The organism is Sphingomonas pituitosa NBRC 102491 (assembly GCF_001598435.1).
In the GTDB taxonomy this organism is placed as follows: domain Bacteria; phylum Pseudomonadota; class Alphaproteobacteria; order Sphingomonadales; family Sphingomonadaceae; genus Sphingomonas; species Sphingomonas pituitosa.
In genome coordinates, this window is the sequence record NZ_BCYY01000009.1 from 57672 (window position 1) to 115342 (window position 57671).

42 protein-coding genes (2 of these 42 cut by a window edge) are annotated in these 57671 nt (G+C 68.1%); 18 read left to right on the top strand and 24 right to left on the bottom strand.

Annotated features, from left to right (window positions below; all coding sequences use genetic code 11):
• From SPI01S_RS09615 to SPI01S_RS09635, 6 genes are all read right to left on the bottom strand, one after another.
• Positions 1 to 162, bottom strand: partial view of a TonB-dependent receptor gene (locus SPI01S_RS09615; RefSeq protein WP_066721602.1) — the start only. It extends 2169 nt beyond the left edge of the window; 162 of the gene's 2331 nt are visible here — the first part of the coding sequence; the start codon lies at positions 160 to 162; its stop codon lies beyond the left edge, outside the window.
• Positions 163 to 199: 37 nt separating this feature from the next.
• The gene (locus SPI01S_RS09620; protein WP_245653536.1) at positions 200 to 1081 is read right to left on the bottom strand and encodes a tetratricopeptide repeat protein; all 882 of its coding nucleotides are present in this window, start codon (positions 1079 to 1081) and stop codon (positions 200 to 202) included.
• Positions 1082 to 1440: 359 nt separating this feature from the next.
• Entirely contained in the window at positions 1441 to 2859 is a 1419-nt protein-coding gene (locus SPI01S_RS09625) for an ISNCY family transposase (RefSeq protein WP_066721605.1), read from the bottom strand.
• A gap of 206 nt (positions 2860 to 3065) precedes the next feature.
• Complete coding sequence (locus SPI01S_RS09630; protein ID WP_066721608.1) at positions 3066 to 5468, bottom strand: TonB-dependent receptor plug domain-containing protein; 2403 nt, start codon at positions 5466 to 5468, stop codon at positions 3066 to 3068.
• Positions 5469 to 5571: 103 nt separating this feature from the next.
• Positions 5572 to 5733, bottom strand: coding sequence for a hypothetical protein (locus SPI01S_RS22225; RefSeq protein WP_157084625.1), 162 nt, complete (start codon positions 5731 to 5733; stop codon positions 5572 to 5574).
• Between the two features lie 127 nt (positions 5734 to 5860).
• On the bottom strand, positions 5861 to 6250 hold the full coding sequence (locus tag SPI01S_RS09635) for a nuclear transport factor 2 family protein (protein WP_066721610.1): 390 nt from the start codon (positions 6248 to 6250) through the stop codon (positions 5861 to 5863).
• Between the two features lie 143 nt (positions 6251 to 6393).
• Between SPI01S_RS09635 and SPI01S_RS09640 the strand changes: the two genes are divergently transcribed.
• The gene (locus tag SPI01S_RS09640) at positions 6394 to 8463 is read left to right on the top strand and encodes a M13 family metallopeptidase (RefSeq protein WP_066721614.1); all 2070 of its coding nucleotides are present in this window, start codon (positions 6394 to 6396) and stop codon (positions 8461 to 8463) included.
• 58 nt (positions 8464 to 8521) lie between these two features.
• Here the strand turns inward: SPI01S_RS09640 and SPI01S_RS09645 are convergent, their stop codons facing one another.
• Positions 8522 to 11032, bottom strand: a complete 2511-nt coding sequence (locus SPI01S_RS09645) for a TonB-dependent receptor domain-containing protein (protein WP_245653537.1) — start codon at positions 11030 to 11032, stop codon at positions 8522 to 8524.
• A gap of 149 nt (positions 11033 to 11181) precedes the next feature.
• Between SPI01S_RS09645 and SPI01S_RS09650 the strand changes: the two genes are divergently transcribed.
• Positions 11182 to 12207 carry a LacI family DNA-binding transcriptional regulator gene (locus tag SPI01S_RS09650; RefSeq protein ID WP_066721616.1) on the top strand — a complete coding sequence of 342 codons (1026 nt, stop codon included), beginning with the start codon at positions 11182 to 11184 and terminating at the stop codon, positions 12205 to 12207.
• Here SPI01S_RS09650 and SPI01S_RS09655 read toward each other — a convergent pair.
• From SPI01S_RS09655 to SPI01S_RS09680, 6 genes are all read right to left on the bottom strand, one after another.
• On the bottom strand, positions 12204 to 13331 hold the full coding sequence (locus SPI01S_RS09655; RefSeq protein WP_066721618.1) for a glycoside hydrolase family 68 protein: 1128 nt from the start codon (positions 13329 to 13331) through the stop codon (positions 12204 to 12206). The genes SPI01S_RS09650 and SPI01S_RS09655 overlap by 4 nt on opposite strands.
• Positions 13328 to 14641 carry an MFS transporter gene (locus SPI01S_RS09660; RefSeq protein ID WP_066721620.1) on the bottom strand — a complete coding sequence of 438 codons (1314 nt, stop codon included), beginning with the start codon at positions 14639 to 14641 and terminating at the stop codon, positions 13328 to 13330. Before SPI01S_RS09660 ends, SPI01S_RS09655 begins: the two co-directional genes overlap by 4 nt.
• Positions 14642 to 14839: 198 nt before the next feature.
• Positions 14840 to 15109 carry a hypothetical protein gene (locus tag SPI01S_RS09665; RefSeq protein WP_066721753.1) on the bottom strand — a complete coding sequence of 90 codons (270 nt, stop codon included), beginning with the start codon at positions 15107 to 15109 and terminating at the stop codon, positions 14840 to 14842.
• Between the two features lie 170 nt (positions 15110 to 15279).
• The gene (locus tag SPI01S_RS09670) at positions 15280 to 15528 is read right to left on the bottom strand and encodes a glutaredoxin domain-containing protein (protein ID WP_084253365.1); all 249 of its coding nucleotides are present in this window, start codon (positions 15526 to 15528) and stop codon (positions 15280 to 15282) included.
• A gap of 50 nt (positions 15529 to 15578) precedes the next feature.
• Positions 15579 to 16067 (bottom strand): PIN domain-containing protein, encoded by a 489-nt coding sequence (locus SPI01S_RS09675; protein WP_066721622.1) that lies wholly within the window; start codon positions 16065 to 16067, stop codon positions 15579 to 15581.
• Positions 16068 to 16286 (bottom strand): type II toxin-antitoxin system Phd/YefM family antitoxin, encoded by a 219-nt coding sequence (locus SPI01S_RS09680; RefSeq protein WP_066721757.1) that lies wholly within the window; start codon positions 16284 to 16286, stop codon positions 16068 to 16070.
• A 200-nt stretch (positions 16287 to 16486) separates the two neighbouring features.
• Between SPI01S_RS09680 and SPI01S_RS09685 the strand changes: the two genes are divergently transcribed.
• Positions 16487 to 17851, top strand: a complete 1365-nt coding sequence (locus SPI01S_RS09685; RefSeq protein WP_066721624.1) for a cation:proton antiporter — start codon at positions 16487 to 16489, stop codon at positions 17849 to 17851.
• A gap of 3 nt (positions 17852 to 17854) precedes the next feature.
• Here SPI01S_RS09685 and SPI01S_RS09690 read toward each other — a convergent pair whose 3' ends face one another.
• Complete coding sequence (locus SPI01S_RS09690; RefSeq protein ID WP_066721626.1) at positions 17855 to 19378, bottom strand: tryptophan halogenase family protein; 1524 nt, start codon at positions 19376 to 19378, stop codon at positions 17855 to 17857.
• Between the two features lie 116 nt (positions 19379 to 19494).
• Between SPI01S_RS09690 and SPI01S_RS09695 the strand changes: the two genes are divergently transcribed.
• The 5 genes from SPI01S_RS09695 (at position 19495) to SPI01S_RS09715 (ending at position 28939) form a co-directional block, all read left to right on the top strand.
• Positions 19495 to 21390, top strand: coding sequence for an NPCBM/NEW2 domain-containing protein (locus tag SPI01S_RS09695; RefSeq protein WP_066721628.1), 1896 nt, complete (start codon positions 19495 to 19497; stop codon positions 21388 to 21390).
• Between the two features lie 147 nt (positions 21391 to 21537).
• A complete protein-coding gene (locus tag SPI01S_RS09700) occupies positions 21538 to 22098 on the top strand; it encodes a PAS domain-containing protein (RefSeq protein WP_066721629.1) in 561 nt (186 codons plus the stop codon).
• Complete coding sequence (locus SPI01S_RS09705) at positions 22095 to 25541, top strand: CheR family methyltransferase (protein WP_245653538.1); 3447 nt, start codon at positions 22095 to 22097, stop codon at positions 25539 to 25541. Before SPI01S_RS09700 ends, SPI01S_RS09705 begins: the two co-directional genes overlap by 4 nt.
• A complete protein-coding gene (locus SPI01S_RS09710; RefSeq protein ID WP_066721631.1) occupies positions 25510 to 25863 on the top strand; it encodes a response regulator in 354 nt (117 codons plus the stop codon). Before SPI01S_RS09705 ends, SPI01S_RS09710 begins: the two co-directional genes overlap by 32 nt.
• 127 nt (positions 25864 to 25990) lie before the next feature.
• On the top strand, positions 25991 to 28939 hold the full coding sequence (locus SPI01S_RS09715; RefSeq protein ID WP_245653539.1) for a sensor histidine kinase: 2949 nt from the start codon (positions 25991 to 25993) through the stop codon (positions 28937 to 28939).
• Between the two features lie 72 nt (positions 28940 to 29011).
• Here SPI01S_RS09715 and SPI01S_RS09720 read toward each other — a convergent pair whose 3' ends face one another.
• On the bottom strand, positions 29012 to 30217 hold the full coding sequence (locus SPI01S_RS09720; protein WP_066721633.1) for an alginate export family protein: 1206 nt from the start codon (positions 30215 to 30217) through the stop codon (positions 29012 to 29014).
• A gap of 155 nt (positions 30218 to 30372) precedes the next feature.
• Here SPI01S_RS09720 and SPI01S_RS09725 point away from each other — a divergent pair, with 155 nt between their 5' ends.
• Complete coding sequence (locus SPI01S_RS09725) at positions 30373 to 31803, top strand: carboxylesterase/lipase family protein (protein WP_066721765.1); 1431 nt, start codon at positions 30373 to 30375, stop codon at positions 31801 to 31803.
• Here SPI01S_RS09725 and SPI01S_RS09730 read toward each other — a convergent pair.
• The 4 genes from SPI01S_RS09730 to SPI01S_RS09745 are packed head-to-tail and all read right to left on the bottom strand — an operon-like array spanning position 31800 to position 35159.
• Positions 31800 to 32405 (bottom strand): response regulator transcription factor, encoded by a 606-nt coding sequence (locus tag SPI01S_RS09730; RefSeq protein WP_066721635.1) that lies wholly within the window; start codon positions 32403 to 32405, stop codon positions 31800 to 31802. The genes SPI01S_RS09725 and SPI01S_RS09730 overlap by 4 nt on opposite strands.
• Positions 32402 to 33502 carry a sensor histidine kinase gene (locus tag SPI01S_RS09735; protein ID WP_245653540.1) on the bottom strand — a complete coding sequence of 367 codons (1101 nt, stop codon included), beginning with the start codon at positions 33500 to 33502 and terminating at the stop codon, positions 32402 to 32404. Before SPI01S_RS09735 ends, SPI01S_RS09730 begins: the two co-directional genes overlap by 4 nt.
• Positions 33499 to 34251 (bottom strand): ABC transporter permease, encoded by a 753-nt coding sequence (locus tag SPI01S_RS09740; RefSeq protein WP_066721640.1) that lies wholly within the window; start codon positions 34249 to 34251, stop codon positions 33499 to 33501. Before SPI01S_RS09740 ends, SPI01S_RS09735 begins: the two co-directional genes overlap by 4 nt.
• On the bottom strand, positions 34248 to 35159 hold the full coding sequence (locus SPI01S_RS09745; RefSeq protein WP_066721642.1) for an ABC transporter ATP-binding protein: 912 nt from the start codon (positions 35157 to 35159) through the stop codon (positions 34248 to 34250). The genes SPI01S_RS09740 and SPI01S_RS09745 overlap by 4 nt, the downstream gene beginning before the upstream one ends.
• Positions 35160 to 35347: 188 nt before the next feature.
• Between SPI01S_RS09745 and SPI01S_RS09750 the strand changes: the two genes are divergently transcribed.
• Positions 35348 to 35899, top strand: coding sequence for a hemerythrin domain-containing protein (locus tag SPI01S_RS09750; protein WP_066721644.1), 552 nt, complete (start codon positions 35348 to 35350; stop codon positions 35897 to 35899).
• Positions 35900 to 35994: 95 nt separating this feature from the next.
• Positions 35995 to 37491 carry a DUF4403 family protein gene (locus SPI01S_RS09755; RefSeq protein WP_066721767.1) on the top strand — a complete coding sequence of 499 codons (1497 nt, stop codon included), beginning with the start codon at positions 35995 to 35997 and terminating at the stop codon, positions 37489 to 37491.
• On the opposite strand, the gene SPI01S_RS09760 is transcribed toward SPI01S_RS09755, so the two are convergent.
• Positions 37462 to 38559, bottom strand: coding sequence for a lactonase family protein (locus SPI01S_RS09760; RefSeq protein ID WP_066721646.1), 1098 nt, complete (start codon positions 38557 to 38559; stop codon positions 37462 to 37464). The genes SPI01S_RS09755 and SPI01S_RS09760 overlap by 30 nt on opposite strands.
• 89 nt (positions 38560 to 38648) lie before the next feature.
• Between SPI01S_RS09760 and SPI01S_RS09765 the strand changes: the two genes are divergently transcribed.
• The gene (locus SPI01S_RS09765; protein WP_066721648.1) at positions 38649 to 39629 is read left to right on the top strand and encodes an SDR family oxidoreductase; all 981 of its coding nucleotides are present in this window, start codon (positions 38649 to 38651) and stop codon (positions 39627 to 39629) included.
• Between the two features lie 15 nt (positions 39630 to 39644).
• On the opposite strand, the gene SPI01S_RS09770 is transcribed toward SPI01S_RS09765, so the two are convergent.
• The gene (locus SPI01S_RS09770) at positions 39645 to 41627 is read right to left on the bottom strand and encodes an energy transducer TonB (protein ID WP_084253367.1); all 1983 of its coding nucleotides are present in this window, start codon (positions 41625 to 41627) and stop codon (positions 39645 to 39647) included.
• A 107-nt stretch (positions 41628 to 41734) separates the two neighbouring features.
• Here SPI01S_RS09770 and SPI01S_RS09775 point away from each other — a divergent pair, with 107 nt between their 5' ends.
• The 3 genes from SPI01S_RS09775 to SPI01S_RS09785 all read left to right on the top strand — a co-directional run bounded on the left by SPI01S_RS09775 (position 41735) and on the right by SPI01S_RS09785 (position 45298).
• Positions 41735 to 42130 (top strand): TlpA family protein disulfide reductase, encoded by a 396-nt coding sequence (locus tag SPI01S_RS09775; RefSeq protein WP_157084626.1) that lies wholly within the window; start codon positions 41735 to 41737, stop codon positions 42128 to 42130.
• Positions 42131 to 42245: 115 nt separating this feature from the next.
• Positions 42246 to 43916, top strand: a complete 1671-nt coding sequence (locus tag SPI01S_RS09780) for a DUF1800 domain-containing protein (protein WP_084253368.1) — start codon at positions 42246 to 42248, stop codon at positions 43914 to 43916.
• Positions 43917 to 43927: 11 nt separating this feature from the next.
• Positions 43928 to 45298: a DUF1501 domain-containing protein gene (locus SPI01S_RS09785; protein ID WP_066721656.1), complete on the top strand. Its 1371-nt coding sequence runs from the start codon at positions 43928 to 43930 to the stop codon at positions 45296 to 45298.
• A gap of 25 nt (positions 45299 to 45323) precedes the next feature.
• Here the strand turns inward: SPI01S_RS09785 and pelA are convergent, their stop codons facing one another.
• Both pelA and SPI01S_RS09795 read right to left on the bottom strand, forming a co-directional pair.
• Entirely contained in the window at positions 45324 to 46616 is a 1293-nt protein-coding gene (gene pelA, locus SPI01S_RS09790) for a pectate lyase (RefSeq protein ID WP_066721661.1), read from the bottom strand.
• Between the two features lie 111 nt (positions 46617 to 46727).
• On the bottom strand, positions 46728 to 48323 hold the full coding sequence (locus SPI01S_RS09795) for a family 43 glycosylhydrolase (RefSeq protein WP_066721663.1): 1596 nt from the start codon (positions 48321 to 48323) through the stop codon (positions 46728 to 46730).
• A 298-nt stretch (positions 48324 to 48621) separates the two neighbouring features.
• On the opposite strand from SPI01S_RS09795, the gene SPI01S_RS09800 reads away from it, so the two are divergent.
• Entirely contained in the window at positions 48622 to 49623 is a 1002-nt protein-coding gene (locus tag SPI01S_RS09800; protein ID WP_157084627.1) for a pectinesterase family protein, read from the top strand.
• 18 nt (positions 49624 to 49641) lie between these two features.
• A complete protein-coding gene (locus SPI01S_RS09805) occupies positions 49642 to 52071 on the top strand; it encodes a glycoside hydrolase family 95 protein (RefSeq protein ID WP_245653541.1) in 2430 nt (809 codons plus the stop codon).
• A gap of 120 nt (positions 52072 to 52191) precedes the next feature.
• On the opposite strand, the gene SPI01S_RS09810 is transcribed toward SPI01S_RS09805, so the two are convergent.
• Positions 52192 to 55227 carry a TonB-dependent receptor plug domain-containing protein gene (locus SPI01S_RS09810; protein WP_066721771.1) on the bottom strand — a complete coding sequence of 1012 codons (3036 nt, stop codon included), beginning with the start codon at positions 55225 to 55227 and terminating at the stop codon, positions 52192 to 52194.
• A gap of 916 nt (positions 55228 to 56143) precedes the next feature.
• Here SPI01S_RS09810 and SPI01S_RS09815 point away from each other — a divergent pair.
• Positions 56144 to 57671: the 5' portion of a TonB-dependent receptor gene (locus tag SPI01S_RS09815; RefSeq protein ID WP_066721668.1), read on the top strand. Its footprint extends 1415 nt past the window's final position; only the first 1528 of its 2943 coding nucleotides appear in the window; the start codon lies at positions 56144 to 56146; the stop codon falls past the right edge of the window.

The following is a 57671-nucleotide window of genomic DNA, read 5'->3' on the forward strand; positions in this document are numbered from 1 at the left end:
GGTCGTGTCCTGCTTGCCGGCAGGCGGCGCGCTGTCCTGCGCATGCGCCTTGCCGGCGCCGAGCAGCATCAACCCCGTGGCAAGGCCGGCCGAGATCGAGGACGCGGAAAGACCGCTCCGTGCGGTGGCGAGAGGGTGGATACGAAGGGAGGGCGACTGCATTTGGATTTTGCCTCGGGTAGATGAAGAAGGGACGTGGTCAGCGCTGGACGGAGACGGGGCGCAGGCCCGGCGGCTTGAAGGGGCGCATGCGCCGGACCGCCTGCTTGAAGCGTGCGAGGCCGCCCGGCCTGGGGGCGTAGGCTGCAGGCCGGTCGGTGTGCGGCACACAGCGGGCGAGCGCCGCGGCGCCGGCGCGACGCAGCCGGTCGTCGGGCTGGCGGAGCAGCACCTCGGCGATGCGGCCGCGAAAGCCGTCGTCGCTCTTGGCGATGCAGCGGTCGAGCCAGGCGAGCGCCTCCTCGGCGTCGCCATGCGCATAGATCAAGGTCGCCAGGTTGAATTGCGCCCAATGGTCACCCCGTTCGGCGGCAACGCGATAAAGGGCGGCCGCGCGCCGGGGATCGACAGGCCCGGCCCAGCCTTCTTCCAGAAAGCGAGCAAGCGAGTTGATCGCCTTGAGATTGCCGGCTTTTGCGGCCTCCTCGAACAACCGACGAGCGCGCGGGCGATCGGCGGGATCGCCGAGCCGCATCAGGATCTGGGCGAGGTTGACCTTGGCCCAGACATGCCCGAGCGCGATGGCCCGCTCGAAATAGGGGATTGCCCGGACATAATCCTGCGTCGTGCCCCAGCCTTTCTCATGGCAGCGCCCGATCATGTTCCAGGCCTCGGGCTCGCCCTGCTCGGCGGCGCGCTGGAACCAGGCCAGCGCCGCGACGGGATCTCGCGCTACGCCGCGCCCGTCGAGCAGGAGCTGGGCATAGACGAGCTGCGCCGCCGCACTTCCCCGCCTTGCGGCACCGTGGATGGCGCCGGCTGCTTCCGGCAGATCGGCGATGAGCCGAGCCTTGAGCGCCTCGGAGTCGAGCGATAGGGGTTTCAGCCGAAACTGTATGGTTGGAGGTTCGGCTCTGCTCACGCGCAACGCCCTGTTGGGGGGCGGCTGGCTCCAGATGCGGAAAAATCTTGCATGGCGTGTCCCCGGCTAGCGGGGCAGCGTCAATTAATAATGCCTCGCATTACCATTCTTTACGCGGTGCGGGTGACGAGGCATGAGGATATCTTGCCAATTCGTTTCGCGATCCCGCCAATGCCGGATGCCCGCTCTGGAAGTCGGCGTCGCCACTGGAGAACCTCCTGAATGGCGGCTCCCGACGAAAACTGCCGTCCGATGTATCGTCATGCGACGGCAGCTTCGTCCCACGTTCAGCCATCCGGCCTCGGACCGAAGCGGCACACGGCTCGTAGGGAGATGTACGAAAAACAGGTGTTTGTCGCTCACCCAACGGTCAGCGTTCCCTCAACAGGGTCTTCGACCTGACGCTTAACCCGGGGGAGGAGTGGCCGGCCCCGTCTCTTTGGAAGCTCGGTCCTCGGATGGCCATCATCTATCTCGTGGCGAGACGGCGCGAACACGCCCACGGACTGTGAACTGCGAGCGGGTGCATTGTTGTTCCGCTGGCGGTGATGCGGATTGGCGCTCTGCAAGGCATGCGCCATCGCGAGAGCGGCCCCGAGACGCTTGTTCTCTACGATCTCTGCCTGATTCACGCGCCGCATCTTGTCGAACACGCGATAGGGAAGGGCCTGGTCGCCGTATCGCACCTCGATGCGGCCGTCGGGATACTCGCAGACATGGACGCGCTTGCGCGCAAGGGTTCGATTGAGCGGCGTCGGTTCAAGGATGAACATCGCCTTGTTGTAGTGGAGCGCCAAAGCGGCCGTGACCGTCCGCTCGACGCGCCAGACCATCTCGGCTTCCACATTCTCATGCGGGGCGAGAGGCCGATGGGCGTCCCGAGGATCTGCAGGTGGGCAGGCAAACTGAGCATTGTGGCGCAAGAGGTAAGAGGGGAGGAAGGAGTTGGCTTCCTCGATGGAGGAGATGCCTTCAAGCCGCATCGCTTTCACGAGGCGGTTCTGGAGTGTGCTGTTGGCGCGCTCGACCCGCCCTTTTGCTTGGGGCGAGTTGGCGCAGATGATCTCGACGCCGAGCTTGTCGAGCGCGCGGCCTAGATGCGACATGCCGTCGCTGTCGGCCGTCGCGCGGTTGTTCCGAAAGGCGCTGTGCTTGTCCGAATAGAAGGCAATCGGCTTGCCGTGGCGCTCGAGATAGGTGCGTGTCGCCTGCAAGTAGGAGAGGGCGCTCTCGCTCTCCGCCATCTCGAGGTGCATCAGCTCGCTCGTGGCATCGTCGATATAGACCAGCAGGCTGCAGCGTGGGCCGCGGCCCTCGAACCAGTCATGGTCCGAACCGTCGACCTGGATGAGCTCGCCGCGGCGCTCGCGCCGGTTGCGAGTCTGGTGGAGCTTGGGGCGCTTGGCGGCCTTCGCCTTCCACAGGCCGGCGCCGATCATCAGCTGGCGCAGTGTCTCGTGCGAGAGTGTGACGCCATGGCGCTCGGCCAGATACTCGGCCGCCAGCGTCGGACCGAAATCGGCGTAGCGCTGGCGGACAATGGCGATGACATGCTGGCGAAAGGCATCGCTGAAACGCCGGTTGCTGGGGCGGCCGCGCTTCCGTGATACCAGGCCAGCAGCGCCGTCAGCGCGTAGCCGGCGGAGCAGCCGGTATAGCTGACTGCGTTCTAGTCCGAGCAGCTGCATAGCCCGAGCAGGCCGAAGCTCGCCGCGCTCGAGCCGCATCAAGGTGTCGAACCGGTAGATCTCGGTATCGCTCATCGCCAGCACCGCCATCGCTGCACACCCTCATTGTCGAGGGCGCCCATGGACACGATCGCCTCAGCGAAGGCACGCTTGTGCCATTTCTAATTTGCTGAGCTGTGCCATTTGTACGTTGCGCTTACACCCCGCTCACACCGTCAAGACCGATAATACGCGTTATGTAAACCTTGTCGCTGCCGGCAACGGCGGACGGGCTACCCCGTCCGCCGCGCGTCATCTCACCAGTTCACGCCGAGCCGCGCGTACAGGTACCGGCCATTGAAGCCGAAGGGCGAGTAATAGGGAAAGCCGATTACGCCGCTCGTATTGTTCGCCGGGATCGTGCGGTCGGGGTAGACGTCGAACAGGTTGCTCGCGCCGATCGCGATCTGTGCGCCCTTGCGCGGCTGGTACCGCAGCTCGAGGTCGCTGATCAGGTGGCGGCCGGTATGGATGTCCGCCGCGGGCGTGGTGCCGGGCTGGTTGGCATCGCCATAATAGGTGCCGCGCAGGGTAAGGCCCACGGGGCCCTTGGACCAGTCGATCGTGCCCGTCACCTTCTCGCCCGGGGTGCCCTGCTCGATCGTCAGCACCCGGCTGCGCGCGAACAGCACCGGCGCCGGGTTCACCGTCGCGGTGTTGGTCGGCACGCGGGTGACGACGATCTCGTTGACATTGCCCGCCAGCGTGAAGTCGAACGCGCCCGCCGCATCGGCCGGGTTGCCCAGGCGGTAGTGCGCCACCGCGTCGATGCCACGGGTGCGCGAGCGCAGCCCGTTGATGAAGAAGCGTGCCTGCGGCACGTTGAACGGCGCAAGGATCGCCGCGACCTGCGGGCTGAAGCTGGCCGCGAGATTCTCCGACAGGCCGAGCTGGTCCCGCAGCCGGATCTCATAAGCATCGACGCTCAGATCGAAGCCGCCAGCGCGGATTACCGTACCAAGCGAGAAGTTGGTGGACTTCTCCGGCCGAAGCGGCAGGCCGCCGAGCGCAGCCGCCACGGGCGCAACCGAAGGGAAGGTGCCGGTCAGAATCGGCGTTCCGTTCTGGACGACCTGCGCGATCGAGGTGAAATATTGCTGCTGCAGGCTCGGCGCGCGGAAGCCAGTGGAGACGGTTCCGCGCAGCGCCAGCCACCGCGCCACGTCGTAACGCGCCGAAAGCTTGCCATTGGCGGTATCGCCGAAGTCCGAATAATGCTCGCCGCGCACCGCCACGTCGACGAGCAGTGCCTGCGTCACCTGCGCCTCGAGATCAAGATAGCCGGAGACGCTGCGCCGCGACCGCTCGATCGCATTGACCGGCGCGAAACCGGCAAAGCCCTGCGCACCCGGCGTTGCGCCCGGCACCGCACCGGTGGCCGGAGCGTCATAGGATGCGGCCTCGCCCGGCGTGATCTTGTAGCCCTCGCGCCGCCCTTCGGCGCCGAACGCCAGGTTGAGCGACTGAAAGACATCAAACCGGCGTCGCACGTCGAGGCCCGCGACCCACTGGTCGAAGATCAGCGCGCCGTCGTAGAAGTTCTTCGGTGTCGCCGCGCCATAGGCGTAGTTGGCCGAATCGATCGTGCGATAGGCAATCTTGTTGCGGCCATAGCCGGCATGCAGGTCGACGCCCCAGTCGCCGAGATCGCCCTTCACGCCGACCGCGCCGACGGCGTTGGTCGACTTGGTGTTGATGATCGGCAGGAAGCCGTCCGGATAGCCGGCCAGCGCGGTGGTGGCGCTGGCCAGCCGCGGAAAGGCGGCGCTGCGCGTGTCGCGGTCCTGGTAGCTGCCCCAGCCATAGAGACGCCAGCCGCCGCCGATGCCCTTCGCGGCATTGATCGTGCCGGTATATTGCTCGACCTTCGGATCGCCGAAGCGGCCGGTAACCCGGCTCGGCGTGACGCGCGGATCGAAATCGGCGCGATTGGTCGCCTGCCGGTTCACATATTCGCCGGTCACCGTCACGAAGCCGTCGTCACCCAGCCCGAAGCCCTGCCAGGCGGAGGCGGTGAAGACCGGCTCGCCGGTGGTGCTGCGGCTGCCCCGCGCGGTATCGATATCGGTGTGGTAGATGCCGTAGGTCGCCGACGCTGCACCGCCCGAGCGCGCCTCGCGCAGCCGCAGGTTGATCACGCCGGCGATGGCATCCGAACCATATTGCGCCGAGGCACCGTCGCGCAGCACCTCGACTCGCTCGAGCGCCGCGGTCGGGATGGTGTTGAGATCGACCGCCGCCGAGCCGCGCCCGACCGCGCCGTTGATGTTGAGCAGTGCCGAGCTGTTCACCCGCACGCCGTTGACCAGCACCAGCACCTGGTCGGGCGAGAGGCCACGCAGCGTCGCCGGGCGGATCGCGTCGGTACCGTCGGTGGCCGAGGGACGCGGGAAGTCGATCGAGGGCGCGACCGCGGCAATCGCCGCGCCGAGTTCGGTCGTACCCTGGCGGCTGAGTGCCTGGCTGCTCAGCACGTCGACCGGCGAGGCGGTGTCGAGTCGGGAGCGGCCTTCGCTGCGCGTGCCGGTCACGACGATCTCGTCGGCGCCACCGGCGCTGTTCGCTTCCGTCTGCGGCTCGGCTTGCTGCGCATGGGCCGCCGTGGCGGCGAGGACGGCGGTGGAGGCTGCGATCAGCAGCGCGGCGCGAAAGGTACGCATGTTCAACCCCTGGATTATGCTTGTCGAACCGCGATCTCCCATCTTCGGAGTGGGAATGCAGGAAAGAAAAGATTGGGGGGCCGAAACGCGCGACGCGTCCCGCTCAGATCAGCTCGACGCTGTCCTCGCCTTGCGCGTTAGCACGGCGCTGGAACGCCTCCGCCCGCTTGCGGAAGGCAGCTGCGACCACCGAATTGCCGCAGGCGGCGGCACGGGCGCGCTCTTCCTGGGCGCGGCGTTCGAAGAAGAAGCGGGTGGTCGGCATGGCGCGTCGTCTCCCGGGACCCAAGGCGTGTCCCACAGGGCGGTATCAGCAGCGTCAACCGATGCCGCCCGGCTTCGTTCCGCGCGGGACCGCTTGGAGGCCCTCCGGAGAGGCGCCTGCTGGAGGATCAGGCGAGCGTCAGGTACAGCTCGGCTTCGATCTTCCACAGCCCGCCCATCTCACGCCACTTGGCGGTGTAGCTGCCGCGCGCCTCCAACGACCCGTCTGCCGCCGAAACACCCTGCCACTGCCCATGTTCGAACGCGATCGGCGCGACCGGGGACAGCACTACCGAGTCGGGGATGCGGCTGTAGATGCTGCGTGCCTTGGCCGAGAATTCGCGCTTCCACGCCTGCAACTGGGCCTTGCGCCCGTGGATCACGGCACTGTCGGTGCCGGCGACGAGGACGACGTCCGGCGCCAGCAATGGACCGATAGCGGCAAGATCGCCGGTCGCGAGCGCCTGGTTGAACGCGGCCCGCGCGGCGCGGATCGCCAGTTCAGGAGAAAACTGCATGCCCTCCGCTCTACGCCGCACAGCTTGTACGGCAAGATCCGAGAGTGCGACGAGCCGCCAATTTCCCGCGACGGATTGCCACGCGGCGCCTCCTGTGTAGACTGTCTGCACCTCTGGCTAACTGCCTGATATGGAGACTTTCCTTGTCGCTGAAGCACGTCCTCCTGGCCTCTACCCTGTCGATCGCGGCACTTGCCGCCCCTGCGCTCAGTCGCAATCCGCAACAATCTGCGCCTGCCGCGCCCAGCGCGGAAGCGACCCGCTATGGCAGCTGGGGCTTCGACATTTCCGGCATGGATCGCAGCGTAAAGCCCGGCGACGACTGGTACCGCTTCGTCAACGGGGCCTGGACCGATCGAACGAAGATCCCGGACGATCGCTCGTCCTTCGGCGCGTTCGCGGTGCTCCGCGATCTTTCCGAAATGCGGCTGCGCAGCCTGATCGAAGGCTATAACCCCGCCGATGCCGCCAATCCGGATCGGCGCAAGGCAGCTACCCTGTATCGCGGCTTCATGGACGAGGCGGCGATCGAGAAGCTCGACGCCCAGCCGCTGCTGCAGCGGCTTCAGCCGTTGATGGCCGCCAAGACCAAGGCCGCACTGGCGCAGCAGATGGGCGCGTCGATGGGCGGGTTCGGCGCCAGCTTCTTCGGCGTCGGCGTGAGCGACGATGCCAAGCAGCCGGACACCTATGCGCTGTACCTGCGTCAGTCGGGCCTGGGGCTCGGCGATCGCGACCTCTATCTCGATCCCAAGTTCGCACCGCAGGTGGCGCGGTATCGCCAATATGTCGCGCAGCTGCTCGGCATGGCCGGCTGGCCGGATGCGGCGGCCGCAGCCGACAAGGCGGTGGCGATGGAAACGCGCATCGCCGAAGCGCACTGGACCCGCGCACAGAGCCGCGATCGCGACAAGACCTACAATCCCGTCACCGTTGCCGAGCTGAAGGCGCAGGCACCCGGCTTTGCCTGGGATCCGTTCTGGCAGGCGGCGGGCCTCAGCAAGGCGAGCCGGGTGATCGTCGCGCAGAACAGCGCCGTGCCGAAGATCGCGCAGGTCTTCGCCGACACCGATCTGGAGACGCTGAAGGCGTGGCAGGCCTTCCGCATCGCGGACGACATTTCGCCGCTCCTCTCCAAGCGCTTCTCCGACGCGCAATTTGATTTTCGCTCGAAGTTCCTGAACGGCCAGCCCAAGGAGCGCGAGCGGTGGAAGCGCGCGGTCTCGTTCACCGAGCGGGCGATCGGCGAAGGCGTCGGTCGCGACTATGTCGCGCTCTACTTCCCGCCCGAGAGCAAGGCCAAGATGGACGTGCTGGTCGGCAATCTGCGCGTCGCGCTCGCCGGCCGTATCCGCAATCTCGCCTGGATGAGCCCGGCGACCAAGGAGCAGGCGCTCGCCAAGCTGCAGGGCTTCACCGTGAAGGTGGGGTATCCGACCAAGTGGCGCGACTATGCGGCACTGGAGGTGCAGCCCGGCGATCTCGTCGGCAATGCCGAGCGCGCCGGCAAGTTCGAGTGGGACTATCGCCGCAATCGGCTGGGCGGCCCGGTCGACAAGGCCGAGTGGGGCATGACGCCGCAGACGGTCAACGCCTATTACAACTCGGTCAAGAACGAGATCGTGTTCCCCGCGGCGATCCTGCAGCCGCCCTTCTTCGATCCCAAGGCGGACGATGCGGTGAATTACGGCGGCATCGGCGGCGTGATCGGGCACGAGATCAGCCACGGCTTCGACGACCAGGGCCGCAAGTCCGACGGCAACGGCGTGCTGCGCGACTGGTGGACCAGCGAGGACGCGACCAAGTTCGAGGCGCAGGCGGTGCGGCTCGGCGCGCAGTACGAGGCCTATAGCTTCGAAGGTCTGCCGGGGCTCCACATCAACGGCCGCGCCTCGATGGGCGAGAATATCGGGGATCTGGGCGGCGTGATGATCGCGCTCGACGCCTATCATGCCTCGCTGGGCGGCAAGCCGGCGCCGGTGCTTGACGGCTTCACCGGCGACCAGCGTTTCTTCCTCGGCTGGGGCCAGGTGTGGCGGACGCTGTTCCGCAACGAGGCGCTGCGCCAGCAGCTGGTCAGCGATCCGCACTCGCCGGGGCAGATCCGGGCGGTGAACCCGCTGCGCAACGTCGATGCCTGGTATGCGGCCTGGAACATCGACCCCAGCCAGAAGCAATATCTGGCGCCGGCGGATCGCGTCCGGATCTGGTAAAGCCGAACGACGGCAGGCGGCCGGGGGATTGCTCCTCCAGCCGCCCCCTGGGGTAACGTCAGAAGTCGATCCGTACCGAGGTGCTGATCGTACGTCCGTTGATCGAGCGCGCGCGGACGATGCCGTTGGTCGGGATCGCCCCCTCCTCCGCCTCGGTAAAGCCGCGGACGTTGAACAGGTTGTTCGCCTTGAGCGACACCAGCAGCTTGGGGATCGGCCGGAACTGCGCGAAGGCGTTGACCTGGGTATAGCCCGGCAGCTTGAGCTGGTTGTTGTCCTGCGCATAGCTGCTGGTGGTGCCGACCACGTTGGCCCCGATGGACGCGCGCCCGAGCTCGACCTGCGGCGTGGCCTGGAAGATCAGGTTCGCCTGGCGCCGCGGCGTATTGCCGACCACGCCGGGGTTCAGCGCATCCGCGACGATCCGGGAATGGGTCCAGGTGGCGCCCGCGGTCAGGCTGAGCGGCCCCCGGCGGACCGCGCCGTCGAACTCGAGGCCATAGGCACGATAGGTGCGGTCGATGAACACCTGGCGCGTCGCTTCGTAATTCTGCTCCTCGGTGCGCGCCCAGAAGCCGGTGAGGTTGAGCGTCAGCCCACCCTGCCGATACTTCACGCCCAGTTCCGCCTGGTTGACGAAGTCGACGGCCGCCGCCGCGCTCACCAGATGACCATCGGTGGCGCTCACCGCCGGGCCGAACAGCAGGCGATCGGCATTGGCGCGGCCGCCGCGGCTGTAGCGGGCGAACACCGACATGTAATCGACGAAGCGGTAGTTGATGCCCGTCGAATAGCTCCAATAGTGATAGTTGTAGTTGACCGGCGCGGGGCTGGTCAGCGGAATCACCGCGACGCGCGTCTCGGCGTCGGAGATGACGCCGTCGCCGTTGATGTCGCGGCTCGTCGTGCCGATCCGGCCGCCGCCGAGATCGGCGCCGGCGATCGAACCGCTCGCATCGCCGAAGTCGTAGCGCACGCTGCCGCCGATCGATACCTTGCCGACCTGATAATTGAGCGAGGCGAACGGCGCGTTGACGTTGTAGTCGACATTGTAGCTGCGCCGGCAGCACCCGCCGAAATAGGCGGCGCTATAGCCGTAGAAGCCGTCCTGGGTGACCGCGGTGCCGTTGGCACGACGGACATTGACCAGCGCCGCCTCGCCACCCCCCCGCACGTCGGTGAGGATCGAGGTCCACAGCCAGTCGGTATCGATCGTCTGGCGCGACTTGTAGAAGCCCGCGGTCGTCGTCAGCTTGCCGGTGCCGAGGTCGAACGCGCGGCTGGCGCGCAGATCGTTGGTAATGTTGTCGAGGCTGTTGAGCTTGGTGTCGAACACCACGATCTGCGCGAGCAGGCCGTTGCCGTTCAGCCCGGCGAGGTTGGTGATTGCCCTGCCCGCATCGGGTCCGCTGGCATAGGCGAGCGTCGCCCCTGCCCCGCCCATCGACGTCGCGATGGCGCTCGCGGAGTCCACATTCGCCGGGAAGTTCGAGATGAAGCGGCCCGAGATGTCCGAATAGCGGAAGCGATCGGTGATCGTCCAACCGGCAAGCAGCGTCTCGGCCTCGAACCCGATCGACTTGACCAGCGGGTGCTGGCCGTCGCGAACGTCGTCGGTCACCAGATTGTTGTTGCCGTCCAGCGTCACGTTGCGGGTGAAATTGGGCGTCAGCAGCTGGTCGCGGTTCGCGCGGAAGTTGGGCAGGTCCTGATAGGTCGGATTGGCGTTGGTGCCGGTCACCCGCACCGGCATCGGCAGATAGCCGACGGCACGGTCGTCGAGGAACTTTCCGTAGATCCGGATATGGCCGCCGGTGAAGTCCTTGGTGACGTTGAACTTGAACTGGCCGCCCTTGTTGCCGTCATAGCCGATGCGGCGCGGGCCGGTGCCCTGGCGGTAGAAGCCGCCCATGTGAAAGCGCAGGGAGTCGCTCAGCTTCGCGCCATAGTCGAAGTCGAGCCGATAGTCCTTGTAGTCGAGCCCGGTGCTCGCCTGCACCGCGCCGCCTTCCGTGTCGCCGGTCTTCGAGATCATGTTGATCACGCCGCCGGGCGAGTTCGACGCAAAGGTCGACGCCGAGCCGCCGCGGATCGATTCCACCTGTGCCAGATTGAGGTCGGCGCGCAGGAAGATGTCCGCATTGCCGAAGGTGATGTCGCCGAATTCGAGCACCGGCAGCCCGTCTTCCTGTAGCTGCAGGAACTTGGCGCCGCCCGAGGCGATCGGCAGGCCGCGGATCGAGATGTTGGCATTGCCTTCGCCGCCCGAGCTTTCCGAGCGGATGCCCGGCAGGCTGCGGAAGATCTCGGCCACCGAGCGCGGCGCCGCCTTCTGGATGTCGTCGGCCTTGAGCGAGCTGGTCGAGATCGCCGTGTCGAGCCGGTCGCGGCCACGCGCGACGGCAGTGACGACGATCTCGGTATATTCCTTGGCTTCCGCCTCCTGCGCCGGTGTCGCGTCCTGCGGCGGCGCGACTTCCTGCGCGAACGCGGGAAGGCCGGGGACGGCGAACATGCTGCCAAGCAGCAGCAGGCGACGGATGTGATTGGCGCGCACAGACATGGCCATGAGCCTCTCTCCCTGAACCGGGCTCTCCTTCTGGGAACCCTTCAGCACAGCGTATATCTCCTATTGCAATCGATTGCAACAAGCCTCGTAAATGTCCGTATCGGTGCGTGCTTGCGCATTGCCGCGGCAAGGGCCAGACTCCCGGTCCCGTGAGCCAAGACCCACTGCCTTCCGACCGGCCTGCCCGCACCCTCGCCGACCTCGCCCGCCTCGCCGGCGTGTCGACCGGCACCGTTTCGCGTGCGCTGGCGGGGAGCAGTCTGGTCAACCCGGAAACGCGCCAGCGCATCCAGGCGCTCGCGGCCGCGCATGATTTCCGCGTCAACCAGATGGCGCGCCGGCTGCGTACCCAGAAGACCGGCGTGATCGGGGTGGTGGTGCCCCTGGGCCACGAACGTCGCCAGCACCTTTCCGACCCGTTCTTCATGACGATCCTCGGCCATCTGGCCGATGCGCTGACCGAGAACGGGTATGACGTGATGCTGTCGCGCATCATTCCCGACGCGGAGGACTGGCTGGAGCGGATCGTCGACGCCGGCATGCTGGACGGCGTGCTGCTGATCGGCCAGTCGGACCAGATGGAAGCGATCGAACGCGTCGCGCGGCGCTATCGCCCGCTGGTCGCCTGGGGCAGCCGCGTACCCGGCCAGATCCATTGCACGGTCGGCACGGAGAATGTCGCCGGCGGACGGATCGCGGCCGAGCACCTGATTGCCCGCGGCGTGCGGCGGATCGCCTTCCTGGGCGAGATTCGCGCACCCGAACTGCGCGAACGCTATGCGGGTGTCTGCGCCGCCGCCGCTGCTGCCGGGCTGCCGGTGCCGCTCCAGCTGGACACGCATCTCGCCTCCGACATGATGGAGCAGGAGATTGCCGCACATCTCACCCGCCATCTCGACCGGATCGACGGGATCGCCGCCGGATCGGACATGATCGCGATGACGACGCTGCGGGTGCTTGCCGACCAGGGCATGGCAGTGCCTAGCGATGTGCCGGTCATCGGCTATGACGATCTGCCGCTCGGCCTCCAGACCGTGCCGCGCCTCACCACCGTGCGGCAGGACATTGCCCGCGGTGCCCGCGCCATGGTCGAACGACTGTTCGCGCGGATCGCCGGGCAGGATGCGGGCCCACTGGTCATGCCCCCCGAACTGGTGGTGCGGGACTCGGCCTAGGGAGCGATCGTCACCCGCTCGCCGTCGAAGGCGAGGCGGAAGAACGGCGCGGGCACGCCGCCGAAAATCCGGCGACGTTCGGTCGGGTCCGCCAGGCTGCCTGCCGCCGCCGCGCTGATGCCGGGATAGTCGACGAAGCTGAGCACCTCGCCCTCCCCCGTCACCCACCAGCAATAGGCCTGGGTCGGTGCCTCCGGCGGATTGGCGGCGACCAGCCCGGTGCCGTTCACCGGGCGCCACGGGCCAGCCATGGTTTCCGCGACCATCGCGTAGAGGCCGGTGGGCGCGACGATCCCTTCGGCGAAGCGGCGGCCTTGCGTGCTCCAGAAGAGATAGTAGCGGCCGTCCCGGAACAGGATGTGCGGACGCTCCAGCTCGCTGTTCACGTCGATCGCCGCGACCAGCGGCGCGCCGAGACGCCACGCGCCTTGGTCCCGCTCCGCCATGCCGATCACGCCGTTCACCCGTGCGTCGCTCCACCCTGCGTTGGCGGTGAACAGGACATATTCGGCGCCGTCGGCCGGATCGCGAAAATAGCCGGGATCCCGGAAGCCCTGGATGCCGTGCGGCGGCGCGACCGTCTCGTCGGCGACCGTGTAGCGGGCGCCGTCTGCGGCGACGATCTCCTCGGGCGTGCTCCAGGCATGGAGCCGCGGGACATCCCCGTCGACGACGAATCGGCCGCGGCTGACGAACAGCCGCTGCTCGTAGCTGGTTACCGCCTCGCCGCGCCGCCCGGCCGCGGTGAAATACTGGGCCAGCGTCCCTGTATCGTCCTCGAGGATTGCCGAGCCGGACCATTCGCGCGAACCGGGGGTGAAGCCGTCGGGGAACGCCTCGCCATGATCGCGCCAGCCGTCCTCCCCGTGACTGGTCAGCCGAATGCGCGCGATGTCGTGGCGGCCTTCCGGATCGTCGAGCCGCGGCGCCGCGAGGAAGAACCACCAGCTGCGCCCGCCGCGCCGTACGGTGCGGCCGTCGCGATCGGCGATCGGCCACATGTCCCACAGGTCCATGCCCGCGAACGGCGAGGCAGCGCCCTGCGGCAGCAGCGGGAGCGCAGCACGGTGCTGCGTCGCGATGCCGGCCAGCGCATCGCGTGTCCATTCCGTGCGTGCGTTCATGCCGGCTTGCGCTCCCGCACGGTCCAGACGGCAAGTGCCGCACAGAACAGCAGCATGCCGCACAGCCGCAGCACGTTCCGCGCATCCCCGCCGAGCAGCGGCGCATAGAAAAAGGGCAGGCTGATCGCGAAGAGCAGCATCGGAATGACGATCATCATGTTGAAAATGCCCATATAGACCCCCGTCCGTTCGGGGGGGATCGATCCGGCGAGGATGACATAGGGATTGCCCATCATGCTCGCCCAGCCGAGCCCCAGCCCGATGGCGGGGACGAACAGCAATGCCTTGTCCTGCACCTGCGGCAGCCACAGCATGCCGATGCCGGCGCAGACCAGGCAGGCGGCGTGCAGGCGCGCTGCGCCGATCCGGCGCGCGATCGGCACCATCGCGAAGGCGGCGACGAAGGCCACGGCGTTGTAGAAGGCTGCGATCTCGCCATTGGTGAGCACCGCGGCGCGGAACCCGGGCGCCGTCGAGTCCGTCGTGTCGTAGACGGAGCGGGCGATGGCCAGGATGACATAGGTCCAATAGGCCATCATCGCATACCATTGGAACAGGCTCATCAGCGCCAGCTTGCGCATCGCCAGCGGCATGTCGCGGATGGCCGAGCCGATTTCCGCCAGCGTCGCGCGCACCGACTTGGGCTGGGCCGCGATATGAGCCCGCTCGGCCGGCGTCAGCGGCAGTTCCGGCACCCGCAGCACCGACCACAGGATCGTGCCCAGCGCCAGCACTGCGCCGACCATGAACGCCACCCGCGCCGTATAGGGAATGTGATGTGCATCCACCCAGTCCTGGCTCATCCCCGCCCAGACGAGCAGCGAGGGCGTGAGGAAGGCGAGCATCTGGGCCAGGCCGGTAAAGGCGCTCTGCGTCAGGAAGCCTAGGCCGTGCTGGCTGGCATCCAGCCGGTCCGACACATAGGCGCGATACGGCTCCATGGTGATGTTGTTGCCAGCGTCGAGCAGCCAGAGCAGCGAAACGGCCATCAGAATCGAACTGCTGAGCGGCATGAAGAACAGGCCGAGCGAACACAGCACGGCGCCGGCGAGGAAATAGGGGGTGCGGCGGCCCCAGCGGCTGGCCGTCCGGTCGCTCATCGCGCCGATGATCGGCTGGACGAGCAGCCCGGTCATCGGCCCGGCCAGCTGCAGCAGCGGCAGCGACGCCTCGGACGCACCAAGATAGGAATAGATCGGCGCCATGTTGCCCTGCTGCAGCCCGAAGCTGAACTGCAGGCCGAGAAAGCCGAGGTTCATCTCCAGGATGCGCCACAGCGACAGGCGCGGCTTGCCATCAGCAGGGTTCATCGTCGCGCCTCTCCACCCGGCCCGTCTGTTCTATCCTGCCTTTATGGAAGGTTTCGCGTCGTCAGGCAACAATCGATTGCAATCAAAGTGGAGAAGAAGGACGCGCATGCAAAAGGGCGCCCGCGGTTGCGAGCGCCCTTCGCTAGGGCCCGCCGCCTGCGTGGGAACGGCGGGAACCCGGACCGGAAAGCTCCGGAATTACATCCCGTTGTGCAGATTGGTGTCCGCGTCGTGGGTGCGCATGTCCTTGGCCTTGGCGTCGCCTTCGGCGCGGACGGCATCAGCCTGGTTCTGCAGATTGTCCTGCGCCGCATCGGTGGTGGCGTTGGCGGCAACCGCCTCGATGTTGTCGGCGACGTTCTCGGCATTCGCCTCGATATTGTCAGCCGCCTGTTCGCGCGGGGTGTTGTTGCACGCCGAAAGCGCGATCAGGCCGGCAGCAGCGCCGAGCACGAGCATCTTCTTCATCATCATTGCCCTTTACGTTGGTACAGTCGAAAAATCGTTGGCGGAAAAGCGTTGGGAGCGGAAATCAACGACGTGGCGCTTTGTTCCGACGCTGTAACGCGAACGAGACGAACGGAGTGCGCCGGCGGAAGCCTGGTCCGCGCCCGATCCCTGATTTGCAGGTGCCCCGCCTAGCGATCGGCAAGCGCGCGCTGGAGGGCGTCGGCGCCGTCGAACCGCGTCTCCCCCACGAAGATCACCGGCGTGGTGGCGACGCCGAACCTGGCCTTCACCGCTTCGACGTCGTCGCGTGTGCGAAGTACCTGATCGTCGATATCATAGCCGCGCTCGAGCAGCAGTTCGCGAGCGCGCACGCCGAACGGGCAGACATGGTCGGGCAGCACCATCCGGTACAGGGTCGCGCGCTTCTCTTCGGCCATGGCAATCTCCTTGCAATGCAAATGCTTGGAAGTCGCACAGGTTGCGATGATCAGCTGCGCAGGAAGAGATTGCGGAACCAGACAGGACCGCTGCGTGCAGCGGCGGCGCGCCAATCGTCTGCGGCATCCTCAGGATCGTAGCGGCGGGGATCGAACAGCTTGATCCGCACGCCGCGATAGGAAGCCGCGTCATAGGTGACCAGCGTCAACGCATGTTCGAGTGCGGTCGCGGCCATCAGCGCATCGCGGTCGCCCGCCAACGGTACCTGGCCCCGCCGCCGTGCGACGGCCAGGTCCACCGGCAGGAGGTGGTTGCCGAAGGCGGGGACCAGCTGTTCGTCGATCCATCGCCGGACGGCCGCGGCACCATCCCCGCGCGGCGCGCGGGCGGCCAGCGCCTCCACCTCCGCCAGCGCCAGAACGGACACGAACAACTGCTCGCGCGGTACCCCGCCGGCCCAGGCGGACAGCCGCGGATCGGCCTCGCCGCCGCGGGCCTTGCGCAGATCGAGCAGGACGGTCGTATCGAGCAGGTACATTCACCAGCGTCCGGATTCATGCTCGGCGGGGAAAGGCTCGGCCGCAGCCAGCGCATCGACGATGCTTTCGCGCTCCCCGGTGAAGGCGCGGAAGCTGGCGATGCTCATCAGCACATGCGTGGGCTTGCCGCGATCGGTGATGAACACCGGCTCGGTGCGGGCGAATCGCTTCGCGGCGCTCACGTCCTGGTTGAACTCGCGGCTGCTGATCACCTTCATCGCGGCATCCCCGGCGCCGATCTGGTAGCGCACACATGTAGGTACGTACCTATGCTGTGGGGCGGCCGCAACACTTGCGGCCCGCCGCCCGGAAAAGTGTGCGCCTGCCTCGATCCGCCCTTGCGGAGCGCTGCGCGACGCGCTCCCTAGGGGCTCGCCCCGGCGCAGCAGATGCCGGGCGCACGAGGGGATCTGACCGAATGAACGAGCTGCTGACCGGCGCCTGGCACGCGCTTACCGACGTCCTGAACCCGCACGGCCCGGCGGTGCACGCCGCCAAGACCTATGCGCCGGGCGACTTCAGCATCCATTTCTTCCTGCAGCTCGCGATCATCCTGCTTGCCTGCCGCGTGGTCGGCTGGGCCGGGCAGAAGTTCCTCAAGCAGCCGCAAGTGGTGGGCGAGATGATCGCCGGGGTGGTCCTCGGCCCCTCGCTGCTCGGACTGTTGTTCTCCGATCTGCAGCTCGCGATCTTCCCCAAGGAGACGCGCAACGTCCTTTATGCCGGTGCGCAGCTGGGCGTCGGGCTCTACATGTTCATGGTCGGGCTGACGCTGCGGCTCGACCATTTCCAGTCCAAGGCGAAGAGCGCCGCAGGCGTCTCCGCCGCCGGCATCGCCGCGCCCTTCCTGCTCGCCGCGATGATCACGCCGTTCCTGCTCACCGTGCCGGGGCTGTTCACGCCGGGCATCAGCCAGGCCAATGCGACGCTGTTCCTGGGCGCCTGCATCGCGCTGACTGCCTTCCCGATGCTCGCACGCATCATCAACGAGCGCGGCCTCGCCAATTCGGCGCTCGGCACGCTCTCGCTCACCGCCGGTGCGTTCGACGATGCCGCGTCCTGGTGCGTGCTGGCGGTGGTGCTGGCGACTTTCGGCGCAGGCGCGGGCGTGGCGGTGCTCGCGATCGGCGGCGCGGTGCTCTACACCGGCTTCATGCTGCTGTTCGGCCGGCGCCTGCTGGCCCCGCTCGGCCGGGTCGTCGAGGCGCGCGGCGAGATGACGAGCGCAATGCTCGCCGTCACGATGATGTTGTTCTGCCTGTCGGCCTTCGTCATGGACGCGATCGGCATCCACGCCATCTTCGGCGGCTTCCTGATGGGCGTCTGCATGCCGCGCGGGCTGTTCGTCACCGAGCTGAAGCGCAAGGTGGAGCCGCTGGCGGTCGTGCTGCTGCTGCCGATGTTCTTCACCTATTCGGGGCTCAACACCCGGATGGACATGGTGAATTCGCCGTCGCTGCTGCTGATCGCGCTCGGCATCCTGGCGGTTTCCGTCCTTGCCAAGTTCGGCGCGTGCTGGGCCGCGGCGCGGATCGCCGGCGAGGACAACCGTACCGCACTCGGCATCGGCGCGCTGATGAACTCGCGCGGGCTGATGGAGCTGATCATCATCAACATCGGCCTGCAGAAGGGCATCATCGGCCCGACATTGTTCTCGATGCTGGTGTTGATGGCGATCGTCACCACCGTCATGGCAACCCCGCTGTTCGAGGCCGTCTATGGCCGCAAGGCGCGGGCGAGCGGCGAGCTCGACGCGCTCGACGGCCAGCTGGCGACGGTGTGACGCCTAGCCGGCCAACTGGCGGATCAGCTCGCGGTGGCCGGGCAGGTCCGCCACCGCCTGCTCGCCGAAGCCGCGGATGCGGGCGAACTGGCGCGCCGCGGCCTCGGCATGGGGGAAGCCTTCGCGCGCGCCCGACAGGTCGGTGCGGAAGTCCATCCCGTAGAGGATGTACTGGTAGTTGAAGAAGGCGAAGCTTTCGACGTCGAGCAGGAAGTCGAACCGGCTCGGCGGGCGATGGCGCCATTGTTCGAGCAGCGCCTGGAGCGTGTCCGGGATCGTGGCGGGATCGCGGTTGTCGCGCCAGAACGGCTCCTCGCGCCGGCTCAGGCAGTAATGGAGCTTGAGGAAATCGGCGATCCGCTCGTAGCGCGCCGTCATCAGCGCGTTGAAGCGCGCGGCGGGGGCGTCGACCGGGCCGGCATGGGGAAACAGCTCGGCGATCATCGCCGCGGCGGCTTCGATCAGCACCACGCCGGTCGCCTCCAGCGGCTCCAGAAAGCCTCCCGCCAGCCCCACGGCGACGCAGTTCTTCACCCAGGGCGCGCGACGATAGCCCGGCTCGAAGCGGATCAGCCTTGCGTCGTGCGGCGCGCCGAGATGCGCGTCGAGGATTTCGGCCGCGCGGTCGTCGTCCAGATGCGCCGAGGAGTAGACGCAGCCGATGCCGCGCGCATGCTGCAGGCCGATATCCCAGGTCCAGCCGCCCTGGTGCGCGGCGGCGACGGTGGTCGTCGCGATCGGCGCTTGCGGATCGGCATAGGGCAGCTTGCAGGCGAGCGCGCGATCGGTGAACAGCTGGTGCCGCACCGAGGTGAGGGGCGATCCCAGCGCCTTGCCGATCAGCGCCGCCTCGAATCCCGAGCAATCGATATAGAGGTCGGCGGTCAGGCTGCCATGCGCGTGCGTCTCGATCCGGTCGATCGCGCCCTCGGCATCGACATGCGCCTCGAACACTTCGCCTTCCAGATGCGTCACGCCCAGTTCGATCGCGCGGTCGCGCAGCAGCTGCGACAGCCGCACCGCGTCGAAATGATAGGCATAGGTGAGCGGCCCGCCGAACCCCGCCTCCTCAGCCCGCTTGGGCGCGCGCCCGCCCGCGGCGACGCGGTTCTGGATCGTCATCGCCTCGGCGAAGGGCGCCCGCGTGCCCTCGGGCTGGAGCAGCCAGTACGGCACCAGCCCCGCGCCCTCGGTGTGGAACGGCGCCTCGAACGGATGGAGGAAGCGGTGGCGGGTGCCGTCCGGCTGGGGGGCGTGCAGCCAGTCGTCGAAGCGGATGCCCTGCTTGAAGGTGGCGCTGGCGCGCCGCACGAAGCTGCGCTCGTCGATGCCTAGAAACTGCAGCGTCTCCCGGATCGTCGGGAAGCCGCCCTCGCCCACACCGACGATCCCCAGCGCCGGTGATTCGAGCAGCGTGATCGTGAAGCGCTGCTGATGGGCGATGTCGAGATAGCGGGCGAGATAGGCGGCGGTGAGCCAGCCCGCCGTGCCGCCGCCCAGGATCAGGATCCGCCGCATGGGGTTCATGGCGTTCTTGCTAGGCCGCGCCGTGGCTTCGGGCAATGGTCGTAGACCGGTCGAAAGCATTTGCCTCGGCCCCGAGGCTCCGGTTACTCGGACAAATAAACGAGGGGAGAAGCACCATGGCGATCAGGACGTTGGCAGGCATGGCGGCAATGCTGCTGGCATCGGCGAGCGTGCAGGCCGCCCCGCGCGATCCGCTCGCCCCCACCGGCCGCTGGTCGGCCAATACCGATGGCCGCGCCCCCACCCCGCCGATGGGCTGGAACAGTTGGAACGCCTTCGCGACCGATGTCGACGAGGAGAAGGTGCTCGCCTCGGCGCAGAGGATCGTCGACACCGGGCTCGCCGCCAAGGGCTATCGCTACATCAACCTCGATGAAGGCTGGTGGGACCATCGCCGCGCCGACGGCCGGATGCTGGTCCGCGCGGATAAATTCCCCTCCGCCCGCACCGCCGACGGCGCGACCTCGTTCAAGCCGTTCACCGATCGCCTGCACGCCATGGGGTTGAAGGCCGGCATCTACACCGATCTAGGCCGCAACACCTGCGCCCAGGCCTATGGTCCCAACGAGCCGAACCTGCCGCGCGGCAGCGTGCTCGAGCGCGAAGTCGGGCTCTACGGCCATATCGACCAGGACATCGCGCTCTATTTCGGCGAATGGGGCTTCGATTACATCAAGATCGACGGCTGCGGCCTGCGCGCATACGGCGAGGACAGCCCGCTGGTCCGCGCCGGCCGGCACCACGCGCTGGCCCCGCTGCTCGATCTCGACAGCGTCAACCGATCGAACATCCCGGCGGTGCGCGGCATGTTCGAGCAGGTGAAGGCCGCGCTCGTACGCGCCGATCCGGACGGCGACTATCTGCTGTCGCTGTGCATCTGGGGATCGGCCGACGTGCGCAGCTGGGCCAAGGACGTCGGCAACATCTCGCGCACCAGCGACGACATCACCCCGCACTGGACGCGCCTGCTCACCAACTTCGACACGGCGGCGCGGCGCCCGCTCTATGCGCATCCGGGGTCGTGGAACGACCCCGACATGCTGTTCATCGGCAAGGGCGAGTTCGATGCCGAGCATCTCACCGAAGCCCGCGCGCACTTCGCGCTCTGGGCGATGGTCTCGGCGCCCTTGCTGATCGGCGCCGACCTGCGCACCACGCCGCAGGCGCTGATGGACATTTTCGGCAATGCCGCGCTGATCGCGATCGACCAGGATCCCGCCGGCAACCAGGCGGTGCTCGCCTTCGACAGCGACGATTTCCAGATCCTCGTCAAGACGCTGGCGAATGGCGACAAAGCGGTGGCGCTGTTCAACCGCAGCGCCGCGCCGATGGAGGCGATCCTCACCGCGCAGCACCTCAAGCTGCGCGACGATGCGGCCATCGCGCTGACCGATCTGTGGAGCGGTGCGCCGTCCAGCTTCCAGAAGGAGACGACCTTCAAGCTCGCGGCGCACGAGACGCTGGTGTTCCGCGCCAAGGGCACACGGCTGCTCGCCGACGGCTTCTATCTTTCCGAATTGCCCGGCATCGTCAATCCGGCGGTCGACGGCGTCACCGCGCCGATGGCCGATCCCTCGATCCACCGCGCCGTCGTTTCCTGGACCGGTACGCGCGGTGCGGGACAGCGGCCGCTCTATGCCGGCTGGGGCGGCGCGCAGGCCGACGCCACACCCTATGGCCGCGAGCTCGCAGTGGCGGGCAAGCACTTTACGGCCGGCCTGGGCGTGCTCGCCAATTCGCGGCTCGAAGTGCGCAATCCCGGCTTTCGGCAGCTCAGCGTCTCGGTGGGGGTAGACGATTCGGCGACCGACGCGGCGCGCGGGGTGACCTTCCAGATCTATGGCGATCGCCGCCTGCTCGCCACCAGCGCCCCGATGCGGCGCGGTGTCGCCGCCAAGCCGCTGACCGCGAACGTCGCCGGCGTTAAACTCGTCGAGCTGGTCGCGCGTTCACCCGGCGCCATTAACGAGAAGCTGCCGGTCGCGTGGGGGGATGCCGCCTACCGGCGCTGATCATAACGCAAGCGAAATCAATAGTTCACCCTGGACTGCTGATATCCATTGTCAGCTGCGGCCGCTTGTTTCGCGCCGATAACCCGCATATCCCGGATCGGTTTCCGGGACAGGTCGTTCTGCTTCCCTAATGAGGCCTGAGCAGACATGACCGCGACCCAACTCCCCCCGGCGCTGCGCGCGTATTTCCAGAGCTCGCCCGTCGCCTTGTCGCTGGGCGAGGCAGTCGACGATCACCCGCTGCTGCTCACCAACCAGCGTTTCCGCGATCTGACCGGCTATGGCTCGAACGACGTCGTCGGCCGGAACTGCCGATTCCTCCAGGGCGACAGTGACAACCGGGAGCCGCGCCTCCGCATCCGCGCGTTCCTGGGCGACGAAGCGCAGACCAGCGTGCGCACCGCGATCCTCAATTTCCGCAAGGACGGCACGCCGTTCGTCAACCTGCTCTACATGTCGAAGCTGCGCGCGCTGACCGGCGAGGTGCGCTATATCTTCGCCTCGCAGTTCGACGTCAGCCGCACCCAGCCGGAACGGCTCGCCGATTATGACGCGGCGCTGGGGCAGACGATCGCCAAGCTGGCACCCGTGGCCGCGGAGAGCGGCATCGCGGTGGAAGGCACGCTCATCACCATCGCCAACACCGCGGCGACGATCGCGCAAGCAAAGATGACGCTGTCCGACCTCGATACGAGCAGCTTCCTGTGAACGCGCCGTTCGACGCCAAGGCGAAGACCCTGCCGGTGGTCGGCATCGGCGCTTCGGCCGGCGGGCTGGAGGCGCTGCGCGAGATGCTCGCGCCGGCCTGCGCGCCGACCGGCATGGCGTTCGTCATCGTCCAGCATCTCGATCCCAACCATGAGAGCATGCTGGCGCAGCTGCTCGACCGGCAGACCAATCTCGAAGTGCTTCAGTGCGAGGGCGGCGAGCGGATCGAGGCGGACAAGGTCTATATCATTCCCCCCGGCCACGGCCTCGCCATACGCGGCGGTACGCTGGAGCTGACCGATTTCGCCCAGCCGCGCGGCCTGCGCCGCCCGATCGACGACTTCTTCCTCTCGCTTGCCGCCGACCAGCAGGGCAATGCCGCCTGCGTGATCCTCTCGGGTACCGGCGCCGACGGCACCATCGGCCTGCGCGCGGTGAAGGAACATGGCGGCGTCTGCCTGGTGCAGGCGCCCGAGAGCGCGCGCTATGACGGCATGCCGTTGTCCGCGGTCGGCACCGGCCTTGTCGACTTCGTCAAGGCGCCGGGCCAGATGCTCGATTGCCTTCATGCCTTCTTCCACCGCAGCGGCGACGAGGCGCAGCGCGAAGAGGCGTCGCTCGTCGCCGACCATGTCGATGAACTGTGCAAGGTACTGCGTACCGCCGTCGGCCACGACTTTTCGGGCTACAAGCGCACCACGCTGATCCGCCGGATCGAGCGGCGGATGCACGTGCTCGGCATGACCAGCGGCCGCGCCTATCTGGCCCGCGCCAAGTCCGATGCCGACGAATGCGAGGCGCTGTTCCGCGACCTGCTGATCAACGTCACGCGTTTCTTCCGCGATGCCGACCTGTTCGATCGGCTGCGCACCCAGGTGGTCGAGCCGCTGATGCGCAGCTGGACGAGCGAGGAGGACATCCGCGTCTGGATCCCCGGCTGCTCCTCGGGCGAGGAAGCCTACAGCATCGCGATGCTGTTCGCGGAGGCGGCCCGCAAGCTGGCCTTGCCGTCCACCGGTGTGCAGATCTTCGCGACCGATATCGACGAGCAGATGCTGCAGATCGCCCGCAACGGCGCCTATCCCGCCTCCGCGCTGGTCGACCTGCCGCCGGCGATGCGCGAGCGCTACACGCTGCCGCACAGCGAGCGGTTCCAGATCGTGCCGCAGATCCGCGACATGATCCGCTTTTCCAACCACAGCCTGGTCAAGGACCCGCCCTTTTCGCGGATCGACCTGGTCTCGTGCCGCAACCTGCTGATCTATTTCGACGATCGCCTGCAGCAATCGGTGATGCCGCTGCTCCATTATGCGATCCGGCCCGAGGGCTATCTGTTCCTGGGCCCCTCGGAGACGATCGGCCGGTTCGAGCATCTTTTCCCGGCGATCGACCACCAGGCACGCATCTTCCAGCGTTCGCCCGGCGCCCCCAACTATCCGATCGACCTGCCGGGCAGCGCGCCCGCCCGCAGCGTGCGTGAAGACCGCCACGCCCGCCACGCGGGCCGCGTCGGCGCGGAGGAAACCGCGGCGGTCCGCCGGCTGATCGATCGCTACGCGCCCGCCAGCCTGGTGCTCGACCAGGACGGCGTGATCATCGCCGCCTATGGCCGGCTGGGCCGCTACTTCGACTTTCCGGTGACCCGCACCGGCGGATCGAGCGCGATCGGCCTCGCCCGTCCCGGGCTGCGCAACGTGCTGGGGCCGCTGCTCCGCGCCGGGCGCGACCAGCGCAAGCGGGTGGTGGCGCGCGACGTGACGGTGGAATCCGAATATGGCGCCCAGGCGATCGACGTAATTTGCGATCCGCTGCCCGACGGCACCTTGCTCTTCGTGTTCCGCGAGACCGCGCCGTTCCGCCCCGCACTCGACGAGGATGCCGCCGAACTCGACGCCGGCGACGACCATCTCGACGCGCTGGAGGACGAGCTTCGCGTCACCCGCCACCGCCTGCGTACCACCGTCGAGGAACTGGAGACCGCGAACGAGGAGCTGAAGAGCTCGAACGAAGAAATGATGTCGATGAACGAGGAGCTCCAGTCGACCAACGAGGAGCTGTCCACGGTCAACGACGAGCTGAAAAGCAAGGTCGACCAGCTCACCGTCGCCAATTCGGACCTGCGCAACTTCTTCGAATCGACGGACCTCGCGGTGGTGGTGCTCGATGACGAGCTGCGCATCCGCAGCTTCACCGAAGCGGCGACGGCGCTGTTCCCGCTACAGCCGAGCGACCGCGGCCGGCCGCTGGCCGACGTCTCCAGCCGGCTGTCGGGTACCGACTATCTCGCCGACGCGCGCGCGGTGGTCGCCGGCGCGGGCCCGCTCCAGCGGCGGGTAAGCACCCAGGACGGCAGCCGCACGCTGTCGATGCGCACCCTGCCCTATCGCGCGCAGAACGGCACGACCGACGGCGCGACGCTGGTGCTGACCGACATTACCGACGCGCTCTCGCTCGAGCGCGCGCTGGCGGCAGAGCGCGAGCGGCTCGACATGGCGATCCGCGCCGGCGGCATCGCGGTGTGGGAGTATCGCGTCGATACCGGCGAGACCGTGGTCGACGAGCATGCGCGCATGGTGCTCGGCATCGGCCCGGACCTTGCGCTCGACGATCCCAAAGCGCGGCTCGATCGGCTGCATCCCGAGGACCGCCCGGCCTTCGAGCTGGAACTGGCGCAGGTGACCGCCGAGGGGGGCGACCTCGAGATCAGCTACCGCATTCTCGACGGGGACGAGGTGCGCCGCATCAAGACGTTCGGACGATTGGTGGAGGATGCCGGCCCGCGCCGGCTGGTTGGCGTGTCGATCGACGTCACCCCCGAATATGCGCTGGCGGAAACGCGCGAGCTGATGCTGCGCGAGATGAACCACCGGGTGAAGAACCTGTTCGCGATCGTCAGCGGCATGATCTCGGCCGGCGCACGCAGCCATGACGACGTGACCCGCTTCGCCAACGACATGCGCGAGCGGATCGCTGCGCTGGGGCGCGCCCATTCGCTTGCCGCCCCGGCAGGCGCGGTGCAGTCGATCGAGCTGGCCGACCTGGTGGAGGCGACGCTTGCGCCATATCGGGACCACGCGAGGATCGAAATTCACGGCCCGAGCGTAAAGATTCATCGGACCTGTTTGTCGCCCCTTGCGTTGATGCTGCACGAATGGGCGACGAACGCGGTCAAATATGGGGCACTTGGTGCAGACAAGGGGGAACTCTCCGTTGTCTGGACGCGCGCGCCCGACGGCGTTCGGCTCGACTGGCGCGAAGCGGGAGATCGACCCGTTTCGGTGGAATCCGGCACCGGCTTCGGCACGATTCTGGTACAAACCTCGTCACGCCAACTTGGGGTGACGGTCAGCCGGTCGGCGGAGGATCACAACTTCGCCATCCAAATCCATCTGCCTGCGAAAGTGCTTGCGAATGACGAAGACGGTGATGCTCATCGAGGATGAGCTGTTCGTGGCGCTGGACGTACAGGACGTGGTGGAAGAAGCCGGCTTCGCGGTGGACGGCCCCTATGTCTCGGTTGCCGAGGCACTGCAGGCGGTGGAAAACCATCTGCCGGGCTGCGCCATCCTCGACGTGCGCCTGACCGACGGCGAGGTCTTCCCCGCCGCCGACGTGCTGCGCGATGCGGGCGTGCCGATCATCTTCCATTCGGGCCATGCCGACGCCACGTCGTTGCGGGGTCGCTATCCGCAGGCACTGGTATGCTCCAAGCCCTGCTCGCCCAGCGCGCTGCGCGCGGCGGTGGAAACCGTGTTCGGGCGCTGACTCGCACAGGCTTGCCGCCGACCGTGCCAGCGGGAGGGGCGGACGCCCTAGTGCAAGTGCGGCCCGGCTCGGCTACCGGGAGGGAATGGGCAGGGCTGGCGATCGCATTGCAGGAACCGCATCGGCGTTGCAGCGCGGCCTGCGTCTTTTCGTGCTGGGCCTGTGTGCTGCGCTGCTGCTGCCTGGGGCGGGATGGGCCGCGACGCCGGAACGTCCGCTGGCGGAGCTCCGCCACACCCGCTGGACGCTGCGCGACGGGGCGCCCTCCAATATCCGCGCGATCGTGCAAGGCCGCGACGGCTTTCTGTGGCTCGGAACCGCGACCGGGCTATACCGGTTCGACGGTATCCGCTTCGAGCGCATCACCCCCATCCGGGACGACAGGCGCCGCTCGCTGCAAATCACCGCGCTGCTCGCCGCCCGGAACGGCGACCTGTGGGTCGGGTATGATTATGGCGGCATCGCGGTGCTGCGAGGCGGCAAGCTCCGCGACGCCAACCCCTGGAAGCCGAGCGGCGGGGTCGACGCGATCGTGCAGGCGCGCGACGGCTCGATCTGGGTCAGTGCCGACAGCCGCGGCGAAATCCAGCTCTCCCGCCTGAAGAACGGCAGCTGGACGAAGATCGGTGCCGCGCAGGGCTTTGCAGGCGGGCGCATGGGGCCGCTGCTGGCAGCCGCCGACGGCAGCATCTACGTCGCCTCGCCGCCTGCCCTTCTGGTGATGCGTCTGGACGCAGCGCGGTTCGAGCGGCTGCCGCTCCGCGCCGCGAGCAGCGCAGCGCTGGCCGAAGATGCGCAGGGGCGGATCTGGATCGGCGACGACACCGGGTTGCGCCGGGCGGACGGCAGCGGTGCCACGCTGCCGCTGGGCAGCGCCAACACGCCCTATGTGCGGCGCGGCATGCGCTTCGATCGCAGCAACAAGCTGTGGGTGACGGGGCTGGACGAGGGCCTAGTGCGGCTGTCCGTGGACGCAACGTCGCCGGTGCGTGCGGAGCATCTTGCCGCCGCCCAGGGACTCACCTCCTCGCTCACCGTCGCCATGGCGCAGGACCGCGAGGGCAATGTGTGGGTCGGCACCGAATCGGGGCTCGATCGCTTTTCTGCCAGCAACATCCTGCGCATCGCGTCGAACGAAGCGCTGGTCACCGGTTTCGTGGGGGGTGCCGACGGCAATGCGCTGTTCATCGCCGGGCTCGCCGGTGTCTATCGCATCGCGGCGGGCACGGCCGCGCCCGAGCTGGTGTTCGCCAAACAGTCGATCGGCGTGCTCTGCGGCGACGATCGCCGCCTGCTGACCTTCAGCCTCGCCGGCAACTTCCTGCTCGCGCTGGAAGGGGGCCGCCTGCAGCGCGTCGTCAAGGTCAGCGAACCGCTGTCGGTGGTGTGCGCGCTCGACCGGCAGGGCAATTTCTGGTCGGGCATGGACAAGGTCTATCGCCTGTCCGGCAACCGCCTTGTGCCCGGCCCCGGCGACGGCGGGCTGCGCACCGGGACGGTGAGCAAGCTCCTCCCCTTCGAGGACGGGTTGATCGTGGGGCGCGCCAGCGGCGGCCTGCGCCGATATCGCGGCGGGCGCGAGGTGCCGCTATGGCCACGCGAAGCACAGACGATCGGCGCCTCGAGCAGCCTGCAGGTCGACGGCAAGTACCTTCTCGTCGGCGGCGAAGCAGGCCTGGCCCGCTGGGACGGACGGCAGCTCGTCCAGCTCAGTGCCCGCGATTATCCGTTCCTCACCGGCATCATGGGCATCCACCCGACACAGGACAACCGGATCTGGCTGATCGGGAGCAACGGCATTCTGCGGGTGTCGCGAACGGCGCTGGACGCCGCCTTTGCCCGGCCGGGCACCTCGCTGCCGATCGAGCGCTTCGGCTATTACGAGGATTTTCGCGCGCGCTCCAACCTCAACGTGATGCTCGGGAACGACATCGCCGAAGACGCCACCGGCAGGCTCTGGTTCGCGACGAACAAGGGCCTCGCCTATATCGATGTCGCCGACATCGCGCGGAACCGCCTTGCGCCGCCCGTCGTCGTCCGGGGCCTGACCGCGAACGGACGCAGCTGGGACGTGAGCAGCGGCGATGTCGAGCTGCCCGCCGGCACCGATCAGCTGGTGATCGACTATACCGCACTCAGCCTCGTCGATCCGCAGGCGAACCGCTTCCGCTACCGCCTCGAAGGCGCGGACAAGGACTGGAACGACGCGCAGGACCGGCGTGAGGCGCTCTACACGAACCTCGCGCCGGGCAGCTATCGCTTCCGGGTGATCGCATCGAACAATGACGGCGTGTGGAACGCGCAGGGCGCGACGCTGGTGCTGCGCATCGCGCCTCGCTTCTACCAGACCTGGTGGTTCGCGCTGGCTTGCGCGGCCGCGGCGGTGCTGCTGCTCTGGCTGATGATCCGGCGCCGCGTTGCCGTCGTCGTCGCCCGCGCCCGGGCTGGCGTGCAGGCGCAGCTGGAGGAGCGGCTGCGCATCGCGCGCGAGCTCCACGACACGCTGCTCCAGGGGTTCCAGGGGCTGATGCTGCACTTCCAGTCGGCGGTCGAGCAGCTGCCGCGCGAGCACGACGCGCGCCGCCTGCTGGAGGGTGCGCTGGACCGCGCGGACGACGTGTTGCTCGAGGGGCGCGAGCGTGTGCGGGCGTTGCGCGAAACCACCGGGCCGGTCGCCTTGCGCCCGCGACTGGGAGCCGAGCTTGCGCCGATCATCCAGGGGGCCCTGCAGCTAGAGATCGAGGAGGTCGGGCGGGTGCGCCCATTGTCTGCGCCGGTGGCCGAGGAAATCGCCGCGGTCGTCCGCGAAGCCGCGGCGAATGCGGTACGGCACGCGGACGCCCGCCGGCTGCAGATCCAGCTGCGCTACGGGCGCGGGCAGTTCCGCGTGATCGTACGCGACGATGGCCGCGGCATCGCGCAGGATCGCTCGCGCAGGTCGGGCCCGGGGCATTACGGGCTGATCGGCATGCGCGAGCGGGTGGAACGCCTGGGCGGCCGGTTCTCCATCGCCGCCGATCGGCCACGCGGCACGCGCCTGGAGCTCCGCCTGCCGGGCAGGGCGGCCTACGCCTAGGCGCAGGCCGCACGCGATCACGCCACGGTCAGCCGCGTCTTTCGTGCGGGGGGCCTGATCCCCGCCGCTGCCTCAATAGGCCCAGTCCAGCTGCAGCCAGAAACGACTGGTGTCGGCGGCGAAGCGGTCCGCATCGTAGCGCGCATAGCGGACCGACATCTGCGTCTTGCGCAGCTTCGCGGTGGCGAGCAGATTCCATTCGTCGCCATAATGCTGGTCCAGCCGATCGCTCTGGTAGCGGTGCCACACCGCCTGCAGCGACAGCGCGTCGATCCTGCCCAGCTTCTTCCAGCCATGGCCGCCGCCCGCATAGAAATCGCGCACGCCGTTGGGCGGGGTGGTCGTCAGCTTGTCGGCCCAGCCCTGGAACTTGAACACGCTGCCGAGCGGGGTCTGGAAGCTGGTGAACGCAGCCCCGCCATCGGCACCCAGCACTTCATAGCCGGCATTGAGCGTCCATCCGCGCACGTCCAACGCCGCATCGGCCAGCCAATAGTCGGCCTGGTAGCGGCTCGGATTGTGGTGATAGTCGGACTGGCGCGCCCAGCTCAGCTGATAGCGCAGCTTCGCCTGGGGGCCGATCGCGCGGGCGCCGGCCAGCCGCACGCCGTAGCTCTGGTTGGACAGGCGGAAGCCCTGCACCTCCGCCTCGTCCTGATCGACCAGATAGGCAAAGCCGGTCAGCGTGCCCAGCGGCGTGGCGGCGCCGAGATTGGCGAAGACATTGTGGCCGCCCACCCCCCGCTGGCGGGCACCGCGGCCCTCGGTGCCCCAGATGGTCCGCACGTCCCAGGCATAGGTGAGGTCCAGCTTCAGGCCCTTCACCGGCACGATCTCGGTGCGCACCGCGTCGAACGTCTGGGCGTTGTTGCGGATCTGCGCGGCGCCGACGAAGCGCTCGTCGTCGAGCATGATGCGCTGGCGGCCGGCCGTGACGGTCAGCGGCGCCGAGCGATACTGCAGCTGCGCCCGGTAGATGGCGACATTCTCCGGGTCGCCGATGATCGGTCGATCGGCGGGGCCGTGCAGCCCGTCATGATAGTCGCCGACCACCGCGAGATTGCCCTGCGCCTCGCCCAGTGCGGCGAAGCGGCCGTGGCGCAGCTCCACGCCGGCGCGAACCCGGATCGTCACCGCGTCCGATGTCTCGGCGAAGTCCGCCTGGTCGAGATGCTCCCAGCGCGCACGTGCCTCCAGCAGCGGCTTGAACGCGACCTGCTGCGCGAAGGCCGGTCCGGCGGCGACCAGCGCGGTGGCGGTGGTAATCCAGAAACGCATATGCCCCCTTTCGCGGAACGGCGGCGCTACCTGCCCGATCGCTTGCCTCCCAGTTACAAAGTTTGTCCGAGCATTGGGCCCGGGGTCAAGTTTCTGCGGAAATCGGGCGGGATTCCGGTTAGCAAGGGCAAACAGTCCGCATGGGAGAGGTGCGCATGAAGGCTTGGAGAGCAGCGTTGATCTGCGGCGCGTTGGCGTCTGCGCTTCCGGGTGGGGCGGCAGTGGCGCAGGCCGGGGGGCCGGTGGTAGCGACGCAGAGCGGCAAGGTGCAGGGCGCGGTCGAGGGCGGCGTCGCAAGCTGGAAGGGCATTCCCTTCGCCGCGCCGCCGCTGGGCCGCTTGCGCTGGCGCGCGCCGCAGCCCGTGGCGGCGTGGAGCGGCATCCGCCCCGCCACCGAATACAGCCATGACTGCATGCAGAAGCCGTTCCCGAGCGACGCGGCGCCGCTGGGCACCGCCCCGGCCGAGGACTGCCTCTATCTCAACGTCTGGAAGCCTGTGGCGGCGAAGGCCAAGCTGCCGGTGATGGTGTGGATCTATGGCGGCGGCTTCGTGAACGGCGGTTCGTCGCCGCCCACCTATGCCGGCGCGGCGATGGCGAAGCAGGGCGTGCTGTTCGTCAGCTTCAACTACCGCGTCGGGCGCTTCGGCAGCTTCGCGCTGCCCCAGCTCAGCCGCGCGAACCCCGACGGGCTGCTCGGCAACTACAATTTCATGGACCAGATCGCCGCGCTGAAATGGGTGCAGCAGAACATCGCCGCGTTCGGCGGCGATCCGTCCAACGTCACGATCATCGGCGAAAGCGCCGGCGGCATGTCGGTGCACACGCTGGTCACCTCGCCGCTGGCGCGCGGGCTGTTCCACAAGGCGGTGGTGATGTCCGGCGGCAACGCCCAGACCGCGAAGAGCGCGACGCTCAAGGATGCCGAGGCGATCGGCGAGAACCTCGCCCGCGCGCACGGCATCGATCCCGCCGCGCCCGACGCGCTGGAGAAGCTGCGCGCGCTGAGCGCAGAGGAAGTGACCGACGGCCTGAGCATGATCGAGCTGTTCCAGCCCAAGCCTGGCCCGCGTACCTATGGCGGGCCGATGCTGGACGGCACGCTGCTGGTCGATCAGGAAAAGGCCTATGCCGGTGGCGCCTTCGCGCATGTGCCGATGCTGATCGGCGCGACCAGCGCGGACATGGGCGGCAAGACCGGCTTCATGATTGCCGGCGCCCGCGAGGCCAGCGCCCGCATCGCCGCGCAGAAGGTGCCGGTGTGGGAGTATCGCTTTTCCTACGTCGCGGATTCGGTCGGCAAGCCGGGCGCCGGCCATGCCACCGACATCCCGTTCTTCTTCGACAATGCCGCGATCAAATATGGCCCGGCGACGACGCCGAAGGACGTGCAGGTCGGCAAGACGATCAGCGCCTATCTGGTGAACTTCGCCAGGAAGGGCGATCCGAATGGCGCCGGGCTGCCGGCCTGGCCGCGCTTCACGACGAAGGACGATACCATCCTCGACTTCGCGGCCGACGGCAAGGCGGTCGCGGGGCGCGATCCCTGGGGTGCGGAGATCGACGCGGCGGCGGCGAAGCCTTAAAGCCAGCCATTCGCGCGCGCGGTGCGGCCAGCCTCGATGCGGTTGGCCGCACCGAGCTTGCCCGCCGCTTCGGAGAGGTAGTTGCGGACCGTCCCCGGCGAGAGGCCCAGCCGGCGGGCGATATCCTTGTTCGACAGCCCTTCCTCGGCGAGCCGCAGCGCGTCGCGCTCGCGATCGGTGAGTGGGTCGCTCCCTGCCTCCCAGGCCGCGGCGGCGAGTTCGGGCGGGATCACCCGCCCGCCCGCCGCTACGGTCCGGATCGCGGCGACCAGCGTGTCGACCGGCGCGTCCTTGAGCAGATAGCCGCGCACCCCGGCCGCGCGGGCGCGGGCGAGGTAGCCGGGCCGCGCGAAGGTGGTGACGATCATCACGGCGGTACGCGCCCTTTCCGTGGCAAGGATCTGGGCACAGTCGAGCCCGGTGCGCCCGGGCATCTCGATATCGGTGAGCAGGATGTCCGGCGTGAGCGTGCGGACCAGGTCGAGCGCCGCGTCGCCGTCGCCCGCCCGGCCGACGATCGCGAAGTCGGCTTCGAGCGCGAGGAGCGCGGCGATCGCGCCGAGCACGAGCCCCTGGTCCTCGGCGATGACGATGCGGATCATGCCGGCACGCTCGCTTCCAGCCGCGTGCCGGGCTGGAGCGCCTGTAGTTCCAGCCGTCCGCCCGCCGCGACCAGCCGCTGGCGCATGCCGCGCAAGCCGTTGCCCTCTCGGAAGGAGAGACCGACGCCGTCGTCCTCCACCACCAGCCGCGCGTCGCCGGGGCCCGCCTCGAAGCCGATCGCGCAGCGCCGCGCGCCGGCATGGCGGATCACGTTGGTCACCGCCTCGCGCAGCGTCATCGCCAGCACCGCGCCGGCGTCGGCGGGGACCGCGCCGGGGTCGCCGGTGACGATCGGTTCGATACCCGCAGTCTCCAGCGCCGCGAGCGACGCCGAGGTTTCGTGCGCGAGGGTGCCGCCCATCTGCCCCGCCAGCGCGGCGCGCACCTCTGCGAGACCCGAGCGCGCCGCCTCGGCAATCGCCGCAAGCTCAGCCTTGGCTTGCCCGGTATCGAGGTCGATCAGCTTGCCCGCCAGATCCGCCTTGAGTGCAACCAGCGTCAGCGTGCGGCCGACCACGTCGTGCAGGTCGCGGGTGATCCGCTCGCGCTCGGCGGTACCGGCAAGGCGGCGTACCTCCTCCTGGCTGGCGAGCAGCGCCTGGGTGCGCTCGTAAAAGGCGAAGCTCGACATGGTGGCGACGCCGCTCATCACCACGAACAGCACCCCTGGCGCGAACCACAGGATCGGCTGGTGCCAGGCAAGGCCGGTTACGGCGGTGGCTACAGCGATGGCGGCGATGCCGATCCCCGCATGCCGGCGAGACCGCAGCCGGGCGACCGTCACCCCCGCATAGATGCAGAAGGTCGTCCAGCCCAGCGGCAGCCCCGCGACCGCGATGCCGAGCGCCAGCATCGCCAGCGCGATGGGAATGATCGCCCGGTCGGGAACGCGGATCGAGGCCAAATAGAGCGGCAGGAACAGCCCGACCGCCACCGCCGCCACGAAAATGGTGGTGGCGTCCGGCTTGGCCCAGAGCCAGGGGAAGGGCACGAAGATCAGATAGGCGAGCCAGGGCCAGCCATTCCCCCGCAACCGCTGATAGGACGTCTCGGTCTGCATGGTGCCAGCCTCGCGGAGGACGGGGTGCGCGGTCAAGCCGGGCTCCGCCGCCAGCCGGTCCAGGCCCAGGCGGCCCCGGCCACCGTCATCGCGATTATGGCTGCGGCGTGCATCCAGGGACTGCCGATGGTGTCTGCGCCGACGATAACGCGCGCGAGCTGGCCGAGATGGTAGGACGGTGTCCACGCGCCGATCATCTGCATCCAGCCGGGCAGCAACCGGCTCGGGATCCACAGCCCGCCCAGCACCGAGCAGCCGAGGAACAGCGCGTTGGCGACGGCGACGGCGCCCTTGGCGCTCATCCGCATGCCCATGCCGAAGCCGATCAGCGCGAAGGGAATGGCGGAAGCGAGGTGCAGGAGTGTCAGCAGCGCCCAGGTGGCTGGCGCCAGGCGTACGCCCGCGACGATCGACAGCGCATCGATCAGCACCAGCGCCAGCGCGGTGGTGGTCACCGCCGCCGCCAGCTTGGCCCCGACATAGGCGCCCGCGGGCATGGGCGAGACGCGCTTGAGCTCGATCAGTCCCTGTTCACGTTCCACCGCCACACCCGCGCCGAAGCCGAACAGCGCGGGGCCGGTTGCCGCAAACACACCATAGCCGGCCAGCGTCGCAGCAGCGAAGCCGGGCGCGGGATCGTGCGGCAGGGCCAGGGTGAACAGGCCGTAGAAGCCCGCCGGGGTCAACACCGTGGGCAGCAGGAACTGCGGCAGGCGCAGGCTGCGCTTCACTTCGGTCAGCGCCTCGCGGCGCCAGACGCCGGTCGGAAGAGCGAGTGCGGTCATGCGGCGATCCTTTCCTGCGCGGGCGCGAGCAGCGTCGCGATGGCGTCTTCGAGCGTGGCATCGGCGATGCGCAGTGCGGACAGCGCAGGGTCGGCGACCAGCAGCGCGGCCACGGTTCCCGCGGCATCGCCGGTGAGGATGCGCAGGTCCGCGCCCTCCATCACCGCCTCGCGCGCCGCCGGGAGCAGCGCGGCGACCGCGGGTTCGAGCGCGGTGCGGCAGCGGATCACCGATCCGCCTGCCCGCGCCCGCAGCGCGGCGGGCGTGTCGTCCGCGACGATCCGGCCCGCGTCCATCACCAACACCCGATCCGCCAGCGCATCGGCCTCGGCCAGGTCGTGGCTGGTCAGCAGCACCGCGGCACCGTCGTCGGCGAGGGCACGTACCGTGCCCCACAGCGTCCGCGCCGAGCCGCGGTCCATTGCCGCGGTCGGCTCGTCGAGCACGAGCAGGTCGGCGCGGCCGCAGATCGCCAGCGCATATTGCACCCGCCGCGCCTGCCCGCCCGAGAGCGCGCCGCAGCGGCGATCGGCCAGGTCGGCGATGCCGGCCAGCATCATCACCTCGTCGAGGGGGCGCGGATCGGGATAATAGCCGGAATGCAGCGCCACCAGCTCGCGAATGGTCAGAACGTCGGGCAAGCCCGCGCTCTGCAGCATCACGCCGAGCCGGCGGCGGGCCGCCGGGCGGCGCGGGTCCAGCCCGAACAGCTGTGCGGTGCCCGCGTCCGGCGCGAGCCGCCCGGTGAGCAGCGCGACCGAGGTCGTCTTGCCCGCGCCGTTCGGCCCGAGCAGTGCGGTCACTTCCCCGGCGCGAATGCCCAGGTCCAGCCCGTCGAGCACGGCGCGGCCGCCGAGCCGCTTCGATACGCCGGATAGCCGCGCCACCGCGGCAAGATCGTCGGTCATCCCTCGAAACCCCTTTTCAGAATGCGCCGATCCTGCCGCACGCACCGTCCGCCCGGCAGTGACAGATGTCACCTCCCGGCCATGTCATCGCACAGGGGAAGCGGGCCGGATGATTGTCACTCGCAACAGGAACATGGCCAATTCACAACCGCTTAGGCTTCGACTGCCACCAAGACGGAGCTGCCCCCATGTCGATTCTGGACCAGGCGATCGCCGCCATCACGCCGCCCGAAAGCGAACAGGATCGCCGCGAGGCGACCGCCAAGGCCGAGGCGCTGGCACGGCCCGGCGACTGGCTGTCGCAGATCCTCGGCCATCACCGCGAGATCGAGGCGCAGTTCGAACGGCTACGCGCCGCCGCGCCCTCCGAGCGCATGGCCGAGCAGAAGCGGCTGGGGCTGCTGCTCACCGCCCATTCGATCGCCGAGGAAGTATCGGTCTACCCCGCACTCGCCGCCGATCACCAAGTCGGCCATGCCGAGCTCGCCTATCAGGAACAGTCCGCCGCGAAGATGGAACTGGGCCTGCTCGAACGGCTCGATCCTGCCAGCCAGGATTATCACGACAAGCTCGAGCATATCCGCGGCGCCGTGCTCCACCATGTCTATTCGGAAGAAGGCACCTGGTATCCGAAGCTGGCGGAGTCCGCGGGCCCTGCCGATCAGCAGCGCGTGACGGCGCGCTATGCCGAGGAATATGCGCGGTACATGGGGCGGGAAAACCAGCTCTTCGCCCGCTGACGGATGCGACGGAGGCGGCCCATACCGCCTCCGGAACGCTTGTCGGTCCCGGCGGTTCTCCTCCCTTGTTCCGGATCGGCAACAAGGGGAATCGAATGCGCGGGCGGTGGACCTCGGCTATGGTGCTGCTCGCGCTGGCCGGCTGTTCGGGAAATCGCGGCGGCGGCGCCCCGTCGCATGCGAAGGACCGGATCGAGGTCGAGCCCGAGCTCTCCACCCTAACCCTGCCGCTGGAAGCCAATCTCGACGATCTGGCCGCGACCCTGGAACGGGCAGTGCCACGCCGCCTGTGGGACATCGACAAGCCGGATCAACCCTGCGTGCAGCCCAAGAAGATCGATCTGGGCATCGCCAAGGTCAAGACGCCGACGATCAAGTGCCGCATTGTCGGCGAGGTCACGCGTGGCCGCATGACGATCGGCGGCGAGGGCCAGGTGATCCGGCTGGCGATGCCGCTTCACGCCGTCGTTCGCGCGGAGGATATCGGCGGCATCCTCAAGCGCGAGACCGCGACCGCGGATGCCACGGCGCATGCGGTGATCCGCCTCTCGCTCGGCCCCGACTGGAACCCGCGCGGCACGATCAACATCGACTATGACTGGGCGAATGTGCCGCATGTCGACATCCTCGGCCAGCGCATCGAATTCACCGACAAGGCCGATCAGAAGCTGGCGCCGGTCATCGCCAAGCTGGAGCGCGAGCTGCCGCGCGAACTGGCGAAGCTGGGCGTGCGCCAGAAGATCGACGATGCCTGGCGCTCGGCCTTCACCACCCTGTCGCTCAACCGCGAGAACCCGCCGGTGTGGATGCGGGTGACGCCGAAGCAGCTGCGCTATGGCGGCTATGCGATTACCGGCAAGCGGCTGGAGCTGCGCCTGGGCATGCAGGCGACGACGGAAACCTTTGTCGGCCAGAAGCCGGCCGATCCTGCCCCCACCCCGCTGCCGCCGATGCAGCCGCTGCAGGGGGAGATCGGCAAGGTCGCGCTGTTCCTCCCGGTGATCGCCGATTATCGCGAGCTGGAGCCGGTGCTGATGAAGGCGCTGGTCAAGCGTCAGGCGCGGCCATTCGACGTGCCCGGCGTCGGTCCGGTGCGCGCGCAGTTCGAAAAGGCGACGATCTACGGCACCAAGGGCGGCCGGATGGCGGTCGGCCTGCTGTTCGCGGCGGAGGACGTGGCCGGGCGGATCGGACGGACCCGCGGCACGGTGTGGCTCACCGCCACCCCGGTCAACCTGCCCAATTCGCGCCGGGTCGACTTCCAGAATCTGGGCGTCAGCGGCACCACCGACATGACCGGCGGCGACCTCATCCTCCAGCTGATGAACGCGCCGGGGATGAGCAGCTTCATCGCCGCCGCGCTGACCCAGAATTTCGAGCGCGACTATGCCGAGCTGCTCGGCAAGGTCAGCCGCGCGATCGCCAGCCGGCGCGAAGGCGTGCTGCGCATCGACGCGCGGATGGCGCGCACCCGCACCGGCACGCTCCAGGCCTCGGGCCAGGGGCTGTATCTGCCGGTATGGGCGGAAGGCACCGCGACGGTGCGGCTGGCGCGCCCGGGCTCAGGCGGAAAGGAAGACCACGCCCGGTAGTGCGATGCCCTTGGCAGCGGGGCCGAGCTTTCCATCGGCGCCGATCGCCAGCCGGGCGATGTTGCCCGAACGCTCGTTCGCGACCAGCATCTCGCGATCGCCTTCGCGCAGCAGGAACAGCCGCGGCCAATGCCCGCCGCAAGCAGCATGCTGGAGCGGGGTCAGCCGGCCGTCGCGCGCAATCGCGAACACTGCGATGCTGTCATGCCCGCGATTGGAGATGTAGAGCCGCGTGCCGGCCGCGTTGACCGCGATATGCGCGCCGGCCGATGCGCCGGTAAAGCCGTTGGGCAGCGTCGACAGTGTCGCCAGCGCGGTGAACCGGCCGTCGGGATGTGCGCGCAGCACCGTCACCGTGTTGGCAAGCTCGGTGACGAGATACGCGATCGGCAGATTGGGATGACGGGCGAGGTGGCGCGGGCCGGCGCCCGCCTCGGTACGATAGGCGATGCTGGTGTCGACCGCACCGCCGGTGCCCAGCCGGTGGAGGAACACCGCGTCCGCGCCGAGATCGACCGAATGCAGCTGCGCGCCACCGGCTGAGAAGCCTACCCAATGCGCGTGTGGACCGGCCTGGCGCTCGCGATTGGGGCCGCTGCCTTCATGCTGGATGGCGCGTGCCTCGCCGACCGGACGACCGGCCCGGTCGAGCGTGAACAGCGCGACGCTGCCGCTCGAATAATTGGCGACCGCCAGTCGGCGGCCATCCGCCGAGAGCGCGGCATGGCACGGGTCCGCGCCGAGCGTCGATGCTCCGGCGATCTTCGCCAGTCCGGCGGTATAGACGCCGACCATGCCCTGGGTCTGCTCGTCGAGAAGATAGCGCATGCCGGTCGCGGCCGAGCGGACGCCGAACGAAGCGTTGCGGATCGCCGCCACCGGCGTGCCCGCGTGCCAGCCCTGCGCCCCGCGCGCCAGCGGCACCAGGCCGGGGCCGCCCTCGTTCGCATAGGTGCCGGCGATCAGGCCGCCGGTCGTGCGGGCGAGCAGCGTGGTCGGGCAGGCGCCCAGCGCCACGGCGGAGCCGACCAGCGCGCGGCGCGTCAGCGGGAATGCGGAAATAGTCATATCCTATTGAAGCCTTTCGGTTTCTTGCCGTCAACGCTGAACCTTCGCCGGCCTCGCGCGCTGAACCCCGAGCAACAGGGAGCAGCGCCATGACCGACGTACCGAGCCGCCGCGATCTTCTGAAAGGTGCCGCTGCCGCCGGCGCCGCTACTGCCGCCGGACCCGCCTTCGCGCAAGCCGCGAGCAACGTCCCGGCCCCCGATCCGCAGACCAAATATACCGACAAGCCCTTCCCCGAGCAGCGCCAGAAATGGCCGGCGCTCCAGCGCGAGATGAACCCCGTGCCCGATTGCGGCGAGCGCAGCTATCGCGGATCGGGCAAGCTCGCAGGGCGCAAGGCGCTGGTGACCGGCGGCGATTCCGGAATCGGCCGCGCCGCCGTGATCGCGTTCGCGCGCGAAGGCGCGGACGTCGCGATCAACTATTTCCCGAGCGAGGAGCCGGATGCGCAGGATGTCGCCAAGCTGCTCCGCGCCGAAGGGCGCAAGGTGGTGCTGCTGCCGGGCGACCTGACCGATCAGGGCTTCTGCGTGGATCTGGTGAGCCGCGCGCATCGGCAGCTGGGCGGGCTTGACATCCTGGTCAACAATGCCGCCTACCAGCAGTCGAAGGCATCGATCGCCGAGATCAGTTTCGAACAGTTCGATCGCACGCTGAAGACCAATCTCTATGCGATGTTCTGGATCACCAAGACCGCGATCCCGCTGATGAAGCCGGGCTCGGCGATCATCAACACCGCGTCGGTCAATTCGTTCGCGCCGGAGAAGGAACTGCTCGACTATGCCACCACCAAGGGCGGCATCGCGATCTTCACCAAGGGGCTGGCCAAACAGCTCGCCAAGCAGGGCATCCGCGTCAACGCCGTGGCGCCGGGGCCGATCTGGACGCCGCTGCAGGTCGCCGGCGGCCAGCTGCCCGGCGAGATGGGCAAGTTCGGCCAGGATACGCCGCTCGGCCGCGCGGGCCAGCCGGCCGAGTTGGCACCGCTCTATGTCGCGCTCGCATCGAACGAATTCAGCTATACCGACGGGAGCGTGTTCGGCGCGAATGGCGGTACCGGCGCGGTGTGACGCGCCGGCTACCGCTTACCGGCCGGGGCGTCCAAGGTGGAAGGAGATCGGCGCGCCCTGAGCGGTGCAGGCCACCCCGTCCTCCGGCCGGTAGCTGCTGGTATAGCGGAACCCCTTCGCTGTCGCTTCCGCCGCACTGTCGAACACGAAGGCCGGATAGGCACTCACGACACGCGGCGCGATCGTCTTGCCGTCCGTCGTCACGTCGAATTCGGTGCGCACCCAGCCTTCGAAGCCGAGCCGCTGCGCCGATTGCGGAAAGGCGTTGCTGAGGTCGCCGGTACTCCGCACCGCAGGCTTCAGGCCGAGCAGGGCGCACTGGCGGCTGGTCAGGCCCGTCTGCTCGAACGCATGCCGCGCGGCATCGAGGTCGTTCTTCGACGCAGCGAGATTGGCGCGCTGCAGCCACGCCGCCACCTTCAGCGGGTGCCGTTCGGGCAGGCCCGGCGTCTCCACCACCGCAGACAGCAGCCCATCCGCGTCGGAAGGGCCGCCTGCACGATAGCCCGGCATGGCGATCAGCAGGCGCAGCGTTGCGGAGACCAGCGGATCGGTCTGGAAATCCGGGCGGGCAAGCAAGGCGCGCAACGCGCCGGCGCCCCGCGTCGTACGCTCTGTCCGTGCCTTCATGATCGCGGCATAGGCCCGGACGGGCGCCGGCGCGGCCAGCGTATCGCCCAGCTGCACCGCCTCGGCGATCAGCGCCTTGCGCTCCCCCTCGGCAGCGACGCTGTTGCCGCCCAGCCCGACAGCGGCGGCGAACATCGCCGCGGAATCCTTTTTCGACCGGGCAGCCGCCAGTGCCGCACGCTGGAGCGGCGCGGCCTTCGCATCGGGCATCGCCTGCCACCCGGCATCGACGACGCCCTTGCCCTGCAGCCAATCTGCGGTGGCGGTGGCGAGCGGCAGGGTCAGCGCAGGACGCTCCGCACCGGTGGTGCAGCGCAGTTCGACGCGCGTCGTGTAGCGGAACAGCGGGGGAATGTTGCGGACGTCCTCGGGCGTCCACGACCAACCGGCCACCTCGCGGGCGAAGGCGATGGCAGCGTTGCGCCCTGCCGGCGCATAGATCGGCAGAACGCCCTCGACATGGCCGTCCTCGGCAAGCGAGAACTGGACGATCGCGATGTCTCCGGGCTTCAGGCCGGTCGCTTCGCCACAGGGCGGCAGGCTCATGTCGCGCGCGCGCTCGAACGGCGACTTCTCGAAATGCCCAGCGCCGGTATAGGCGAGATATTCGAAGGCCTTGTCCTTGTCGTTGTTGAGCCAGGCGGCAATCGCGAGGTCCGAGCGGGTCGTGACATCGGCGACGCCTACCTTCAAGGTCAGCCCGCCCTGCTTGCGAAGGCTGTCCTTCAGCTCGGCATAGGCTTCCGGCGCACGACCCGCGTTGAGCAGGGCGCGGGCATATTGGGTCTGCGCCACCGCCTTCGCCCTCTTGTCGAACCCGGGATCGGCGGACGCGATGCGGTACGCCTCGGCGGCGTAGCGGACCCCCTCGCCGTCCTGATCGAACATCGCCACCTGGCTGAGCGCCATCAGCGGCCTGATGCGGTCGCTTCCGGTCGTGCCCTCCAGCGCCAAGCGATATTCTGCGATGGCCGTCGCATAGTCGAAGTCCAGCATCGCGAACTTGCCGAGCGCCAGATGCGCCTGCTGGACCTCATCGGCGAAGCCGCGGCCCTTGGCGGCGAGGACGGGCAGGCCACGGCGGATTGCCGCCTGCCCTTCCTCGCTCCGCTCCAGCTGCGCAAGGCAATAGCCCTTGCGTACGTCGACGGCCGCGCGGACGGTCGCATCCGCCATCACCTTGGCATTCTTCTCGATCTGCTCGAATGCCTGCACCGCGGCTTCGCACTGCCCATCGGCGGCGGCCTTGGTCGCCTGGTCGAAGAGCTGCTGCAGGGTCGGCGTGCCCGTCGCCGGTTTCGGGGCCGTCTGTTGCGGCGCGGCCTGCTGGGCACCAGCCAACAGTAACGCGAGAATCATCGAAGACATTATGCTACCCCCTCCCCCCAAAGGACGCCCTTTCAAATCATGCTCCGATAAGGAAGTCGAGCGCGATGCTTGCCTTGGCACGAAGTTTCTGCGGAATTCTCTGTATCTTGTTGTTCCTGGGCGAAGCACGGGCACAGTCGGCAGATTCCGCGCACCTGCCGCCGGAGACGATCCTGCTGTTCGTCGCGTCCTGGTGCGCGCCCTGCCATGGCGAACTGGCCCAGCTTTCCGAGATCGGGCGCGGCGCCCAGCCGTACCGCATCCTCGTCGTGCCGTTCGACGACAGCCGGGCGACTCGGGCGATGCTGAACGCCGTTCCGGCAGCGCAACGCTGGCAGCCCGACCGCGCGACCCAGCGTAGCCTTGCAGCGGAGGTGGAGCGGCGCAGCGCCGGCCTGCCGTTCAGCCTGGTGATCGATCGCGACGCGCGCATCTGCGCCGCGCATGCCGAGGCGCTGGACGCGGCCAAGGCCGCCGCGATGGTCTCCGCCTGCCGCCGGTAACGCTTCGCTAACCATAAGTGCGAGCCGGCGCTTAACCTTATCCCCCTAATAACCAAGACATTCCCAGGACGCGATCAAAGGAGCGCGGGGCGTGTCAAGCGTAACGAAACGAGCCATGGCGGCAGGATCCGCCCTGGCATTGGCCCTGCTCGCGGCCTGTGACGGCGGCGGTGGTGGCGGCGGTGGATCCGCGGGCGGCCTGGTAGCAACCCCGGCGATCCCCGCGCCGCTGCCTGCCGCCGGCACCGCGCTCGACGATTCGGTCCGGCTCGCCCAGCAGGCGAGCTTCGGCCCCACCGTCGCGCTGGTCGACCGCATCCGTAGCCTCGGGGTGAACGGCTGGCTTGACGAACAGTTCGCCGCAACCGGCAGCACCTATGCCGATCTCGCCGTGGACGTCCGCGCCGATTCCTGCGCGGCTGGCGATACCGCCTGCTCGACGCAGCGCTTCACCCGCACGCCGGCAGCGATGCGCTTTTATGCCGATGCGGTCGCCGCGCCGGACCAGCTGCGCCAGCGGGTCGCCTTCGCCCTGTCGCAGATGATCGTCGCTTCCGAAGCCGCCGTGCGCTCGACGGCCGGTATCGCGGCGTTCAACCAGCTGTTCCTCACCCATGCCTTCGGCAGCTACCGCGAGCTGCTGCTGGCGGTGACGCTGAACGCCTATATGGGCGACTATCTCGACATGGCGGACAGCCGGAAGGGCGCCCCTTCCGAGAATTATGCCCGCGAGTTCCTCCAGCTCTTCACCATGGGTCCGGACAAGCTGGGCATGGATGGCAGCATCCAGCGCGACGCAAGCGGTGGCCCGATTCCCAACTATACCGCCGACGACATCCGCGAGATCGCGCGCGCGCTGACCGGCTGGACCTATGCGCGCGTCGGCAGCGCAGCCGCGACCGACGGCATGGCCATCGCCTATGGCCAGCCGATGATCGTCACTCCGACCCGGTACGACAGTGCCGAGAAGCGGTTCCTGGGCACCGTAGTCGCGGCGGGCGCGTCGCAGCAGGCGAGCGTCGCCGCAGTCGTCGATGCCGCGTTCAACAACGCCTCCACGGCGCCCTTCGTCGCGCGGCACCTGATCACCCATCTCGTCACCCCCAATCCCTCGCCCGCCTATATCGGCCGCGTCGCCGCCGTGTTCGCCAACAACGGCAGCGGCGTGCGCGGTGACCTGAAGGCGGTGGTCCGCGCGATCCTCACCGATGCCGAGGCGCGAGCGCCGCAGGGAACGAATGCCGGCAAGCTGAAGGAGCCGGTGCTGGCGATGACCAGCCTGGCGCGTGCGATCGGCTTCACCACCGACGGCTATGTCTTCCAGGCACGCGACGGCACCTTCGGCCAGCCGGTGATGCGGGCGCCCTCGGTGTTCAACTTCTACCCGGACGATTTCCCGCTGCCCGGAAACGCCACGCTGCGCAGCCCCGCCTCCAAGCTGCTGACGAGCGCCAACCAGCTGCGGCTGCACAATCTGGTCTATGACTGGACGGTGAGCGGCGACGCGACCCGCAGCGAATATGCCGCGGTGACGACGCTCCCCGGCACCTCGGGCACCGCACCGGTCTGGGCCGATTGGGAGGCGTTCGGCGACAATGTCGACGGGATGGTCGATCGCATCGACCTGCTCCTGTTCGCCAAGGGCCTGACCAAGGCGCAGCGCGATGCGCTGAAGGCGGCGGGTACCGCGGTCGCCAATGCCGATCCCAAGCTGCAGGCCCGGAAACGGGCGCAGATGATGCTCTACGTCGCGGCCACCAGCCCGATGTTCCTGGTCGATCGCTGAGGAATTCCCCCATGCCGCTCTCCCGTCGCGATTTCATTCGCCTCACCGCCGGCACCGGTGCGCTCGCGGCGCTCGGCCAGTTCGGCCGCACCGCCGCCATCGCCGCGCCCACCGGCAGCTACCGGGCCATGGTCGGCATCTTCCTGTTCGGTGGCAATGACGGCTGGAACATGGTGATCCCTACCGATGCCCGGCACAGCGCCTATCTGGCGTCGCGCGGCAGCGTCGGCATCCAGCGTGCCGCGCTGACCCCGCTCACCAACAGCGCCTATGCGCTCCACCCGGCGATGGCCGCACTGCGCCCGATATGGGACGAAGGCTCGCTGGGGCTGGTGCTCAACGCCGGCACGCTGTTCGCGCCGCTCACCAAGGCAACCTACCAGTCGCGCACCGACCTGCGCCCCGCCAACCTGATGAGCCATGCCGACGAGCAGGACCATTGGCAGGGCCTGCGCGCCCGCGAGACCAGTCGCGACGGCTTTCTCGGCCGCATCGCCGACAAGATGCCCGCGAGCAGCTTGCCCCCGGTGATGTCGCTGGCGGGGGCGACCGTGGGGGTGCTCGGCCGCCAGACCACGCCGCTGATCCTGCCGACGGGCGGTGGTCTGCCCGCACGCAGCGGCTATGCGGCCGGCAGCAGCGCCAAGAACGGCGCGATCACGGCGCTGGGCAGCAATGGCGACGGCAGCGCGGTGCTCGACAGCGTCGCGCAGACGCTGACCCGCAACTATGACCAGGCGACGACGGCCAACACCATCCTTGTCGGCACGGCGCCGACCGACGCCTTCTTCGTCAACCCGTCGACCGGTGCTGCGCTCACCAGCGACCTCGCCAGGCAGCTGATGGTGGTGGCGCGGATGATCGCCGCGCGCGGCACGCTGGGCCATGCCCGCCAGAACTTCCTGGTCAGCCAGGGCGGGTACGACACCCATGCCGGGCAGGTGCAGACCGGCAACACCGCTGCGGGCTTCCATGCCAACCTGCTCGGCGATCTCGCCATGGCGATGGCGGGGTTCCACAAGGCGATGGGATCGCTGGGGCTGGCGAACAACGTCACCAGCTTCACGATGAGCGACTTCGGCCGCACCTATCTCGGCAACGGCCAGAGCGGCACCGATCACGCCTGGGGCAGCAACCACCTGGTGATGGGCGGCGACGTCGCCCCCGGCGCGGTGCTGGGCAGCTATCCTGATCCGGTGCTGGGCGGCGCCGACGACATCACTCGCGAAGGCCGGTTCGTGCCGGGTGTGGCGCAGGAGGAATATCTCGGCGCGATCGCCCGCTGGCACGGCGTCGCCGATGCCGACATGCCCTATGTCTTCCCCAACTGGTCTACCTGGAGCAGCGCCGGGCGGGGGCCGCTGGCGCTGTTCCGCGCCTGAGCCGCCCGCCCCCGGGGCGGCCGCGCTAGTTGCCGGCCGAGGCGGCCTGCCAGCGGGCATAGCGGTCCAGCGCCTTTTGCGGCTGCGCGCTGAACCAGCTATAGCCGTTGCGCCGCTCGAGGCTGACGGCGTTCACGTCGTCGAGGATCCGCCGGTCGCGGTCGCCGAAGATCGGCCACATCGACCGGAGATCATAATAGCGCGACCAGATCGGGCCCGCGCCGGGCTTCGCCACCAGCCGGCGCCCCTCGGCGCCGGCGGCCGTCCATTCCTGGCCGTAAAGTGCATGGGCGCGCAGCCATGCGATGCCGTCGCGCACCGCCGACTGCACCTGCGGCGACCGGCCGGCATGCTGCATCAGCAGCACCAGCAGCCTGGCGCTTTCGTAGCTCGCCAGCGATGCCGGCTCGAAGTTGCGGGCGCCCGCCGGCTGGAGCGTCAGCGCATCATGTTGCTGCCCCCATATCGTCCGCGTGCCGCCGATCACCACCTGCGTCTTCAGGATCACGGCGATCGCGCGGTCCACGGCGGCCCGCGCCTCCACCGCCAGCGCCGGAGCAAGCGCCGCATGCTCGCCGCGGCCCGCGGCGACCTCGGTGAGCAGCGAAACCACATCGGCGAGCGCATCGTCGTTGAAGGTCAGCGCGTCGTGATAGCCGCCCTGGAGCGGGAAGACCTGCGGCCAGCCGCCATTGGGAAATTGCGCGGCGAGCAGGTAGCGCACGCCCTTGGCCAGCGCGTCCCGATAGGGATCGCCCTCGCGCCCGGGCAGCGCCGCCTGGACACGCGCGAGGAAGCGCAGTTCGGACGTGGTGGCGTTGTTGTCGATCGTGCCGACATAGCGCCACGCGGGATCGGCCTGGATGTCACTTTCGGCATTGGACGGCAGATGCTCCATGGGAACATAGGCCTGCCCGCGCTGCCGGGGCGGGCCCGCGCGGTCGACATTCTTCCCCCAGCCGCCGGCCGGCGTCTGGAAGCTGACGATCGTATCGGCGGTGTGGCGTGCTTCCAGCCCGGCGTACCAGGCGGCCGGGCGGTCGAGCGGCATGCCGGCGCCCCCGGACGGTCCCGTCGGCGGGCTCGGCGGGTGGAGGCCGCCCGCACGTTCGGCTGCGAGCGCGGCCTTGTCGGCAGCCATCAGCGCGCGCGAACGGGCCAGATAGGCCCGCCAGGCCGGCTGCTCGGCCGGGGGAAGCTGCCCGATCCGCGCTTCGGTGATCGGCGCCGCCGGCGTCATCCGCCCGATCTCCCGGGCACCCGCGACGATCGGCGTTGCCGCCAGCGCTACCCACAGAGCCGCCTTCAAGACGTGCATCACGATCTCCTCTCCCCTGTCGCCGACACACCAGCGCAGCGCATGTCTCACAAAACGCCCGTTCAGGGCCGCAGCAGGGACGCAACGAACAGCAGGCGCATCCTGCTTTCCTCAAAGCGCACGGAATCGGAAATCGCGAAACCGGGCGTCGCCTTGCCCCGCCGAGTAGAGGCCGGGCCGCAGCATCAGGAAGCCGCCGCGCACATTGTGGTGATAGCCCGACACCTCCATGCCGCGATCGAAGCGCTGCCAGCTGCGGCCGTCGTCGCCCGAGGTGTGATAGGATATGATGTGGCGATCGTTCGTCACCCGCATCCGCAGGCGTCGGCCATGGGGATTGGCCGGCCGGCCGCGCTCGAGGCCATATTGGTGGGTGACGAACCGCTTCTCGTCGAAGCCGAGGCCGCAATACAGCTTCTCGTCATAGAACAGCACCAGGCCCGCAACACCGCCGGGGGCGATCTCGATCGTGCATTCGAACTGATAGCCGGTATCGCCGGCGATCAGCAGCAGCGGCGAGGAATCCACCGGTGCCCTGCCCCGCCCCTGGAGCAGCAGCGCACCGCCCTCGATCCGCGCCCGGGCATTCTCGTCGGGTGCGGGCTTGAAGAAGTTCCACTTGCTGCCGAGCTGGAGCGGCTGGCTGAAATCGTCGGACAGAGGCTGGCCGTGCGGTACCGCGGTGCCGCCTTTGGGCTTGCGGATCGGCTGCGACAGGTCGCCGCCCTGCATCCGGAACCAGCCGTCCGCCGTCCACTCGATCGGGTCGAGCAGCGCCTGGCGGCCCAGCGTCCAATAGCCGTTCTCGAAGCCATGATAGACCGACCACCAACTGCCGTCCGGCGCCTCGACCAGCGAGGCATGACCGCGCGACCACCATTTCTCGGCCAGGCTCGTGGTGCGCACCAGCGGATTGTGCGGGCAGTTCTCCCACGGCCCGTGGATCGAGCGCGACCGCGCCGCGATCACCATGTGCCCGGTCGGCGGGCCGGCCGTGCCGCCGACGGCGGTGATCATGTAGAACCAGCCGCCATGGCGATGGATCTTGGGCCCCTCGGGCGAAAAGCCCTCGACGTCCCAATCGTCCGGATAGCGCCAGGGATCATAGACATGCTCCACCTTCCCCACCGTCGACAGCCCGTCGTCGGACAGGCGGATGCGGTCTCCGCCGGAAAGGAACAGCCAGCGCGAGCCGTCTTCCCCCACCGCATGGCAGGGATCGATATGATTGGGCAGCTTGAGGTCGATGGGGTCGCTCCACGGCCCGTCGACATGATCGGCCCAGATCACGAAGATCGAATTGGGCTGCGCCTTGACGGGGATGTAGAGGAAATAGCGCCCCTGGTGCTTCTCCAGGCTCACCGCCCAGACCGACCCGATGTTCTTATGCAGCGCCGCCTTGCGCGGCTGCCAGTTCACCAGGTCACGGCTGTGCCAGAGGGTGAGGCCCGGATAGGAATCGAAGCTCGAGAAGGTCATGTAATAGTCCGCGCCGTCCTTCAGGATGGCGGGATCCGGATGGTCGCCCGAGACCAGGGGATTGAGGAAGCGCCCGTCGCCCAGGTCGCAGATGCGCTGACGATCGAAGCCGCGCTTCCAGTCCGGCGCCCCGGCAGCGGCAGGGACCGCGGCCGCGCCCGTCGGCGCCAGTGCCGCCCCTGCCCCCACCAGCGCCGCGCCGACCGCGTCTCGTCGTGTCAGCCGCATCCTCATCCCTCCATGAACCGATCCGGCCTGTCGGAGAAGGAACCCCGCCGATGACACCGGTTTCTCAGGCTAGCCGGATGCCGAGCCCGCTACAAGGCCGCCTATCGGCTTATGTTCGCTTGCCTTTCGCGCTCCTCCAGGAGTGTTCGCTAATGAAATGCTATTTTCATCGTGCCCATGATCTGGCACGTCTTGCGGCAACTACACGTGGCGACAGGACCGCGCGCAGATGCTCGCCGCCTGGTCGGCACCGATACCGGCGTCGGGAGAGGAAAGAATGCGGACTGGATGCCGCCCCATGCTCTGGCTGGTTGCAGCCCTGGTCCTCGGCGCGCCCGGCCCTGCCGCGGCACGGAACGCGGTGCGCGTTTCCTTGCGCGCGCCCGGCGCTTTCCCCAGCATCCAGCAGGCGATCGACGCCCTCCCGGCCACGGGTGGCGTCGTCCGCGTCGATGCGGGCATCTGGCGCGAGAAGGTCAGGATCGAGAAGCCGCATGTGACGCTCGCCGGCGTCGGTCGCGATCCGGCCGCGGTGGTGCTGGTCCATGGCGATTCGTCCAGGACCGCGGGCGGAACGGTGAAGTCCGCCACGCTCACCGTCACCGGCGACGATTTCCACGCCGGCAACCTCACGATCCGCAACGACTGGGGCAGCGATCCCGCCAACCCGCCCTCGCAGGCCGTGGCGCTGGCGCTCACCGGCGATCGGGCCGTACTCGATCGGGTCCGCCTCCTCGGGCACCAGGACACGCTCTACGCCAACAAGGGCCCCGGCAATCGCATGGCCCGCCACTATTTCTCGCGCTGCTATGTGGAGGGGCATGTCGACTTCATCTTCGGCAACGCGAATGCCTATTTCCGCGACTGCCGGCTGCACGGCGTCGCCCATGCAGGCGTCATGTACACCGCGCAGAGCCGGAACGCCCCCGACGAGGACAGCGCCTATGTCTTCGACCGCTGCCGGCTCACCGCCGACCCCGCCGCCAGCGACATCTCGCTCGGCCGCGCCTGGCGCCCCTATGCGCGCGTGCTCTTTCTCCGCACGCGGATGGACGCGGCGATCATCCCCGAAGGCTGGCGCGAATGGACGCCCGGCAAGACCGACACCTTTCGCACTGCCTATTACGCCGAGTTCCGCTCCACCGGACCGGGCGGCGATCCGCGCCGCCGCGTCCCTTCGTCGCACCAGCTCAGCGCGGCGGAGGCGAAGCAGTGGCGGTATCAACGGCTGTTCGGCGACACCGCGCCCTGGGTGAAACAGGCGCTCGTCGAACTTCAAGCCGCCACACGCCCGCTTTGAGCCCCAAGGAGAGCCGCCATGACCATCCCGATGATCGACCGGCGTCAAGCCCTGCTGGCCCTTTCCGCCGGGGCCGGTGCTTCGCTGGCGGCACCCGGGGGCCGCGCGGCTGCGGACATCGCGCCCACCGCCGCCGAGACGATCCTCTGGTACGCCCAGCCGGCCGCGCGCTGGGTCGAGGCATTGCCGGTCGGCAATGGCCGGATCGGCGCCATGGTGCATGGCGGGATCGACACCGAATATCTCCAGCTCAACGAAGATACCTTGTGGTCGGGCGGCCCCTATGATCCGGTCAATCCGGAAGCCCGCGACGCGCTGCCCGAAGTACGCCGCCGCATCTTCGCCGGGCAGTTCGCCGAGGCGGAGGCGCTGGCCAACGCCAAGCTGATGGGCACGCCGCTGCGCCAGATGCCCTATGGCACGCTGGGATCGCTGGTGATCCGTCGCGCCGGCGCGGCCGTAACGGCTCCGCCCGCGCGCGCGTCGGGAAGCATCGACAGCTCGGTCTCTGCGGCCGAGGCAGCACGCCCCCTTCCCGGGTACCGGCGCGACCTGGACCTCGACCGTGCGGTGGCGACGACGCGTTGGACCGAAGCCGGCATGGAGTATCGCCGCGAGGTGCTGGCCTCGGCGGTGGACCAGGTGATCGCCATCCGCCTTTCCGCCGGGGCGCCGGGGCGGATCGATGTCGATCTCTCGATGGAAACGCTCCTGCGCGACGCCGCGACGCGGGCCGGTCGACCCGGCGAGATCGTCCTCACGGGTCGCAACCGCGACGCGGAGGGCATCCCCGGCGCCCTTTCGGTAGAAGCCCGGGTGCGCGCCCTGCCGCGCGGCGGCAGCGTCCGCCAGGAAGGCGACCGACTGGTCGTGCGCGGCGCGGACACACTGCTGATCCTGGTGGCGATGGCGACCAGCCATCGCCGCTTCGACGACGTCGGCGGCGATCCCACGGCGACCACCACGGCGCAGATCGACCGCGCGGCCCGGCGCGCGTACGAGGCGATCGCCGCCGACGCGACCGCGGATCATCGCGCGCTTTTCCGTCGCGTGTCGCTGCGCCTGGGAGGCGGCGCCGGCGAGGCACTGCCGACCGACCAGCGCGTGCGCGCAGGCGAGAGCGGTGCGGACCACGCGCTCGCCACGCTCTACTTCAACTATGCGCGCTACCTGCTGATCGCCTCCTCGCGGCCCGGCACCCAGCCGGCCAATCTCCAGGGCATCTGGAACGACAGCAACAATCCCCCCTGGGGCAGCAAGTACACGATCAACATCAATACCGAGATGAACTACTGGCCCGCCGAGCCGACGGGGCTGCCGGAATGCGTCGCGCCGCTGGTGGCGATGGTGCGCGATCTGGCCGTGACCGGCGCCCGCACGGCGAAGACGATGTACGGCGCCCGCGGCTGGGTGTGCCATCACAACACCGATCTGTGGCGCGCCACCGCGCCGATCGACGGCGCCCAGTACGGACTTTGGCCGATGGGCGGCGCCTGGCTGTGCCTGCACCTGTGGGACCGCTACGATTACGGCCGCGACATGGGCTATCTCGCCTCGATCTACCCGATCCTGCGCGGCGCGGCGGAGTTCTTCCTCGACGTCCTGCAGCCCGATCCCGAGACCGGGTTCCTCGTCACCAATCCTTCGCTGTCGCCCGAGAACGGGCATGGGCACGGATCGTCGCTCTGCGCGGGCCCGACGATGGACATGGCCATTCTGCGAGACCTGTTCGATCGGACCGCCCGCGCCGCCGAACTCCTCGGCAAGGACGCCGCGCTTCGACGCGAGCTCCATGCCACGCGCGCGCGGCTGGCGCCCTTCCGGGTCGGCGCCCAGGGGCAGCTGCAGGAATGGCAGGCAGATTGGGATGCGGACGCGAACGATCCCCATCATCGCCATGTCAGCCACCTCTACCCGCTCTATCCCGGCGACCAGATCAACACCGCGAACACGCCTGCCCTGGCGGCGGCTGCACGGCGCTCGCTGGAATTGCGCGGCGACGAGGCCACCGGCTGGGCGACCGCCTGGCGGATCGCGCTCTGGGCCCGGCTGGGCGACGGCAACCATGCCCATCGCATCCTGCGCTTCCTGATCGGCCCCAGGCGCACCTATCCCAACCTGTTCGACGCGCACCCGCCCTTCCAGATCGACGGCAATTTCGGGGGCGCGGCGGCCATCGTCGAGATGCTGCTGCAGAGCACCGGTGGCGCCATCACCCTGCTCCCCGCGCTACCCGACGCGTGGCCCGAGGGCGAAGTGCGCGGCCTCCGGGCGCGCGGCGCGTGCGAGGTGGACCTGGCCTGGCAGGACGGCATGCTGCGCGCGGCGACCTTGCGCAGCCGCATTGCGGGCCGCGTCACCGTGCGCTGTGCCGGCGCCACCCGCACCCTGACCTTGCGGCCCGGCCGGGCGGTACGGCTGGTCGGGCCCACGCTGCGCATCGCGTGACCGCGGCGGGGGCACCCGTCGCCCGCGCCGATGCACGCCGGGGCGGAGGAATCCGACGGCAAAATGCATATCGGGGCGGCACCAGGGCCGCCCCGATACGAGTGGATCAGCGATTCAGCTTCAGAAGCTGAAGTTCGCGCCGGCGCTGAAGTTCCGGCCGACGAGACCCGCGTAATGCCAGCTGCTCAGATAGTTCGGATTGCTGGTATAGGCACCCGCGGCCAGCGGCGCACGGGCATTGGTCAGGTTCTGGACGTTCACGAAGAAGCGGAACTTGTCGTTCGCCTTCACCGCGATGTTCAGGTCCGTATAGATGAACGGACGGATGAAGCACTGGAACGTCTTGTCGGTGCCGTCGGTCAGGGGAACCAGCGTGTTCTTGCACGACAGGTCGATCACACCGTTCGTCGGCGTGATGCGATCGGCTGCAACCTGCTTGATCCGCCCGACATAATAGGTCGTCGTGGTCAGCGAGAAATTGCCGATCTCCAGCGCGTTCTGCCAGTTGCCTCGGATCCGCGGCGTACCGCCGCCCGACGACAGCCGGTACGGCCCCAGCGTACCCGCATATTTCTGCACCACGCCTTCCGGAGTGACGAGATCGAGCCTCAGGACGCGGGTGACGTCGAGGCGGCTGATCAGGCGCACATTGTCGGACAGGCGGAAGTTCGCGCTCGCCTGCATGTCGATGCCCGAGCTCAGCTGGTAGTTGGCGTTGACGTAGGGCACGTCATACACCAGCAGGCGCGGCAGCGCGTTCGGGTTCGACGGATCCGGTGCGTCGACGACGCGGCACGTATAGCCAGGCCCCACCGCGGCAAGCGCGGCGCAGCCGTCGACCGCGTTGCTCTTGCTGTAATAGGCGTCGACGGCCTTGGGGCCCAGCGGACCGCTGACGATCAGGTTCGACTTCTTGATGTTGTAATAGTCGAGCGTGAGGTTCAGCCAGCGCGTCGGCTTGAGCATCGTGCCGACGGTGATGCTGCGCGACACTTCCGGCAGGATGTCCGGATTGCCCTTGGAGCCGCTGCCGAGGCTGTAGCTGTTGGTGTAGGCCGCATTCCCCGGGTGCGCCGCGACGAAGCTGGGCGGCAGGGCGAAGGTCGAGAAGCCGGCATAGCTGCTGGCCGGGTTGTTTTCCGCAAAGGTCGGCGCGCGGAAGCCCTGCGAATAGGTGGCGCGGAACGAAACCTGCTCGATCGGCGAGTATTTCGCGCCGATCTTGGGCGAGAAGTGACTGTAGCCCTGCGAGTAGTGATCGTAGCGGCCCGAGACGTTGAGATCGAGTTCCCGGGTGAACGGCGCATCGATCTCGAAGAAGCCCGCGGTCACGGTCTGGCGACCCTGGGCCGATGAGGTGTTCAGCCCGTAATAGGAAAGGTCCGCATTCTGGCTGCGGTTCATCAGCGTCTCGCGGCGGATCTGGAAGCCGCCACCGATGTTGAGATCACCGCCCGCCAGCGGCATCAGCGCCTTGATCAGCGAGCCGCCGATCGTCGCGACCGTCGAATAGGACGGCGTGGTCCGGTCCGGCGAAACCTGGGCGCGCACCGCCGCGCTGTTCAGCTCCGGATTGACGAAGTTGTACGCGCCCGTGTTGACAGCGTTCAGCAATCCCTGGATGTTGATCGCGCCGCGCTGCGTGACGCTGAAGTTGTCCCGCGCATAGACGCCGTTGAGGCGGAACTTGAAGCCGTTGCCCAGATCGCCCGAAATGCCCGCCGTGGTGCGGAACACGTCGACATAGCGGAAGCTGCCGGCGGGAATGTCGCCGAACAGGTAATAGATGCGCGCAGCACCTTCGCCGGGGTTGTTCGCATAGGCAGCGGCATAGGGGTTATTCGGGTTCAGCCGCTTGTCCGCTGCGGTGGCGCAGTTCACGCCCGACGCGCAGACATAGACCGGCAGCACGATGCCGGGATTGCTGGACGAGATCGCCGCCGAACCGCCGAACGGCTGGGTCTGGCGAATGCCGGAAGGCGCTCCCATGATGCTGACTTCGGAATGCGAATAGCTGCCGCTGGCGAAGGCCTCGAGATTGTCGGACAGGCGCACGCTGAGGCGGGCGGTGGTCGAGTAGCGCTGCTGCTTCGGCTGGATGATGAAATATTCATCCGGGAGATTATGGGCGCAGCCGGCGCCCTGCTCGTCCTTCTTGGCGACCGTGAAGGTGCCGAAGGGGCAGGCGTTGGGGTTGAGCAGCTGATACTGGTTGGTGATCGGCGCGCCGATCTGGCCGGACAGCGGGTTGTTGAGATCGGACTGCTGCACGCGGGTGACGACTGCCTGCGGGTTCTGCGTCATCAGCGATTCGTCGTTGAGGTTCTGATCCTTCAGCCCGCTGGGGCGCAGGTCCAGCGTGTTGAACGGATAGCCGCGGTCGTGGTTGGTGATGTACCCGTCATAGGTGTATTCACCGTTCAGGTAGAAGTTCCAGCCCTGCTCGCGATAGTCGCCCACGCCGCCGGTCAGGGTTGCACGATAATGGGCGCCGTCGCCCTCGCCGGTGGTGCCGCCCTGGACCGAGCCTTCGAGGCCCTTGAAGTTCTTCTTGCTGATCAGGTTGACCACGCCACCGATGGCGTCCGCGCCGTACGTGGAGGAAGCACCGTCCTTCAGCACCTCGATACGGTCGACGATGCTGAACGGGATCGAATTCAGATCGACATAGGCATTGTGGCCGTCGTCGTTGAGCGGGAAGTTCGCGGAGCGGAGGCCGTCGATGAGCACGACCGTCGACGAGACGCCCAGGCCGCGCAGCGACACGGCGGCGCCACCGGCGGAGAAGCCGTTGCGGAAGCCGGTCGAAATCGAGCCCGCGCTATCGGCCGAGACCGAGCGGATGGCATCCTGTGCAGTGGTGATGTTCGCGCGGCGGAGCGTCTCCGAGCTCAGCACGGTCACGGGCGAGATCGAGGTGGCGTTCGAATCGCGGAACAGCGTGCCGGTGACGACGATGGGCGCTGCTTCACTCGCATCGGCCGGTGCCGGCTTGGCGCCAGCCTGCGAATCCTGCACTGTTTGCCCGGTTGCGGCATCCGCCACCTGCGCCGGTGCCACGTCCTGCCCATAGGCTGGGGCGGCAACCGCCGTCAGCAACGCCACCGTCGAGACCCCATGGCGTAGCGTAGAAAATGCCGAGTTCTTCAAAATCATCAAGCCCATCCCTGTTTCACCGCCGCAGCGACTTCTTGTCGGTTGCGCACACGCCCTGACGAGGCGCTGTGGCGGGCGTCCGCTATGGGCAGGTGCGTTAAGGGAGCTTTAAAAAGCCGCCTGCGGCATCGAGGGGCGAAAACACGGACACGCCGCTGTATCGCGCCGCAAAGAATACATCCTGAATGGTCTTCCCCGCTCCAGCGACGTTCGAGGTGTTTCAATCAATTCTTCGACATACGATCTGCGCAAATTCTCCAGTTGTCGGGAAATCAAAAATTATTTTCGACATGCCGTCTCAGATGTTGCGCAGTGCATAGCCAAGAGCTTCAAGCAAGCGCGCGTTATGTTGACACGGACGCAGAGATATTCGAGCGCCGGCGATCAGGATCGTAGGTTGACATATTTGCGCGTGCGGTATGTTAACAACCCGTCGCAAGTGGATGCCGTCCAGTACTTAAAGTGCTTCAAAACGGGCGGAAGCTGGAAAGCCGGGCCTCGAATCCCGACGCATCAAGGCCCCACGCCGACCGATCAGGTGCAAACCGACCGGTGATGGCGGGCAACTTGCCGAGCATGGCAGCAGCGTTTCGCCGCATCTTCCTCAAATGGCGCAGTATCTTAGCTGGAACTGGCGCGAGCAATGGGTTGAGACGAGCCGATAGGCTCCCCGGGATCGGACGCGTGCACCCAGCCTCTGTAGGGCATGCTTTCGGAAAAGACGGACACATGCCGACCCTCCTTTGGAGGACGCAGCAGGGCCGGAGCGCACACAGACTTTGGTTGGACTTCGTTCCGGCGCAACCGCCAAACCCCTCCCCGCCTCTCCCTGAATAGCGCTTGACCTTCATCTATAATGTCGGACAAGTGCAATCGATCGACCCGATTAATCCGGGCGCTTGGAGAGGGGACTGCCATGCTTCGCTACCTGTTATTGACGTCTGTTGCCGCCATCGCGTTGGGCGCGACGCCCGCCTCTGCCCAGAGCAATGCCGCTCCAGGCAAGGATCAGGCCGGCACAAGCGACCCCCAGGACCAGGCGCCCACCGCAGCAGAACCAGCCGCTCCGGCGGAGGATCGCGCCACCGACGAGAGCGCTATCATCGTCACCGGCTATCGGGCGAGCTTGGGCAGTGCGCAGCAGATCAAGCGCAATTCGGATGCCATCCTCGATGCGGTGGTGGCGCAGGATATCGGGAAGTTGCCGGACAACACTGCCGCCGAGTCTCTTGCCCGCATCACCGGTGTCCAGGTGACGCGCGGTAGCGACGAGGTCACCGGGGTGCTGGTGCGCGGGTTGCCCAACGTGGCGACCACCTTCAACGGGCGCGACATCTTCACCGCCGAGCTTCGCCGCTCGCAGTTGCAGGACTTTCCGGCGGGCGTGCTGGCAGGCCTGGAAGTGTACAAGTCGGGAACTGCCGATCTGCTGGAGCCCGGACTGGCCGGCCTCGTCAACGTCCGTTCCAACCGTCCCTTCGATTTCACCGAGAAGTTCACGATCGCCGGGGGCATTCGCGGCACCTACAACGACCAGAGCCGCAAATATGACCCGCAGGGCAACATCCTGCTCAGTGCGCGCACCCATAGCGCGATCGGCGACATCGGCGTGCTGGTCAACGCCTCCTATGCACAGGCGCAATATCGAAACGCCGTGCGCTGGGCGAGCGGCTTCGTGCCGACCGAACTGCCCGCTGGGGTGACCGTGAGCCCGTCCTCCGCCGGCCGCGCCTTCCGCATCCCCGAGCGGGTCGGCGTCTACAACGACAGCGGCAAGCGCTGGCGCCCTGCGGCAAATGCCAGCGTGCAGTGGAAGCCGGCCGACAATCTCGAAATCTACTATGACTTCCTGTACCAGGGCTTCCGCGGAAGGCTGGCGAACGATCAGTTCGAGGCCTCGCTGATCAACAACAACGCCCAGCTTTCGAACATCGTCCTGCGCAACGGCATGGCCGATCAGGTCCAGACCCTCACCAAGACGGGCGGCGAGCGCGGGCAGGCATTTCGCAGTACGGTCAACAACAACACCAACACCTATCAAAATGCCGGCGGCTTCAAATGGAATGTCGGGCGCGCGCGGATCTCCACCGACCTTGCCTATACCAGCAGCCAATATGATGCGAACGAGTACAGCTTCGACATGGCGCAGAGCGCGCCGCCGACGATCGATGTGAACTTCTTCACGAACGGCGGCAGCGCCTTCAGCCTGCCCGGCTTCGATCGGGACAACGCCGCCAACTACCGCTGGCGCGGCTATTATGAGAGCGTCTACGTCGCCAAGGGCTCCGGCTGGCAATGGCGCGGCGACGTGGAACTGGATACCGACGTGTCCTTGTTCCCCCGCCTGCAGTTCGGCGCGCGGTGGACCGATCGCGATGCCTCGCTGGAGCGCGGCAATCGCTATGCCTATACCGAGACGCTGAACATCCCGCTGGCGGATACGC

Excerpts from the sequence above, each read along its gene's own strand:
- SPI01S_RS09625 (WP_066721605.1), bottom strand. The coding sequence starts at position 2,859 with ATGGCGGTGCTGGCGATGAGCGATACCGAGATCTACCGGTTCGACACC.
- SPI01S_RS09630 (WP_066721608.1), bottom strand. The coding sequence starts at position 5,468 with ATGCGTACCTTTCGCGCCGCGCTGCTGATCGCAGCCTCCACCGCCGTC.
- SPI01S_RS22225 (WP_157084625.1), bottom strand. The coding sequence starts at position 5,733 with ATGCCGACCACCCGCTTCTTCTTCGAACGCCGCGCCCAGGAAGAGCGC.
- SPI01S_RS09635 (WP_066721610.1), bottom strand. The coding sequence starts at position 6,250 with ATGCAGTTTTCTCCTGAACTGGCGATCCGCGCCGCGCGGGCCGCGTTC.
- SPI01S_RS09645 (WP_245653537.1), bottom strand. The coding sequence starts at position 11,032 with ATGGCCATGTCTGTGCGCGCCAATCACATCCGTCGCCTGCTGCTGCTT.
- SPI01S_RS09655 (WP_066721618.1), bottom strand. The coding sequence starts at position 13,331 with ATGAACGCACGCACGGAATGGACACGCGATGCGCTGGCCGGCATCGCG.
- SPI01S_RS09660 (WP_066721620.1), bottom strand. The coding sequence starts at position 14,641 with ATGAACCCTGCTGATGGCAAGCCGCGCCTGTCGCTGTGGCGCATCCTG.
- SPI01S_RS09665 (WP_066721753.1), bottom strand. The coding sequence starts at position 15,109 with ATGAAGAAGATGCTCGTGCTCGGCGCTGCTGCCGGCCTGATCGCGCTT.
- SPI01S_RS09670 (WP_084253365.1), bottom strand. The coding sequence starts at position 15,528 with ATGGCCGAAGAGAAGCGCGCGACCCTGTACCGGATGGTGCTGCCCGAC.
- SPI01S_RS09675 (WP_066721622.1), bottom strand. The coding sequence starts at position 16,067 with ATGTACCTGCTCGATACGACCGTCCTGCTCGATCTGCGCAAGGCCCGC.
- SPI01S_RS09680 (WP_066721757.1), bottom strand. The coding sequence starts at position 16,286 with ATGAAGGTGATCAGCAGCCGCGAGTTCAACCAGGACGTGAGCGCCGCG.
- SPI01S_RS09685 (WP_066721624.1), top strand. The coding sequence starts at position 16,487 with ATGAACGAGCTGCTGACCGGCGCCTGGCACGCGCTTACCGACGTCCTG.
- SPI01S_RS09690 (WP_066721626.1), bottom strand. The coding sequence starts at position 19,378 with ATGAACCCCATGCGGCGGATCCTGATCCTGGGCGGCGGCACGGCGGGC.
- SPI01S_RS09695 (WP_066721628.1), top strand. The coding sequence starts at position 19,495 with ATGGCGATCAGGACGTTGGCAGGCATGGCGGCAATGCTGCTGGCATCG.
- SPI01S_RS09700 (WP_066721629.1), top strand. The coding sequence starts at position 21,538 with ATGACCGCGACCCAACTCCCCCCGGCGCTGCGCGCGTATTTCCAGAGC.
- SPI01S_RS09710 (WP_066721631.1), top strand. The coding sequence starts at position 25,510 with ATGACGAAGACGGTGATGCTCATCGAGGATGAGCTGTTCGTGGCGCTG.
- SPI01S_RS09720 (WP_066721633.1), bottom strand. The coding sequence starts at position 30,217 with ATGCGTTTCTGGATTACCACCGCCACCGCGCTGGTCGCCGCCGGACCG.
- SPI01S_RS09725 (WP_066721765.1), top strand. The coding sequence starts at position 30,373 with ATGAAGGCTTGGAGAGCAGCGTTGATCTGCGGCGCGTTGGCGTCTGCG.
- SPI01S_RS09730 (WP_066721635.1), bottom strand. The coding sequence starts at position 32,405 with ATGATCCGCATCGTCATCGCCGAGGACCAGGGGCTCGTGCTCGGCGCG.
- SPI01S_RS09740 (WP_066721640.1), bottom strand. The coding sequence starts at position 34,251 with ATGACCGCACTCGCTCTTCCGACCGGCGTCTGGCGCCGCGAGGCGCTG.
- SPI01S_RS09745 (WP_066721642.1), bottom strand. The coding sequence starts at position 35,159 with ATGACCGACGATCTTGCCGCGGTGGCGCGGCTATCCGGCGTATCGAAG.
- SPI01S_RS09750 (WP_066721644.1), top strand. The coding sequence starts at position 35,348 with ATGTCGATTCTGGACCAGGCGATCGCCGCCATCACGCCGCCCGAAAGC.
- SPI01S_RS09755 (WP_066721767.1), top strand. The coding sequence starts at position 35,995 with ATGCGCGGGCGGTGGACCTCGGCTATGGTGCTGCTCGCGCTGGCCGGC.
- SPI01S_RS09760 (WP_066721646.1), bottom strand. The coding sequence starts at position 38,559 with ATGACTATTTCCGCATTCCCGCTGACGCGCCGCGCGCTGGTCGGCTCC.
- SPI01S_RS09765 (WP_066721648.1), top strand. The coding sequence starts at position 38,649 with ATGACCGACGTACCGAGCCGCCGCGATCTTCTGAAAGGTGCCGCTGCC.
- SPI01S_RS09770 (WP_084253367.1), bottom strand. The coding sequence starts at position 41,627 with ATGTCTTCGATGATTCTCGCGTTACTGTTGGCTGGTGCCCAGCAGGCC.
- SPI01S_RS09780 (WP_084253368.1), top strand. The coding sequence starts at position 42,246 with ATGGCGGCAGGATCCGCCCTGGCATTGGCCCTGCTCGCGGCCTGTGAC.
- SPI01S_RS09785 (WP_066721656.1), top strand. The coding sequence starts at position 43,928 with ATGCCGCTCTCCCGTCGCGATTTCATTCGCCTCACCGCCGGCACCGGT.
- pelA (WP_066721661.1), bottom strand. The coding sequence starts at position 46,616 with ATGCACGTCTTGAAGGCGGCTCTGTGGGTAGCGCTGGCGGCAACGCCG.
- SPI01S_RS09795 (WP_066721663.1), bottom strand. The coding sequence starts at position 48,323 with ATGCGGCTGACACGACGAGACGCGGTCGGCGCGGCGCTGGTGGGGGCA.
- SPI01S_RS09800 (WP_157084627.1), top strand. The coding sequence starts at position 48,622 with ATGCTCTGGCTGGTTGCAGCCCTGGTCCTCGGCGCGCCCGGCCCTGCC.
- SPI01S_RS09805 (WP_245653541.1), top strand. The coding sequence starts at position 49,642 with ATGACCATCCCGATGATCGACCGGCGTCAAGCCCTGCTGGCCCTTTCC.
- SPI01S_RS09810 (WP_066721771.1), bottom strand. The coding sequence starts at position 55,227 with ATGATTTTGAAGAACTCGGCATTTTCTACGCTACGCCATGGGGTCTCG.